53 protein-coding genes and 1 riboswitch (1 of these 54 running past the window's edge) are annotated in these 55,269 nt (G+C 71.0%); of the genes, 19 read left to right on the top strand and 34 right to left on the bottom strand.

Going from position 1 to position 55,269, the window contains the following annotated elements:
* Window positions 1-18: 18 nt before the first annotated feature.
* Together E5671_RS28700 and E5671_RS28695 are read left to right on the top strand one after the other, a co-directional pair.
* Entirely contained in the window at window positions 19-684 is a 666-nt protein-coding gene (locus E5671_RS28700) for a response regulator transcription factor (RefSeq protein WP_336606069.1), read from the top strand.
* Entirely contained in the window at window positions 681-2,126 is a 1,446-nt protein-coding gene (locus E5671_RS28695; protein ID WP_160506785.1) for a sensor histidine kinase, read from the top strand. Before E5671_RS28700 ends, E5671_RS28695 begins: the two co-directional genes overlap by 4 nt.
* 48 nt (window positions 2,127-2,174) lie before the next feature.
* Here E5671_RS28695 and E5671_RS28690 read toward each other — a convergent pair whose 3' ends face one another.
* The 3 genes from E5671_RS28690 to E5671_RS28680 form a co-directional block, all read right to left on the bottom strand.
* Window positions 2,175-2,570 (bottom strand): ATP-binding protein, encoded by a 396-nt coding sequence (locus E5671_RS28690; protein ID WP_160506784.1) that lies wholly within the window; start codon window positions 2,568-2,570, stop codon window positions 2,175-2,177.
* A 147-nt stretch (window positions 2,571-2,717) separates the two neighbouring features.
* Complete coding sequence (locus tag E5671_RS28685; protein ID WP_160506783.1) at window positions 2,718-3,941, bottom strand: metallophosphoesterase; 1,224 nt, start codon at window positions 3,939-3,941, stop codon at window positions 2,718-2,720.
* A 40-nt stretch (window positions 3,942-3,981) separates the two neighbouring features.
* Window positions 3,982-4,224 (bottom strand): SCO4848 family membrane protein, encoded by a 243-nt coding sequence (locus tag E5671_RS28680; RefSeq protein WP_160506782.1) that lies wholly within the window; start codon window positions 4,222-4,224, stop codon window positions 3,982-3,984.
* Window positions 4,225-4,342: 118 nt separating this feature from the next.
* Here E5671_RS28680 and E5671_RS28675 point away from each other — a divergent pair, with 118 nt between their 5' ends.
* The gene (locus E5671_RS28675; protein ID WP_443032708.1) at window positions 4,343-5,605 is read left to right on the top strand and encodes a D-alanyl-D-alanine carboxypeptidase family protein; all 1,263 of its coding nucleotides are present in this window, start codon (window positions 4,343-4,345) and stop codon (window positions 5,603-5,605) included.
* On the opposite strand, the gene E5671_RS28670 is transcribed toward E5671_RS28675, so the two are convergent.
* Genes E5671_RS28670 through E5671_RS28655 form a run of 4 tightly spaced genes read right to left on the bottom strand, consistent with a single transcriptional unit; the run spans window position 5,553 to window position 8,419 of the window.
* On the bottom strand, window positions 5,553-6,524 hold the full coding sequence (locus E5671_RS28670; RefSeq protein WP_160506780.1) for a YihY/virulence factor BrkB family protein: 972 nt from the start codon (window positions 6,522-6,524) through the stop codon (window positions 5,553-5,555). The genes E5671_RS28675 and E5671_RS28670 overlap by 53 nt on opposite strands.
* Window positions 6,512-6,937: a GtrA family protein gene (locus E5671_RS28665; RefSeq protein WP_160506779.1), complete on the bottom strand. Its 426-nt coding sequence runs from the start codon at window positions 6,935-6,937 to the stop codon at window positions 6,512-6,514. Before E5671_RS28665 ends, E5671_RS28670 begins: the two co-directional genes overlap by 13 nt.
* A 26-nt stretch (window positions 6,938-6,963) precedes the next feature.
* Entirely contained in the window at window positions 6,964-7,905 is a 942-nt protein-coding gene (locus E5671_RS28660; RefSeq protein ID WP_160506778.1) for a decaprenyl-phosphate phosphoribosyltransferase, read from the bottom strand.
* Window positions 7,898-8,419 (bottom strand): phosphatase PAP2 family protein, encoded by a 522-nt coding sequence (locus E5671_RS28655; RefSeq protein WP_160506777.1) that lies wholly within the window; start codon window positions 8,417-8,419, stop codon window positions 7,898-7,900. Before E5671_RS28655 ends, E5671_RS28660 begins: the two co-directional genes overlap by 8 nt.
* Before the next feature lie 167 nt (window positions 8,420-8,586).
* Between E5671_RS28655 and E5671_RS28650 the strand changes: the two genes are divergently transcribed.
* Both E5671_RS28650 and E5671_RS28645 read left to right on the top strand, forming a co-directional pair.
* Window positions 8,587-9,969, top strand: a complete 1,383-nt coding sequence (locus tag E5671_RS28650) for an FAD-binding oxidoreductase (protein WP_160506776.1) — start codon at window positions 8,587-8,589, stop codon at window positions 9,967-9,969.
* Window positions 9,970-9,989: 20 nt separating this feature from the next.
* Window positions 9,990-10,745 (top strand): decaprenylphospho-beta-D-erythro-pentofuranosid-2-ulose 2-reductase, encoded by a 756-nt coding sequence (locus E5671_RS28645; RefSeq protein WP_160506775.1) that lies wholly within the window; start codon window positions 9,990-9,992, stop codon window positions 10,743-10,745.
* 52 nt (window positions 10,746-10,797) lie between these two features.
* Here the strand turns inward: E5671_RS28645 and E5671_RS28640 are convergent, their stop codons facing one another.
* Both E5671_RS28640 and trpS read right to left on the bottom strand, forming a co-directional pair.
* Window positions 10,798-11,385 (bottom strand): 2'-5' RNA ligase family protein, encoded by a 588-nt coding sequence (locus E5671_RS28640; protein ID WP_160506774.1) that lies wholly within the window; start codon window positions 11,383-11,385, stop codon window positions 10,798-10,800.
* A 73-nt stretch (window positions 11,386-11,458) separates the two neighbouring features.
* On the bottom strand, window positions 11,459-12,472 hold the full coding sequence (gene trpS / locus E5671_RS28635) for a tryptophan--tRNA ligase (RefSeq protein WP_160506773.1): 1,014 nt from the start codon (window positions 12,470-12,472) through the stop codon (window positions 11,459-11,461).
* Between the two features lie 147 nt (window positions 12,473-12,619).
* Here trpS and E5671_RS28630 point away from each other — a divergent pair, with 147 nt between their 5' ends.
* The 3 genes from E5671_RS28630 (at window position 12,620) to E5671_RS28620 (ending at window position 14,933) form a co-directional block, all read left to right on the top strand.
* Window positions 12,620-13,228 carry an RNA polymerase sigma factor gene (locus tag E5671_RS28630; RefSeq protein ID WP_336605868.1) on the top strand — a complete coding sequence of 203 codons (609 nt, stop codon included), beginning with the start codon at window positions 12,620-12,622 and terminating at the stop codon, window positions 13,226-13,228.
* A complete protein-coding gene (locus E5671_RS28625) occupies window positions 13,221-14,090 on the top strand; it encodes a hypothetical protein (RefSeq protein WP_237330258.1) in 870 nt (289 codons plus the stop codon). The genes E5671_RS28630 and E5671_RS28625 overlap by 8 nt, the downstream gene beginning before the upstream one ends.
* 72 nt (window positions 14,091-14,162) lie before the next feature.
* Entirely contained in the window at window positions 14,163-14,933 is a 771-nt protein-coding gene (locus E5671_RS28620) for a hypothetical protein (RefSeq protein ID WP_237330257.1), read from the top strand.
* A 61-nt stretch (window positions 14,934-14,994) separates the two neighbouring features.
* Here the strand turns inward: E5671_RS28620 and glyA are convergent, their stop codons facing one another.
* Window positions 14,995-16,347 carry a serine hydroxymethyltransferase gene (gene glyA / locus E5671_RS28615; RefSeq protein WP_160506772.1) on the bottom strand — a complete coding sequence of 451 codons (1,353 nt, stop codon included), beginning with the start codon at window positions 16,345-16,347 and terminating at the stop codon, window positions 14,995-14,997.
* 40 nt (window positions 16,348-16,387) lie between these two features.
* Window positions 16,388-16,478: riboswitch (ZMP/ZTP riboswitch) on the bottom strand.
* A 111-nt stretch (window positions 16,479-16,589) separates the two neighbouring features.
* On the opposite strand from glyA, the gene rocD reads away from it, so the two are divergent.
* Window positions 16,590-17,792, top strand: a complete 1,203-nt coding sequence (gene rocD / locus E5671_RS28610) for an ornithine--oxo-acid transaminase (protein WP_160506771.1) — start codon at window positions 16,590-16,592, stop codon at window positions 17,790-17,792.
* 1 nt (window position 17,793) lies between these two features.
* Here the strand turns inward: rocD and E5671_RS28605 are convergent, their stop codons facing one another.
* Window positions 17,794-21,345 (bottom strand): AfsR/SARP family transcriptional regulator, encoded by a 3,552-nt coding sequence (locus E5671_RS28605; RefSeq protein WP_160506770.1) that lies wholly within the window; start codon window positions 21,343-21,345, stop codon window positions 17,794-17,796.
* 227 nt (window positions 21,346-21,572) lie between these two features.
* Here E5671_RS28605 and E5671_RS28600 point away from each other — a divergent pair, with 227 nt between their 5' ends.
* Window positions 21,573-22,622: an NADP-dependent oxidoreductase gene (locus E5671_RS28600; protein ID WP_336606068.1), complete on the top strand. Its 1,050-nt coding sequence runs from the start codon at window positions 21,573-21,575 to the stop codon at window positions 22,620-22,622.
* Window positions 22,622-23,251 (top strand): NAD(P)H oxidoreductase, encoded by a 630-nt coding sequence (locus E5671_RS28595; protein WP_160506768.1) that lies wholly within the window; start codon window positions 22,622-22,624, stop codon window positions 23,249-23,251. Before E5671_RS28600 ends, E5671_RS28595 begins: the two co-directional genes overlap by 1 nt.
* Here E5671_RS28595 and E5671_RS28590 read toward each other — a convergent pair.
* The 3 genes from E5671_RS28590 to E5671_RS28580 all read right to left on the bottom strand — a co-directional run bounded on the left by E5671_RS28590 (window position 23,241) and on the right by E5671_RS28580 (window position 25,859).
* A complete protein-coding gene (locus tag E5671_RS28590) occupies window positions 23,241-24,035 on the bottom strand; it encodes an SAM-dependent methyltransferase (protein ID WP_160506767.1) in 795 nt (264 codons plus the stop codon). The genes E5671_RS28595 and E5671_RS28590 overlap by 11 nt on opposite strands.
* 86 nt (window positions 24,036-24,121) lie before the next feature.
* Window positions 24,122-25,321 (bottom strand): glutathionylspermidine synthase family protein, encoded by a 1,200-nt coding sequence (locus tag E5671_RS28585; RefSeq protein ID WP_160506766.1) that lies wholly within the window; start codon window positions 25,319-25,321, stop codon window positions 24,122-24,124.
* Between the two features lie 82 nt (window positions 25,322-25,403).
* Entirely contained in the window at window positions 25,404-25,859 is a 456-nt protein-coding gene (locus tag E5671_RS28580; RefSeq protein WP_160506765.1) for a hypothetical protein, read from the bottom strand.
* 132 nt (window positions 25,860-25,991) lie between these two features.
* Here E5671_RS28580 and E5671_RS28575 point away from each other — a divergent pair, with 132 nt between their 5' ends.
* Window positions 25,992-26,849 carry a hypothetical protein gene (locus E5671_RS28575; RefSeq protein ID WP_160510463.1) on the top strand — a complete coding sequence of 286 codons (858 nt, stop codon included), beginning with the start codon at window positions 25,992-25,994 and terminating at the stop codon, window positions 26,847-26,849.
* Between the two features lie 99 nt (window positions 26,850-26,948).
* Here E5671_RS28575 and pdxR read toward each other — a convergent pair whose 3' ends face one another.
* Entirely contained in the window at window positions 26,949-28,352 is a 1,404-nt protein-coding gene (pdxR, locus tag E5671_RS28570) for a MocR-like pyridoxine biosynthesis transcription factor PdxR (RefSeq protein ID WP_160506764.1), read from the bottom strand.
* Between the two features lie 47 nt (window positions 28,353-28,399).
* Here pdxR and E5671_RS28565 point away from each other — a divergent pair, with 47 nt between their 5' ends.
* The 3 genes from E5671_RS28565 to E5671_RS28555 are packed head-to-tail and all read left to right on the top strand — an operon-like array spanning window position 28,400 to window position 30,125.
* Window positions 28,400-28,954, top strand: a complete 555-nt coding sequence (locus E5671_RS28565) for a carboxymuconolactone decarboxylase family protein (RefSeq protein ID WP_160506763.1) — start codon at window positions 28,400-28,402, stop codon at window positions 28,952-28,954.
* Window positions 28,951-29,397 carry a carboxymuconolactone decarboxylase family protein gene (locus E5671_RS28560; RefSeq protein ID WP_160506762.1) on the top strand — a complete coding sequence of 149 codons (447 nt, stop codon included), beginning with the start codon at window positions 28,951-28,953 and terminating at the stop codon, window positions 29,395-29,397. The genes E5671_RS28565 and E5671_RS28560 overlap by 4 nt, the downstream gene beginning before the upstream one ends.
* A complete protein-coding gene (locus tag E5671_RS28555; RefSeq protein WP_160506761.1) occupies window positions 29,394-30,125 on the top strand; it encodes an isocitrate lyase/phosphoenolpyruvate mutase family protein in 732 nt (243 codons plus the stop codon). The genes E5671_RS28560 and E5671_RS28555 overlap by 4 nt, the downstream gene beginning before the upstream one ends.
* 517 nt (window positions 30,126-30,642) lie before the next feature.
* Here the strand turns inward: E5671_RS28555 and E5671_RS28550 are convergent.
* The 5 genes from E5671_RS28550 to E5671_RS28530 all read right to left on the bottom strand — a co-directional run bounded on the left by E5671_RS28550 (window position 30,643) and on the right by E5671_RS28530 (window position 37,928).
* The gene (locus E5671_RS28550; protein WP_160510462.1) at window positions 30,643-31,593 is read right to left on the bottom strand and encodes an ABC transporter substrate-binding protein; all 951 of its coding nucleotides are present in this window, start codon (window positions 31,591-31,593) and stop codon (window positions 30,643-30,645) included.
* 22 nt (window positions 31,594-31,615) lie between these two features.
* Entirely contained in the window at window positions 31,616-33,583 is a 1,968-nt protein-coding gene (locus E5671_RS28545) for an ABC transporter permease (RefSeq protein ID WP_160506760.1), read from the bottom strand.
* Window positions 33,583-34,722, bottom strand: coding sequence for a quaternary amine ABC transporter ATP-binding protein (locus tag E5671_RS28540; protein ID WP_160506759.1), 1,140 nt, complete (start codon window positions 34,720-34,722; stop codon window positions 33,583-33,585). The genes E5671_RS28545 and E5671_RS28540 overlap by 1 nt, the downstream gene beginning before the upstream one ends.
* Window positions 34,719-36,263, bottom strand: coding sequence for a GMC family oxidoreductase (locus E5671_RS28535; protein WP_160506758.1), 1,545 nt, complete (start codon window positions 36,261-36,263; stop codon window positions 34,719-34,721). Before E5671_RS28535 ends, E5671_RS28540 begins: the two co-directional genes overlap by 4 nt.
* 135 nt (window positions 36,264-36,398) lie before the next feature.
* Window positions 36,399-37,928: an aldehyde dehydrogenase family protein gene (locus E5671_RS28530; RefSeq protein ID WP_160506757.1), complete on the bottom strand. Its 1,530-nt coding sequence runs from the start codon at window positions 37,926-37,928 to the stop codon at window positions 36,399-36,401.
* Between the two features lie 156 nt (window positions 37,929-38,084).
* Here E5671_RS28530 and E5671_RS28525 point away from each other — a divergent pair, with 156 nt between their 5' ends.
* Window positions 38,085-38,855 (top strand): hypothetical protein, encoded by a 771-nt coding sequence (locus E5671_RS28525; RefSeq protein WP_160506756.1) that lies wholly within the window; start codon window positions 38,085-38,087, stop codon window positions 38,853-38,855.
* Window positions 38,856-38,859: 4 nt separating this feature from the next.
* Here E5671_RS28525 and E5671_RS28520 read toward each other — a convergent pair whose 3' ends face one another.
* The 5 genes from E5671_RS28520 to E5671_RS28500 form a co-directional block, all read right to left on the bottom strand.
* A complete protein-coding gene (locus E5671_RS28520; protein ID WP_160506755.1) occupies window positions 38,860-39,417 on the bottom strand; it encodes a hypothetical protein in 558 nt (185 codons plus the stop codon).
* Window positions 39,414-39,662, bottom strand: a complete 249-nt coding sequence (locus tag E5671_RS28515) for a helix-turn-helix transcriptional regulator (RefSeq protein WP_160506754.1) — start codon at window positions 39,660-39,662, stop codon at window positions 39,414-39,416. The genes E5671_RS28520 and E5671_RS28515 overlap by 4 nt, the downstream gene beginning before the upstream one ends.
* 56 nt (window positions 39,663-39,718) lie before the next feature.
* A complete protein-coding gene (locus tag E5671_RS28510) occupies window positions 39,719-39,994 on the bottom strand; it encodes a hypothetical protein (RefSeq protein ID WP_160506753.1) in 276 nt (91 codons plus the stop codon).
* Window positions 39,945-42,065, bottom strand: coding sequence for a hypothetical protein (locus tag E5671_RS28505; RefSeq protein ID WP_160506752.1), 2,121 nt, complete (start codon window positions 42,063-42,065; stop codon window positions 39,945-39,947). The genes E5671_RS28510 and E5671_RS28505 overlap by 50 nt, the downstream gene beginning before the upstream one ends.
* Window positions 42,066-42,161: 96 nt before the next feature.
* The gene (locus E5671_RS28500; RefSeq protein WP_160506751.1) at window positions 42,162-43,127 is read right to left on the bottom strand and encodes a LysR family transcriptional regulator; all 966 of its coding nucleotides are present in this window, start codon (window positions 43,125-43,127) and stop codon (window positions 42,162-42,164) included.
* 91 nt (window positions 43,128-43,218) lie between these two features.
* Between E5671_RS28500 and E5671_RS28495 the strand changes: the two genes are divergently transcribed.
* Window positions 43,219-44,652, top strand: coding sequence for an MFS transporter (locus E5671_RS28495; RefSeq protein ID WP_160506750.1), 1,434 nt, complete (start codon window positions 43,219-43,221; stop codon window positions 44,650-44,652).
* Here E5671_RS28495 and E5671_RS28490 read toward each other — a convergent pair.
* The gene (locus E5671_RS28490; protein ID WP_160506749.1) at window positions 44,649-45,638 is read right to left on the bottom strand and encodes a malate dehydrogenase; all 990 of its coding nucleotides are present in this window, start codon (window positions 45,636-45,638) and stop codon (window positions 44,649-44,651) included. The genes E5671_RS28495 and E5671_RS28490 overlap by 4 nt on opposite strands.
* Window positions 45,639-46,034: 396 nt before the next feature.
* On the bottom strand, window positions 46,035-47,171 hold the full coding sequence (locus tag E5671_RS28485) for an XRE family transcriptional regulator (protein WP_160506748.1): 1,137 nt from the start codon (window positions 47,169-47,171) through the stop codon (window positions 46,035-46,037).
* A gap of 355 nt (window positions 47,172-47,526) precedes the next feature.
* Between E5671_RS28485 and E5671_RS28480 the strand changes: the two genes are divergently transcribed.
* Window positions 47,527-48,072, top strand: coding sequence for a peptidoglycan-binding domain-containing protein (locus tag E5671_RS28480; protein WP_202121288.1), 546 nt, complete (start codon window positions 47,527-47,529; stop codon window positions 48,070-48,072).
* A gap of 30 nt (window positions 48,073-48,102) precedes the next feature.
* Here the strand turns inward: E5671_RS28480 and E5671_RS28475 are convergent, their stop codons facing one another.
* The 5 genes from E5671_RS28475 to E5671_RS28455 all read right to left on the bottom strand — a co-directional run bounded on the left by E5671_RS28475 (window position 48,103) and on the right by E5671_RS28455 (window position 52,430).
* Window positions 48,103-48,627, bottom strand: coding sequence for a helix-turn-helix domain-containing protein (locus E5671_RS28475; RefSeq protein ID WP_160506747.1), 525 nt, complete (start codon window positions 48,625-48,627; stop codon window positions 48,103-48,105).
* A 261-nt stretch (window positions 48,628-48,888) separates the two neighbouring features.
* Window positions 48,889-49,575, bottom strand: a complete 687-nt coding sequence (locus E5671_RS28470; RefSeq protein ID WP_160506746.1) for a response regulator transcription factor — start codon at window positions 49,573-49,575, stop codon at window positions 48,889-48,891.
* Window positions 49,576-50,730: a sensor histidine kinase gene (locus E5671_RS28465; protein ID WP_160506745.1), complete on the bottom strand. Its 1,155-nt coding sequence runs from the start codon at window positions 50,728-50,730 to the stop codon at window positions 49,576-49,578.
* Between the two features lie 234 nt (window positions 50,731-50,964).
* Window positions 50,965-51,543, bottom strand: a complete 579-nt coding sequence (locus tag E5671_RS28460; protein WP_160506744.1) for a DUF3017 domain-containing protein — start codon at window positions 51,541-51,543, stop codon at window positions 50,965-50,967.
* Window positions 51,544-51,563: 20 nt separating this feature from the next.
* Complete coding sequence (locus E5671_RS28455; RefSeq protein WP_160506743.1) at window positions 51,564-52,430, bottom strand: bifunctional methylenetetrahydrofolate dehydrogenase/methenyltetrahydrofolate cyclohydrolase; 867 nt, start codon at window positions 52,428-52,430, stop codon at window positions 51,564-51,566.
* A gap of 266 nt (window positions 52,431-52,696) precedes the next feature.
* Between E5671_RS28455 and E5671_RS28450 the strand changes: the two genes are divergently transcribed.
* Window positions 52,697-53,326, top strand: a complete 630-nt coding sequence (locus E5671_RS28450) for a hypothetical protein (protein WP_160506742.1) — start codon at window positions 52,697-52,699, stop codon at window positions 53,324-53,326.
* 65 nt (window positions 53,327-53,391) lie between these two features.
* On the opposite strand, the gene purH is transcribed toward E5671_RS28450, so the two are convergent.
* Window positions 53,392-54,960 carry a bifunctional phosphoribosylaminoimidazolecarboxamide formyltransferase/IMP cyclohydrolase gene (gene purH, locus E5671_RS28445; protein ID WP_160506741.1) on the bottom strand — a complete coding sequence of 523 codons (1,569 nt, stop codon included), beginning with the start codon at window positions 54,958-54,960 and terminating at the stop codon, window positions 53,392-53,394.
* Window positions 54,957-55,269, bottom strand: partial view of a phosphoribosylglycinamide formyltransferase gene (gene purN / locus E5671_RS28440; protein WP_160506740.1) — the end only. The gene runs 317 nt beyond the window's last position; 313 of the gene's 630 nt are visible here — the last part of the coding sequence; its start codon lies beyond the right edge, outside the window — the gene reads right to left on this strand; its stop codon occupies window positions 54,957-54,959. The genes purH and purN overlap by 4 nt, the downstream gene beginning before the upstream one ends.

Here is a 55,269-nt window from a genome sequence, read left to right as displayed (position 1 = left end):
CCCGGCAGCTGTGCCACCGTGCTCGTCGTCGAGGACGAGCCGAGCATCGCCGACGTGCTGGCCATCGCCCTGCGCTACCACCGCTTCGACGTGATGGTGGCAGGCACCGTGCGCGACGCTCTCGCCCTCGCCGGGCGCACCCGGCCCGACGTGGCGCTCCTGGACGTGATGCTGCCGGACGGCGACGGCCGCGCCCTGGCCAGGGAACTGCGCGCCCGGTGCCCCGAGTCGGCCCTGCTCTTCCTGACCGCGCGGGACGCGCCCGCGGAGGTGGTGGGGGCGCTCGCCTTCGGCGACGACTACATCACCAAGCCGTTCAACATCGACGAGGTCATCGCCCGCATCGGCGCGGTCCTGCGCCGCACCAGGGCGGGCGACGTGCTCCCCCAGCGCCCGCCGCTGCGCTACGGCGACCTGGAGCTGGACGAGACGGCCTACGTGGTGCGCCGCGCGGGCCGCACGGCGCAACTCACGCCCACCGAGTACGCGTTGCTGCGCTTCCTGGTCCGCAACGGCGGCCGCGTGGTGCCCAAGGAGCAACTCCTGCGCCATGTCTGGCAGTACGAGCACCCCGCCGAGTCGACCGTCGTGGAGACCTACATCAGCTACCTGCGGCGCAAGCTGGACGCGCTGGGCCCACCGGTGATCACGACCCGGCGGGGTGTCGGATACGGCCTCGCATGAGGCGTGCGCACCGCGGCGTGAGCTCGCTGCGCGCCAAGCTCACGTGGGTGAACGTGGCCCTCCTCGCCCTCGGCGTCATCGTGGCGACCGGCGTCAGCCTCATGGGCATGCGTCACTACCTGCTGGACAACGTGGACGCCGAGCTGACGCAGTCGCGCACCTCGCTGCTGAGCACCGGCCTCACCATGAAGGACATCGAGAGGCTCAGTGAACTGGGCATCGCGCTCGACAAGCTCTCACCCGGCGGCAAGGAGAGCGCGAGCGCCCTCCCGCGCGGGGACACGGTGTTCGTGGCGGTGAACGAACGTGGCGAGCCCGTCGCCATCGGTTCGCTCGCGCCGACCCCGCGCCAGCGCGCCCTGGCCGCCGCCGTCGACGACCCCGATGCGGTCGCCGGCAGGTCCGAGCCGCAGGACATCACCCTGGACGGGGACGCCCACCGCATGGTGGGCGCGGAGCTCGCCGACGGCACGACGGTCCTGATGGCCGCGGCCACCCAGAACGTGGAATCGGGCATCAAGAAGGCGCTCAAGCTGGACGCCGCCTTCGGAGTGGTCCTGTTGGCGCTGCTGGCCGTCCTGACGATGATGTCCGCGCGCCACCGGCTGCGGCCTCTGGAGGACATGGTCGAGACCGCGTCCGCCATCGCCGAGGGCGACCTCACCCGGCGCGTGCCCTCCAGCCGTGCCCCGGCGACGGAGACCGAGCAGCTGCGCCTGGCCCTCAACTCCATGCTCCACCAGGTCGAATCCGCCTTCGAGACCCGCGAGCGCAGCTCGGCACAGCTGCGCCGTTTTGTAGCCGATGCCTCGCACGAACTGCGTACGCCCTTGTCGGCGATCCGCGGCTACCTCCAGCTGTACGACAAGGGGATGCTCCGCGATCCGGCGGAACGCACGCGCGCGTGGAGCCGCGTCATCGCGGAGACCGACCGGATGGGACACCTCGTCGACGAGCTGCTCACCCTGGCCCGCCTGGACCAGCAGCCGGAACTGCGCTTCAGGAACGTCGACTTGAGCCGCCTGGTACGGGACGCCGCCGACGATCTGCGGGTGCAGGAGCCGGAGCGCCCGCTCACGGTCCGCGCCGAGGGGGCGGTGCTGATCCGCGCGGACGAGTCGGGGCTGCGCCAGGTGCTCGGAAATCTGCTGGGCAACGTACGTGTCCACACGCCCGCCGACGCGCCGGTCACGCTGGGCGTGGAGCGGCAGGACGGGGTGGTACGGCTGCGCGTGGCCGACCGGGGGCCCGGCCTCGCGGAGGAGGACGCGGCGCGCGTGTTCGACCGGTTCTTCCGCGCGGGCGGGGGCGCGGGCAGTGGGCTCGGGATGGCGATCGTGCAGGGGGTCGTCGCGGCGCACGGCGGCGAGGTGGGGGTGGAGACGGCGCCGGGGGCGGGGCTCACGGTGACGGTCACGTTGCCTGCGCGAACGGCTAATTGAGGGGCGGCGGCCAGCTGGGGAGGGGCTTAGGGACGGCTCAGGGCACGCTCAGCCCCGTACCAGTGCCCACACCGTCTTCCCGTGCCGTCCCCGCTGCCAGACGCCCCACGCCTCGGCGAGCGCGTCGAGCAGCCGCAGGCCTCGGCCGCCTTCTTCCAGGGCCTCCGCTTCGCGCGGCTCCGGGGCGTTCGGGCTCTCGTCGGAGACCTCTATGAAGCAGTCGCCGTCGGCGAGCACGGTGACGGCGACCTCGAACTCCCGGTCCGGGACGAGGCCGTGGCACACCGCGTTCGTCACGAGCTCCGACACGAGGAGCACGGCGTCGCGCAGCGCCGCGCTCTCCTCCTTGTGTCCCCAGGCGGCGAGATGATCGTGCACACGGAGCCGGGCGAGTGAGACGGATGCCGGATGCGGCGGAAGCCGGAAAGCCTGACGTCGCAACAACGTTCCCCCTATGGCACACCAAAGTGCCAAGAACCGCACACACTTCCGACACTTAATGCTGCGCAGTGGTCATGCTCGGTGTCACACCGTCACCTTACGGCCCGGCTGTATCCGGCCAGCTTTGTTTCGCATCGAACCGGCGCGCGATTACGCCTGGCGGGAGGTCAGTTCGACGACCGTGACGTCGGACGGCGCCCCCACCCGCACCGGCGGCCCCCACGCGCCCGCGCCACGCGTCACATACAGCTGCGTGTCGCCGTACCGCTCAAGGCCCGCGAGCGTCGGATTCGCCAGGTCGGCGATGAAATTGCCTGGCCACAGCTGTCCGCCGTGGGTGTGCCCGGAGAGCTGCAGGTCGACGCCGTGCTTGACGGCGTCGTGGATGACGACCGGCTGGTGGGCCAGGAGCACGGAGGCCCGCGAGCGGTCCCGGTCGCCCAGCGCCTTGGCGAAGTCGGGCCCGTGCCCGTCGCGCTCGCCCGCCACGTCGTCCACTCCCGCGAGGTCGAAGCCGGGCAGTTCGGTGCGGGCGTTCTCCAGGGGCCGCAGGCCGAGTTCGCGTACGTGATCGACCCACTGCTCGGCTCCCGAGAAGTACTCGTGGTTGCCGGTCACGAAGTACGTCCCGTGCCGCGCGCGGAGCTGCGCGAGCGGCGCGGCGGCGGGGCCGAGGTCCTCGACACTGCCGTCGACCAGGTCACCCACCACCGCGATGAGGTCGGGTTGTGTGCTGTTGATCGTGTCGACCACCCGCTGGGTGAAGCCGCGTCCGAGAATCGGCCCCAGGTGGACGTCGCTGACCACGGCGATCCGGAAACCGTGTGCCCCGCGCGGCAGCTTGGCCAGCGGCACGGTGACCCGCTTCACGCGGGGGCCCCGCAGGACGCCGTACGTTCCATAGCCGACTGTTCCGACGGCGACGGCCGCGGCGCTCCCGCCGACGACGCGGGAGACGAAGAGGCGGCGCGAGGGGGTGGTGGGAGCGGCTGGTTCCGCCCGCACTTCTGCGGGGGCGGGGTCCTCCGCCGAACCGGCGTCCTCCGTAGAGGCGCGTTTCGAACCGCGCCGCAAGAAGAAGGGCCGTACGAGCTCACCGACGAGAAGCGCGAGCACGAGATAGATCGACAGCGCCATCCACATGAAGCCCGGCCAGGCCAGCACCTTCTGCAGCCAGAACGGCGCCCCGGCCCGCTCACTGGCGACCGCCGCGAACATCAGCAGCGGCCCCGCCACGAAGACCACAGCGCCCGCACGCCGGGCGAACCCGGACCGGGCGGTGGTGTCCCGCACGAGACGCCGCCAGGCATACCACTGCATTGCGGCGAGGGCCGCGAGCGCGGCGAGGCCGACCAGCACGAACAGGATGACCACGGTTGCGCGCCCCTCAGCAGTGCCCGAAGTGACCGATCAGCTATGACGTACGGCGCAGAGCACGCACTCCGCGCAACCCGATGGCCCCTACCACCGTCCCCAAGACAAAGGAGGCGACGGCGAGCGTCAGGTGCACCCAGAAGTACGCGGTCGGGTCGCCTGCGTCATCGAAGGCGAGCCCGCTGCCGTCCTTCCACAGGTTCTTGACGAAAGTGATCCAGATGAACCAGCTCCACACCCCGAAGGCGAGCAGGAACCAGGAGACCGGGCGGCTGAGCTTCATACGTTCAGTATCGCGAGGCTCCCTTCCGCACCGCCGCCGGGGTGGGGAGTCCGGGCCGTCAAGGACACAGCCCACCTCGGCGGCGACTTCCACAGCGGCGCCCTGTACGTTCTCGTCCGTGCCTGCCCTAAAAAAGACCGCCATGTTGGTCACTTCCGCCGCATTGCTGACCATGTCGACCACAGCTCCCGCATGGGCGGACGACAAGCCGGGGGGCGGGAAGAAGCCCAAGCCGCCTGCTTCGATGTCGACCGTCGGCGGCGCCAAGCTCGGCAAGCCGGGCACCCAGGTGAGTCTCAAGGCGGGCGCTCCCGTCCTCCCCAAGGACCTGTCGGCGCGCTCCTGGATGGTGTCGGACGCCGAGACGGGCGAGGTCCTCGCCTCGCACAACTCGCACTGGCGGCTGCCCCCCGCGAGCACCCTGAAGATGCTCTTCGCGGACACGGTCCTGCCGAAGTTCCCCAAGACTCAGAAGCACAAGGTCGAGCTCTCCGACCTGGCGGGCATCGGTGCGGGCAGCAGCATGGTCGGCGTCAAGGAGAACGAGACGTACACGGTCCACGACCTGTGGCTCGGCGTCTTCCTGCGGTCGGGCAATGACGCGGTGCACGTCCTGTCGGCGATGAACGGCGGTGTCCCGCAGACCGTCAAGGACATGCAGTCGCACGCCGACGAACTGCAGGCCCTGGACACTCACGTGGTCAGCCCGGACGGCTACGACGAGAAGGGGCAGGTCTCCTCGGCGTACGACCTGACGCTGTTCGCCCGCTCCGGGCTGCAGAAGAAGGACTTCCGCGAGTACTGCTCAACGGCCACCGCCAAGTTCCCCGGCGAGACCAAGAAGGTCAAGAAGGGCAAGGACAAGGGCAAGAAGAAGCGCGAGTCCTTCGAGATCCAGAACACCAACCGACTCCTTACGGGGGATGTCGGTCTGGACGCCTACAAGGGCATCGCGGGCGTCAAGAACGGCAGCACCACGAACGCGGGCAACACCTTCACCGGTGTCGCCGAGCGCAACGGCAAGGTGCTGCTCGTGACCGTCATGAACCCCGACTCCGGTGAGCAGCACGCGGTCTACAAGGAGACCGAGCGCCTTCTCGACTGGGGCTTCAAGGCCTCCGGCAAGGTCGAGCCCGTGGGCGAACTGGTCGCTCCGAAGAGCGCCGGTACGGGCAGCGGCAAGGGTGCTCCCGGCGCCGGCAAGGGCGGGGCGGACTCGTCCAAGAACGTGGCGCACGCCTCCGACAAGGAGTCGGGCGGTGGTGCCGGCGTCGCGCTCGGGATCGCGGCCGGTGTCCTCGCGCTCATCGCCGCGGGGCTGTTCGTGATCAACCGCCGGATGCCGCTGCCGGACCTGGTGCGGCGGAAGACCCGCCGCTGACGCCGCCGGACTCTTCCTGCTTCTGTTCCTGCTTCTGTTCCTGCTCCTGCTCCTGCTCCGCTTCCGTACGCTCCTGCTTCCGCGTCGCTGTCCAGGCGGCGCAGAACAGCAGGAGCTTCGCGGTGAAGTTGATCCACAGGAGCAGCGCGACGGGTACTCCGAAGGCGCCGTACATGCTCTTCGCGGCGACGCCCTTCATGTAGCCGCCGAGCAGCAGCTTGAGCAGCTCGAATCCGGCCGCGCCGATCAGACCGGCGGTGATCAGGTGGCGGCGCGGCGGCTGGACGCCCGGCAGCAGGGTCAGGACGTAGAGCAGGAGCAGGAAGTCCGCGAGGACGGCGATGGCGAACGCGATCGCCTGGAGCAGCAGCCCGCCCCAGCCGTCCTCGGAGATCCCGATGAGGTCGGCGCTCCAGCCGACGGCGGTCGAGGCGAGGGTCGAGGCGACGACGGACGCCAGCCCCGCGCCGCCGAGTCCGACGAGCACCCCGGCGTCCTTGACCTTGCGCATGACGGGGTTCTCGTCGGTGTCCTCGAGCTCCCAGACGGCCCTCAGGCACTCCCTTGTCGAGCCGACCCAGCCGATGCCGGTGAAGAGCAGCAGGGCGCCCGCCACGAGGCCGACGGTGCCCGCGTTGGCGACCAGGGCGTCCAGGTTCAGCTGGTCGGAGATGCCGGGGACCTGCTTCGAGATGGTGTCCTCGAGTTTGTTCTGCTGGCTCTTGGAGAGCGTCGCGGCGGCGATGGCGGCGGCGACGGTGATCAGCGGGAAGAGCGCCAGGAAGCTGATGAACGTCATCGCGGCAGCGAGGCGGGTCCAGTGCACGCTGTCGAGCCGCTCGTACGCGCTCCACGCGTGCGTGCGCATCAGGCGCTCCACCAGGGGCCCGATGCCGGGGAGTTTCTTCAGCCAGTCCATGATGCCTCCCTGCCCGTTGTGCGGAAGACCAAGGTCCGTGTACCCCAGAAACGCAGAACAGTGGCGAGCGCCATACCGACGCCCGCCCCGGAGATGGTGTCCGCACGCTGTGAGGTGAGACCGAGGCCGTAGTGGGACACCGCGATGCAGAGCAACTGCACCAGGGCTCCCGCGATGTTGACGGCGAAGAAGATCCCGTACTGGCGAAGACGCGAGACCCCGGCCGCCTCACGTCTCCGGTAAGTGCCGAGCGCGTTGCCCGCGTACGCGACCGTGCAACCGGCGACGAACGACAGCGCCTTGGCGGTCAGCGGGTCCATACCGATGGGCCCGCGCAGCCAGATGAAGAGGCTGAGGTCGACGGCGTACGCGCAGATCCCGGCGGCGGCGAAGCCGAGCAGTTCGGGGCCCATGGCCCGTAGCCGCTCCCTGAAGGGGCTCACCAGTCGGCGACCGCGAGGCCGTACATGGCGATCCACACCAGGCCGATGACGGCAAGGGCACGGTCGCGCAGGACGACGTCCTCGGGCTCTCCCGCGGTGCCCCGGTCGGCGAATACGGCGTACCGCAGGACGGCGAGGACGAAGGCGGCCATCGACAGCTGCCGCCAGGGCAGCAGGCCGTTGCCCGTGCCGCCGCTCTCCATGGCCCACAGGCAGTACGCGAGTACGGCGACTCCGGCGGCCAGCTGCCAGACGAAGCGGAGGTAGCCGGTGGTGTATTCGGTGAGCAACGCGCGCGTGGCGCCCGCTTTCCCGGACATCTGCACGGCTTCGGAGTAGCGCTTGGCGGCGACCATGAAGAGCGCGCCGAAGCCCGTCGTGATCAGGAACCACCGCGAGAGCGGGATGTCCAGGGCCACTCCCCCGATCATCGCCCGCATCAGGAAGCCCGTGGTGACGACGGCGAGGTCGATGACGAGGACGTGCTTGAGGCTGACGCAGTAGGCCAGTTGCATCACTACGTAGGCGGCGAGAAGGCCCGCTGTCAGGGGCGTGCAGAACGCGGCGGCGGCCGCCGGCGCGAGCACGGCGAGCAGCCCGCCGACCACGTACGCGAGCGCCACAGGCACCTGGCCTGCGGCGACCGGTCTGCGGCACTTGGTGGGATGGGCGCGGTCGGCATCGGCGTCACGCGCGTCGTTGATCAGGTAGACGGCGGACGCGGCGGCCGTGAACAGCGCGAACACCACGGCTAGTTGGATCAGCGAGTGGCGCGAGAAGAGCTCACCCGCGGCGGCGGGGGCCGCGACGACCAGGACGTTCTTCACCCACTGGCGGGGTCGGGCGGTCTTCAGGAGGCCGAGCGGCAGGGCCAGGGAGCCCGAGCCGGACGGCCGGGGCGGCTGGGGGCGTTCGAGCAGGGCGGTGCGGTCAGCCATGCGAGCGGCCCCCGTTCATCCAGGCGGAGCCCACGCGCGCGGTGAGGGCGCCGAGGGCCGCTCCGGCCGCCACGTCGCTCGGGTAGTGGACGCCGACGATCATCCGCGAGACACACATCGCGGCGGCGAGCGGCGGGACGACGTGGGCTCCCAGGGGGCTCAGCGTGCCGTACGCGACGGTGGCCGCGGCGGCCGAAGTGGCGTGCGAACTGGGGAAGGAGTGCCGTCCCGCGGTCCTGACGAGGGGCTCCACGCCCGGGTCGCCGCCGGGACGCGGGCGCCTTACCACCCGTTTGACGCCCATGCTGGCCAAGTGCGCGGCGGCGGTCAGCGCCGTGCCGCGCAGCCACGCGTCGCGCCGCTCGCGGTCGACCGCGGCGCCCGCGAGCCCCGCGACGATCCAGAGGGCGCCGTGCTCGCCGGTCCAGGACAGGGCCCGTGCGGCGGCGGCCACGCGCGCGTCGGAGCCGCAGTCGCGCAGGGCCGACAACAGCCGGTGGTCCATGTCGTGCATGTGGCCTCCCTCTCCGGGGACTTCAAGGACCTGACCTCGGCGACTCTTCTAGGCAACCTCTCAATATTTACGGCAATATAGGACGACACTCCATCAATCACCCATTTCGGTGAGGGCTCTGACGAATATGGGCAAACTGCCCTTGCTCGGACGATACGGTCACGCCTATGCCTGCCGACTCCGCTCCGCCCGCCGACTCCGCGATCGCGCCGACCGTGTCCGTGTCGGGCTGGGGACGCACCGCCCCGTCCACGGCCCGCCTGATCCGCCCCCGTTCGCCCGAGGAGGCCGTGGCGGCCCTCCAGGCCTGCGGGGAGCGTGGCGGCATCGCCAGAGGCCTTGGGCGGGCCTATGGGGACGCCGCGCAGAACGCGGGCGGCGCGGTCCTCGACATGACCGGCATGGACCGCGTGCACGCCATCGACGCCGACGCGGGCACCGTCCTGTGCGACGCCGGGGTCTCCCTGCACCGCCTGATGGAAGTCCTGCTCCCGCTCGGCTGGTTCGTGCCGGTCACGCCGGGGACCCGCTATGTGACGGTGGGCGGCGCGATCGGCACGGACATCCACGGCAAGAACCACCACGGGTCCGGGTCGTTCTCGCGCCATGTGATGGCCGTGGAACTGCTCACCGCCGACGGCACGGTGCAGGCGGTCGAGCGCGGCACCCCTCTGTTCGACGCGACGGCGGGCGGCATGGGCCTGACGGGCGTGATCCTCGCCGCGACGCTGCAACTGCAGCCGGTCGAGACCTCGTTGATGACGGTGGACACCGAGCGCGCCACCGACCTTGACGACTTGATGGCCCGCCTCACCGCCACCGACCACCGCTATCGCTACTCCGTGGCCTGGATCGACCTCCTCGCGCGCGGGGCGTCGATGGGGCGCTCGGTGCTCACGCGCGGCGACCACGCTCCCCTGGACGCCCTCCCGGCACGCGCGCGTAGAGCGCCGTTGACGTTCCGCCCCGGCCAACTGCCGCCCGCCCCGCGCTTCCTGCCCGAAGGGCTGCTCGGCCGCAAGTCGGTGGGCCTCTTCAACGAGCTCTGGTACCGCAAGGCACCGCGCAGCCGGGTGGGCGAGCTCCAGAAGATGTCGACCTTCTTCCACCCCCTGGACGGCGTCCCGCACTGGAACCGCGTGTACGGCCGCGGCGGCTTCGTGCAGTACCAATTCGTCGTCGGGTACGGCAAGGAAGAGTCCCTGCGGCGCATCGTGCGGCGCATCTCGGAGCGCGGCTGTCCGTCCTTCCTCGCCGTACTGAAGCGCTTCGGAGAGGGCGATCCGGGCTGGCTCTCCTTCCCGATGCCCGGCTGGACCCTCGCCCTGGACATCCCGGCGAACCTGCCGGGCCTCGGCGCCTTCCTCGACGAGCTCGACGAGGAGGTCGCCGCCTCCGACGGCCGCGTCTACCTGGCCAAGGACTCCCGCCTGCGGCCGGAGATGCTCGCCGCGATGTACCCGCGGCTCGACGACTTCCGCGCGCTGCGGGCCGACCTCGACCCGCGCGGCGTGTTCCGCTCGGACCTCTCGCGCCGCCTCGCCCTCTAGCACCTCCAGGAGTTGGTCCCATGAAGGACGCCTTCGGCACCCCCCAGTCCCTGCTCGTACTCGGCGGCACCTCCGAGATCGGCCTCGCCACCGCCCGCCGTCTGGTCGCGCGGCGCACCCGCACCGTGTGGCTCGCCGGGCGGCCGTCCCCGGGCCTGGAGAAGGCCGCGGCGGGCCTGCGCGACATGGGTGCGGACGTCCGTACCGTCGCCTTCGACGCGCTGGACTCCGAGTCCCACGAGGGCACGCTCGGCAAGATCTTCGCCGAGGGCGACATCGACATGGTCCTGCTGGCCTTCGGCATCCTCGGCGACCAGGCACGCGACGAGGACGAACCGCTGTCGGCGGTGCGCGTCGCGCAGACGAACTACACCGGCGCGGTATCGGCCGGCCTGGTGTGCGCGCGGTCGCTCCAGGCCCAGGGGCACGGCTCCCTGGTGGTGCTCTCCTCGGTCGCGGGCGAGCGTGCCCGCCGCTCGAACTTCATCTACGGGTCCAGCAAGGCGGGCCTCGACGCGTTCGCCCAGGGCCTGGGCGACGCGCTGCACGGCACGGGGGTGCACGTGATGGTGGTCCGCCCCGGCTTCGTACGCTCCAAGATGACGGCGGGCCTGGAGGAAGCCCCCATGGCGACCACTCCGGAGGCGGTCGCCGAGGCCATCGAGACGGGCCTGCGGCGGCGCTCGGAGACGGTGTGGGTGCCCGGCGCGCTACGGGTGGTCATGTCGGCGCTGCGTCACGCCCCGCGGGCGGTGTTCCGGCGGCTCCCGGTGTGAGGCGCTTCGGGGCCGGGCGCCCAGGCGGGCCCTTCGGGGTCAGGCGCCTGGATCAGCGGGCGGGCAGCGTGCCGTGCGCGGCGGGGGCGGCCGCCTGCGGAGGCACCACCGGTCCCCCACCGCCGAAGACGAACTCGCGCAGCTTGCGCCACACTCCGTCGGCGCCCTGCTCGTAGAGCGCGAAGCCGGTGCAGGGCCACTCGGCCTCGTACTCCGAGAGCTCCGCGTACGCCCGGTCCATGGACTCTTCGGAGATGCCGTGCGCCACCGTGACGTGCGGGTGGTACGGGAACTGCAGCTCGCGCGCCATGGGCCCGGACGCGTCCCGCACCCGCTCCTGCAGCCAGCCGCAGGCGGCGCCGCCCGCCACCACCTGGACGAAGACGACGGGCGACAGCGGACGGAACGTGCCCGTTCCGGAGAGCCGCATCGGGAAGGGGCGCCCGGCGGCCGCCACGGCCCCCAGGTGCGCCTCGACGGCGGGCAGCGCCGTGGCGTCCACCTCGGTCGGCGGCAGCAGCGTGACGTGGGTGGGGATGCCGTGTGCCGCGGGGTCCCCGAAGCCCACGCGCCGCTCCTGGAGCAGGCTGCCGTGAGGCTCCGGGACCGCGATCGACACACCGATCGTTACGGTCCCCACGTCGTACTCCTGTCGGTCGGGTGGCGGGCAGAGGGCGCTGCTGCACCTGGCGTGATGCAGGGGGGCGGGTGGCTCAGTGCTTGGCGGGCAGCAGGCCCACCTTGTCGTACGCCTGGGCGAGGGTCTCCGCGGCGACGGCGCGCGCCTTCTCCGCACCCTTGGCCAGGATCGAGTCGAGCGTCTCCGGGTCGTCCAGGTAGGCCTGGGTGCGGTCCCGGAAGGGAGTCACGAAGTCGACCATGACCTCGGCGAGGTCAGTCTTCAGCGCACCGTAGCCCTTGCCGGCGTACTTCTGCTCCAGTTCCGGGATACCGGCACCGGTGAGCGTCGAGTAGATGGTGAGGAGGTTGCTGACACCCGGCTTGTTCACGGTGTCGTAGCGCACGACCGTGTCGGTGTCGGTGACCGCGCTCTTGACCTTCTTGGCGGTGGCCTTGGGCTCGTCGAGGAGGTTGATCAGGCCCTTCGGAGTGGACGCCGACTTGCTCATCTTGATCGACGGGTCCTGAAGGTCGAAGATCTTCGCCGTCTCCTTGAGGATGTACGCCGCCGGGACGGTGAACGTCTCGCCGAAGCGGCCGTTGAACCGCTCCGCGAGGTCGCGGGTCAGCTCGATGTGCTGGCGCTGGTCCTCGCCGACCGGGACCTGATTGGCCTGGTAGAGCAGGATGTCCGCGACCTGGAGCACCGGGTACGTGAAGAGGCCCACCGAGGCGCGGTCCGCACCCTGCTTGGCCGCCTTGTCCTTGAACTGCGTCATGCGCGACGCCTCGCCGAAGCCCGTCAGGCAGTTCATGATCCAGCCGAGCTGGGCGTGCTCGGGGACGTGGCTCTGCACGAAGAGCGTGCAGCGCTCCGGGTCGAGTCCGGCGGCGAGGAGCTGGGCCGCGGCGAGCCGGGTGTTGGCACGGAGCTCGGCCGGGTCCTGCGGGATCGTGATCGCGTGCAGGTCCACCACCATGTAGAAGGCGTCGTGGGACTCCTGCAGCGCCACCCACTGGCGGACCGCGCCAAGGTAGTTGCCGAGGTGGAACGAGCCTGCGGTGGGCTGGATTCCGGAAAGCACGCGAGGACGATCAAGGGCCATGGAGCCATTCTCTCAGGTGTCTCTCATTGCTCGGAAACAGACGTGTGACGGGTGTGCCGCGATCTTGTCCTGGCCCGTGCCCCACCTCGCCTCGATCCGGTCCTCGCGAATACGGAACCGATCTCGTCCGGCCGGTGTATCAAGAGTGTGAGGGCACAGGGGGAGGTCCTGGAGGGGGGCCGCGTCGTCGACGAGGGTGCGGTGATCGCGCGTGTGCGCGCCGGGGAGGCGGAGGCGTACGCGGAGTTGGTGCGCGCTTTCACCGGGCTCGCGCTCAGGGCGGCCGTGGCACTCGGGGCGGGAGCGGACGCGGAAGACGTGGTGCAGCAGGCCTTTTTCAAGGCGTACTGCTCCTTGGGGCGGTTCAGGGACGGCTCGGCGTTCAAGCCGTGGCTGTTGTCGATCGTCGCCAATGAGACGAGGAACACAGTGCGTTCGGCGGTCCGGCAGCGGTCGCTCGTCGGACGTGAGGCGGCGCTCGCGGAGGCGGAGCCGCTGATACCGGAATCGGCGGACCCGGCGATGGCGGCGCTGCGGGACGAGCGCCGGGCGGCCCTGCTCGCCGCGCTCGACCGGCTGAGCGAGGAGCACCGCCTGGTCGTCACGTACCGCTATCTCCTGGAGATGGACGAGACGGAGACCGCCGAGGCGCTGGGCTGGCCGCGGGGCACGGTCAAGTCCCGGCTGAACCGCGCGCTGCGGAAGCTGGAGCGGATCCTGCCGCAGGGAGCGGGAGGAGGTGACGGGCATGAGTGAGCGGGGCGACGGTCAGGACGGTCAGGACGGTCAGAACAATGTCGCCGCCGAGGAGGCCGGGCGGGGCACCCGTCGGCTTCCTGAGGAGCTGCGGGCGCTCGGCCGGTCCTTCGGTCCGCCGGGGGTCACGGGCGAGTCGATGGCCGAGCGGGTCATCGCGCAGATCATCGCGGAGTCGGTGCCGGTCCCGGTGGCCGAGCCGCCGGGTCTCCTCTCCCGGCTGCGGTCGTGGCTGCGGGCGCGGTGGCGGGTCCTGACGGCGGCGCTGTGCGGGCTCCTGACGGCGGCGGTGCTCACACCGCCGGTGCGGGCCGCGGTCTTCGAGTGGTTCGACTTCGGCGGGGTCGAGGTGCGGTACGACCCGTCGGCGACCCCGCCGACCGAGGCCGGTGTGCCGGGGTGCGGTGGCGGGGTGAGCCTGTCCGAGGCCGAGCGGCGGGCCGGGTTCGCGCCCGCGGTGCCGGGCGCGCTCGGCCCGCCGGACGCCGTGGCGGTGACGCGGGAGCCGGGCGCGCGCGTCCTGGTCACGCTGTGCTGGCGCGACCAGGGCCGGACGATACGGCTCGACGCGTTCGGGGCGCCGCTGGACCCGAGCTTCAGCAAGACGGTGACGGAGCGTCCTGACTGGGTTCAGGTCGGCCGGGAGACGGGGCTGTGGTTCCCGCGCCCGCATCGGCTCACGTTCTGGATGGTGGCGGGCGACGGCGACCGGTGGACGCGCTCCGAACGGACCTCGGGGCCGACGCTCCTGTGGACGCACGGGCCGGAGCTCACGCTGCGGCTCGAGGGCGTGGCGTCGAAGGAGCGGGCGCTGGAGATCGGGAAGTCGGTCTCGGTTCGGCCGGGGGAATCGGGAACCTGAACGGCTCGGGCGGTGTACCAGAAGTGACGCGGTGCGGACGGGTCGTGCCGGAGAGCGGCTGGGGGATCGGACATGGGGACGGTAGGGGCCGTAGGGACAGCAAGGGGAGTGTGCGGGTCGGTGGCGGGGGTCGCGGCCGCGATGGCGCTGGTGGTGCTGGGAGCGCCGCAGGCGGTGGCGGGCGGGCCGACGAGCGTCTTGGTGGTCTCGCCCATCAGCGGGGAGAGCGCGGCGCTCACCATTGAGGACGGGGACTATCGCCGCCTGGAGCAGGGTCTCGGGGAGATCCGCGCGGAGCGGGGAAGCCGTGAGCGGCCGCCGGGGCTCGACATCGGGCAGGACAGCCGTCAGCTCAATGTGACGTGGATGGTCCATGACGTGAAGCCGTGGCGAGTGGACCGGGTCTATCCGGTGACGCCCGACGCAGGGAAGGACACCGCGGACGTGTGGGTGCACACGTCGACCGAGCTGGACTCCATGAAGGGGTACTGGCACCAGGCGAAGGATCCGGCCCGCCTGACGAAGCTGTTCGACAAGCTCGGGGTCATGGGCCCGGAGGAGGACGGTGGCCGCCAGGGCATAGCACCCGCACCAGCCTCAGGACGGACCGACGGCGCCTCGGGGGACGGTGCGTCGGGGGACGGCGCCTCGGGGGACGGTGCGTCGGGCCGCGGAGGGACGGACTGGTGGTGGGCGATACCGGGCGCCGCGGCGGGGGCCGCGGGGGTGCTGCTGCTGCGGGGGCCGATCGCCGAGCGCCGCCCCCTCCTTCCTCTCCTTGCCTCGCTGCGTGGGCGGCGGCCTCATGAGGACGGCCCGCGGCAGGAGTTGAGGGACCTGTGAGGGCTGCGGCCGCCCCCGGCCGGTGAGTTGGCCGGCCGGGGGGCTGATGGGCCCGGCGGGGTCAGTTGGCCGCCAGGTCAGTGGCCGCCAGGTCAGTGGGCGGCAGGCCCGGGGCCGGGTGGGCGGCCATCAGGTCGGCGACCTCGGACCGGATCTTCGTCAGGGCGTCCTCGTCTCCGGCACGGGCCGCGGCGACGCCTCGGTCGATCCAGTCGGCGACGGTCGGCATGTGCTGCGTACCCAGACCGCGGGAGGTGAGCGAGGGGGTTCCGATGCGGACGCCGGAGGGGTCGAACGGCTTCCTCGGGTCGTACGGCACGGTGTTGTAGTTGACGACGATCCCGGCCCGGTCGAGGGCCTTGGCGGCGACCTTGCCCGGGACGTCCTTGGGGGTGAGGTCCATCAGGATCAGGTGGTTGTCGGTGCCGCCGGAGACCAGGTCGAAGCCGCGGGTGAGCAGCGCTTCGGCGAGGGCCTGGGCGTTGGCGACGACCGTGTGGGCGTAGCCGCGGAAGGAGGGTTGAGACGCCTCGTGCAGGGCGACGGCGATGGCCGCGGTGGTCTGGTTGTGCGGGCCGCCCTGCAGGCCGGGGAAGACCGCCTTGTCGATGGCCTTGGCGTGCTCCTCGCGGGACATCAGCATCGCGCCGCGCGGGCCGCGCAGGGTCTTGTGGGTGGTCGTGGAGATCACGTCGGCGTGCGGCACCGGTGAGGGGTGGGCGCCGCCCGCGATCAGGCCGGCGATGTGCGCGATGTCGGCGACGAGGACGGCTCCCGCCTCGTGGGCGATCTCGGCGAAGGCGGCGAAGTCGATGGTGCGAGGGAGGGCGGTGCCACCACAGAAGATCAGCTTCGGGCGTTCCTTGAGGGCGAGGTCGCGCACCTCGTCGAAGTCGATGCGGCCCGTGTCGTGGCGGACGCCGTACTGGACGCCGCGGAACCACTTGCCCGTGGCGGAGACGCCCCAGCCGTGGGTGAGGTGGCCGCCCATCGGGAGGGCCATGCCCATTACGGTGTCACCGGGCTCGGCGAAGGCGAGGTAGACGGCGAGGTTGGCCGGGGAGCCGGAGTAGGGCTGGACGTTGGCGTGCTCGACGCCGAAGACGGACTTGGCGCGGGCGACGGCGAGGCGCTCGACGGGGTCGATGTTCTGCTGGCCCTCGTAGTAGCGGCGGCCCGGGTAGCCCTCGCTGTACTTGTTCTGCAGGACCGTGCCTGAGGCTTCGAGGACGGCCGTGGAGACGTAGTTCTCGCTGGGGATCAGGCGCAGGGTGTCGGCCTGGAGCTGCTCCTCCGCGCCGATGAGCGCGGACAGCTCGGGGTCCGTCGCGGCGAGCGCGGGGTGGCTGAGGGTGTTCGGCGTATCCGCGGTGGCCGCGGATCGCGAGGAACTGGGAGAAGGAGAGTGAGTCATGGCGTCCTCCGGGGCGAGCGGTGAGTGTCCGGTCGTGGTCCCGGGGTGCCCAGGCGGTCGGCACCTCGAAGGTTCTGCCTCGCACGGCTTCCTCGGGGTCCGTTCCCCGTGCGCCAGTCGCCGTGCTGTAGAGACCAGCCTATCGGGCACGCCGGGTCGGCAGGTTTCTTCGTCCACGATCCGAGCGACGATAGAACTTGGGCGCCACACCCGCCCCATGCCGCAGGACGAACGGAGACCCCGTGTCGAGTACCGAAGAGTTCATCACCTCGGCCGAAGCGCACAGCGCGCACAACTACCATCCGCTGCCCATCGTGGTGGCGTCGGCGGAGGGTGCCTGGATGACGGACGTCGAGGGGCGCCGCTACCTCGACATGCTGGCCGGGTATTCGGCGCTGAATTTCGGGCACGGCAACCGCCGCCTGATCGACGCGGCCAAGGCGCAGCTGGAGCGGGTGACGCTCACCTCGCGGGCCTTCCACCACGACCGGTTCGCCGAGTTCTGTACGCGGCTCGCGGAGCTGTGCGGCAAGGAGATGGTGCTGCCGATGAACACCGGGGCGGAAGCGGTGGAGACGGCGGTGAAGACCGCGAGGAAGTGGGGGTATCAGGTCAAGGGCGTACCCGACGGGCGGGCGAAGATCGTCGTCGCCCGCGACAACTTCCACGGGCGGACCACGACCATCGTCAGTTTCTCGACGGACCAGGAGGCGCGGGCGGACTTCGGTCCGTACACGCCGGGTTTCGAGATCGTGCCGTACGGCGATCTGACGGCGCTGCGGGCCGCCGTCACGGAGAACACCGTGGCCGTGCTCCTCGAACCGATCCAGGGAGAGGCCGGGGTTCTGGTGCCGCCGGCCGGTTATCTGGCGGGCGTGCGGGAGTTGACGCGGGAGCGGAACGTCCTCTTCATGGCGGACGAGATCCAGTCGGGGCTCGGCAGGACGGGCAGGACGTTCGCGTGCGAGCACGAGGGCGTGGTCCCGGACGTGTACATCCTGGGCAAGGCGCTCGGCGGGGGCGTCGTGCCGGTGTCGGCGGTGGTGGCGGACGCGGATGTGCTGGGGGTGTTCAAGCCGGGCGAGCACGGGTCGACGTTCGGCGGCAATCCGCTGGCGTGCGCGGTGGCGTTGGAGGTCGTCGCGATGCTGAGCTCGGGCGAGTTCCAGCAGCGGGCCACCGAGCTGGGCGAGCATCTGCACGCCGAGCTGGGGCTCCTTGCCGGTACGGGCGCGGTGACGCAGGTGCGGGGCCGTGGGCTGTGGGCGGGCGTCGACATCGAGCCGTCGCACGGCACGGGCCGCGACATCTCCGAGAAGCTGATGGACCGGGGTGTGCTGGTCAAGGACACCCACGGGTCGACGATCCGGATCGCTCCGCCGCTGGTGATCAGCAAGGAGGACCTGGACTGGGGGCTCGATCAACTGCGGGCCGTGCTGGCCTAGTTCACCGGCGGGACGCTGGTTCTGGTTCCTGGGGGCCGGTCGGGTCCGGGGCGGGGGTGTCGTGGCCACGGGTCTCGTGGCCGCGGGTCTCGTGGCCGCGGGTCTCGTGGCCGCGGGTGTATGCGGCCGCGTAGTCGTCCTCGCCGAGGGCGGTGCGGGAGCGTTGTGCGGCGCGGTCCACGTCGCGGCGCTCGGCGGACGGCAGGGGGCTGCCTGCCGCCTCGCGGAGGGCGGCCGCGGTGCCGAGGAGTTCGGCGGCGCCGGCGTGGTCGTGCGCGAGGGAGCGGGCTCCGGCCAGGCCTTCGAGGGCGAGGGCGACCGCGCGCTCGTCGCCCGTGCGGCGGGCCACGGCGAGGCCCTCCCGGTGGAGTTCCTCCGCGCGCGCCGCGTCACCGCGCTGTTCGGCGACGTAGCCGAGCTGGGCCAGGATCAGCGCGGTGCCGGACGGGACGCCGAGGCGGCGGTTCCAGGCGAGCCAGGGCAGGAGGTACTTCTCCGCGGTGTCGAGCTCACCGAGGCGGCGGGCGCCGATGGCGAGGCCCGTCTCGGCGAACTGCTGCGCGGGCCCGTGCGAGTGCCGCGCGGCGAGGCGTGCGGCGCGCTCGTGGAAGTCGGTGGCCGCGGTGTCGTCACCGGTGAGAAGGGCGATGCGGCCGAGGCGGGCGAGGCGGAAGGACACGTCGGTCCACAGCTGGAGCTCCTCCGCACCGCGCATGCCGTCGCGGTGGAGCCTGGCGGCGCCCTCGTAGTCGGCGGCGATCTCGGCGAGCACGCCCAACTGCTCGGAGGCCTGCAACTGACCCCAGCGGTCGCCGAGTACGGCGAACAGGGCGGCGCTGGCCTCGGCGTCGCGGCGCAGGGTGACGAGGTCGCCGCGGTAGAGGGCCCGGGTGGCGCGGGTGCTGAGGGCGGCGGCCACGCCCCAGCGGTCGTCCGCCGCGCGGAACTCCTCCAGGAGCTCGTCGACCTGGGTCTCCTCGCTCTCCGTACGGTTGAAACCGCAGCGGGCGTAGGCCAGGAGCCAGCGGGACCGGAGATCGGCGCCCTCGGCGGGGCCGTCGGTGCCGATATCCGCGTAGGGGGTGTCGTCGCCGGTGAGCAGGGCGAGGGCGGCGCGGGCCGTGCAGGCGGAGGCGCGGGCTCGTGCCGTGCCGGTGCCCACGGCCGGGGGCAGGCTCAGTGCCTGGGTCATCGGTGCCTTGGTCATCAGTGCCTGGGTCAGGGAGCGCTCGGCTTCGCCGAGGCGGCCGCGCAGGAACCAGTACCAGGTCAGGGAGTTGGCCAGGCGCAGCGCGAGGGCTGCGTCGCCGTCGGCCGCGGCCCATTCGAGTGCGGCGCGCAGGTTGACGGCTTCGGTGTCGAGGCGGTGCAGCCACTGCTGTTGGCCGGGGCCGAGGAGTTGGGGGGCGGCGTGTTCGGCGAGGTCGGCGTAGTGGTGGGCGTGGCGGCGGCGCACGTCGTTCGTCTCCCCCGCATCGTCGAGCCGTTCGAGGCTGTAGGCGGTGACGGATTCGAGCATGCGGTAGCGAAGGCCGTGGGCACGGTCGGCTCCGGGCGCCGTGGTGAGGAGGGAGCGGTCGACGAGGCGGGTGATGAGGTCCAGTACGTCTGGTGCGTCGGCGTCTCTGGGAGCGAGGGTGCCGCGGGATTCGCCGCAGCCCTCCACGTCACGCGGCGTGCTGCTGGCGCCGTACACAGCTTCGGCCGAGTCCAGAGTGAAACTGCCGCCGAAGACGGCTAGTTGACGCAGGGCTCCCTGTTCCTCCGCGGTCAGCAGCTCCCAGCTCCAGTCGATCATCGCGCGCAGGGTGCGTTGGCGGGCGGGGGCGTCTCTGCGCACCTGGTTGAGCAGCCGGAACCGGTCGTGCAGGCGCTCGGCGAGGGCGTGCACGCCGAGGGCGCGTACGCGGGTGGCGGCCAGTTCGATGGCGAGCGGGATGCCGTCGAGGCGGCGGCAGATGAGGACGGCGTCGGGGGTGCTCTCCGCATCCAGCACGAAGCCGGGCGCGGCAGCGGCGGCCCGCTCGGCGAACAAGGCCAAGGCCTCACGCTCCCCGAGCGGCGCGACGGCTTCGACGGTCTCGCCGGAGAGGGCGAGAGGCTCCTGACTGGTGGCGAGCACGCGCAACTCCGGGGCGCACCGCAGCAGTTCGGAAAGCAGCACGGCCACGGGCTCCAACACATGCTCGCAGTTGTCGAGCACAAGGAGCATGCGACGCGGGGCAAGAGCTCGGCCTAGGAGACGCACGAGGGCAGGGGTGGGGGTGGGGGTGGCCGGGGCAGCTGAGGCAGCTGAGGCAGCTGAGGCAGCTGAGGCATGGTCCAGGTCATCGTGAGCGTGTGGCTTTGGTGGCTCGGTTTTGTTGGTGGCTGGGACTGGGGCTGGGACTGGGGCCGGGGGTGGTGGCTCGGCGTGGAGGGGTGAGGGGTCGTCCCTGATGCCGAGTGCCGCGGCGACCGTCTCGGCTACGTCGTGCTTCGTGCCGGCCAGTTCCACCAGCCAGACGCCCTCCTCGAAGTCATCCGCGAGCCCTGCCGCCGCCTCCAGCGCGAGCCGGGTCTTGCCCACGCCCCCAGGCCCCGTCAGGGTGACGAGCCGTGCCGTTCCGACCAGTTCCCGCACCCGGGCCGCGGCGTCATCCCGGCCCACGAGAGCAGTCACCTGGGCGGGCAGGTTCGTGCGAGGGGTATTGCGAGGGGTGTGCGGTGTCGGCGGTGCCTTCGGCTCGGGGTGTGGGCCCGCCATATCCGCCCTCGGTGAGGCCAGTTCCGGGGACTGGCGGAGCATCGCCTCGTGGAGAGCGGCGAGTTCCGCTCCGGGGTCTATGCCCAGGTCGTCGGCCAGGCGCTCGCGCAGGTCACGGTAGGCGTCCAGCGCCTCCGTCGGGCGCCCCGCCAAGTACAGGGCCCTCATGTACGCGCCCCGCAGCCTCTCCCGCAGCGGCTGCTCGGCCACCAGTTCCGCCAACTCATCCGCTATGGACGCGTGTTCGCCAGGGGCGGCCGCGTCCAGGCGCAGTTCCGCCCGCACCTCCTGCGCCGTGAGCCGCTGTTCCTCCAGGCGCGCCACCGCCACCCGCACGAACTCCGCGTCGCGGAAATCCGCGTACGCCGGTCCACGCCACAGCGTCAGCGCCTCCGAGAGGAGGGCGATCCTCGTCCGCACGTCAGGGACCTCAGGGGTGGCGTTGGAGTCGTACGCGCGTGACGTCAGCGCCATGAACCGGGCCGCGTCCGTCAGATCCTCCGGCGCCACTCCCTCGGGGGCCCGCAGCAGATACCCGGCAGGGCCGTACGCCACGAGTTCGCGCGCCCCCGGTTCCGCCTTCTCCAGGGCCCTGCGCAGCTGGGAGACCTTGGTCTGGAGGCTGTTGGCGGGGTTGCTCGGCAGCCGTTCGCCCCAGAGGTCGTCGATCAGCACGTCCGCAGGGACCGGCCGCCCTTGGTGGATCAGGAGATTCGCGAGCAGGGCGCGGACCTTCGGCTCCGGAACCGGGACGACCGCCCCGTCCGCCGTACGCACCGTCAACGGGCCAAGGACCTCGAATCGCATGCCGCAACGTTAATGCGGGCCCGAGCGGGGTTCCTCGGCGGCCGTGCGTGACGCGCACCAGCGGCCGTGCGTGAGCCGTCAGTGGCTCGTGCGCGGCCCCGGGCACGGTAGTCCACGTGACCAGGACAGCCCGAACACAACAGACCGAACACAACAGGCCGGCCACAACGGCCCGGTCAGCCGCCCGGTCACGCGGAACCCACCTCGAAAGGACCCCCGCCATGTCCATCCCCACCACCTCCACCCTCACCTCCCGCGAAATCCGCCTCGCCTCCCGCCCCACCGGCGAACCCGCCCCCACCGACTTCGAGGTGGCGACCGTCGGCATCCCCGAGCCCGCCGATGGGCAGATCCTGGTCCGCAACACCTGGATGTCCGTGGACCCGTACATGCGGGGCCGCATGGACGACGTCCCCTCCTACATCCCGCCCTTCGCACTCGGCGCCGCCCTCGAAGGCAGCGCGGTCGGCGAGGTCGTCGCGTCCCGCGCCGAGAGCGTGCCGGTGGGCGCGACCGTCTCGCACTTCCTCGGGTGGCGCGAGTACGCCGTCCTTGACGCCGCCACCGCCACCGTCATCGACACCACGCTCGCCCCGGCCCCCGCCTATCTCGGCCCTCTGGGCACCACAGGCCTGACCGCGTACGCGGCGCTCACCCGCACCGCCCCCGTCCGCGAGGGCGACGTCGTCTTCATCTCCGCGGCGGCGGGCGCGGTCGGCAGCGTCGCGGGACAGCTGGCCCGCGAGCTCGGCGCCTCCCGCGTGATCGGCTCGGCGGGCGGGTCTGCGAAGACCAAGAAGCTGCTCGACACGTTCGGCTACGACGCGGCCATCGACTACCGCCAGGGCGGCATACCCGAACAGCTCGCCCAGGCCGCCCCCGACGGCATCGACGTCTACCTGGACTCGGTCGGCGGCGACCACCTGGAGGCCGCCATCGGCGCCATCCGCACCGGCGGCCGCATCGCTCTCGTGGGCGCCATCAGCGGCTACAACACCACCGCACCCGCGCCAGGACCGGACAACCTGTTCCGTGCCGCCACCCACGAGGCGACCCTGCGCGGCATGCTCGTCAGCAGCCACTTCGACCTGTTCCCGGAGTGGATCGGCAAGGCCGCGGGCCTGCTCGCCGACGGCAGTCTGCGCACCGAACAGACCGTCGTCGACGGCATCGAGCAGGCGCCCGACGCCTTCCTCGGCGTACTGCGCGGCGCCAACACCGGCAAGATGCTCGTGCGCCTGGCACCGGCGCAGGACCAGGGACCGGAGGCCAGCTGATGCCGCACGTACTCCTCGTCACCGGTCATCCCCGCAACGATTCCCTGACCGCCCAACTCGCCCGGCACGCACAGGAACGCCTCACCCGCGAAGGCCACACCGTCGACCTCCTCGACCTGCACGCCGAGGGTTTCGACCCCCGGATGACCGAGGCCGACGAGCCGGACTGGGCGGATCGCGACAAGACGTACTCGGACGAGGTGCACGCCCATATGCGGCGCGTCCAGGCCGCCGACACGATCATCGTGGTCTTCCCGCTCTGGTGGTTCGGACCCCCGGCCCTGGTCAAGGGGTGGATCGACCGGGTGTGGAACCACGGGTTCGCCTACGGCCGCTCCCGCCCCCGCCTCGCGGGCAAGCGGATGCTGTGGATGAGCCTGGTCAGCTACGGGCGGGAGCAGTTCGCCGAGCTCGGCTGGGACGAGACGGTCACGCGCACGCTGCGGGTCGGCATCTCGGAGTTCTGCGGGATCGGCGACGCCTCGGTGCACTTCGTGTACGACTCGCTGAACGCGGGCGAGGCCGCGTTCAAGGAGACGGACGCCGCACTCGACGGCCTCGGCTTCAGGAGCCCCGGTCCCAGTGGCCCCGGCCCCGGTCCCAGTGGCCCCGGCCTCCTCAGCGCTTGACGCCGACCCCGCCGAACATGGCCACGTCCTCGACCCCGGCCCCCGCTGGCGCTTCCTCCGCAGGCCAGCGGTTGCACGACACCACCCCGGGCGCGAGAACCTCCAAACCCTCGAAGAATCCGGCTACTTGCTCGGGCGTGCGCTGCGTCAGCTTGGGTGTGCCGTTCTCGTTCCAGAACGCCACCGCCTCGTCCACGTCGGGCATCTCCGGGCTGGTGATCGTGTGCGAGAGGACCAGATGGCTGCCGGCCGGCAGCGCGTCGAGCAGGCGGCGCACGATGCCGTACGCCTCGGAGTCGTCGTCGATGAAGATGACGACTCCGAGCAGGATCAGTCCGACCGGCTGGTCGAAGTCCAGTGTCTTGGCGGCGTGTTCGAGGATCGTCTCGACGTTGCGCAGGTCCTCGTCGAGGTAGTCGGTCCTGCCTTCCGGGCTGCTGGTGAGCAGGGCGCGCGCGTGGGTGAGGACCAGCGGGTCGTTGTCCACGTAGACGACACGCGACTCGGGGGCGATCCGCTGGGCGACCTCGTGGGTGTTGTCGGCGGTCGGAAGGCCGGTGCCGATGTCGAGGAACTGCCGGATGCCGCACTCGGTCACCAGGTGACTCACGGCGCGGCCGAGGAACTGCCGGTCGGCGAGCGCGTACGCACCGATACCGGGGTGCAGCGCGCGGATCTGGTCCCCGGCGGCCTGGTCGACGGGGTAGTTGTCCTTGCCGCCGAGCCAGTAGTTCCAGATCCGGGCCGTGTGAGGCTGCGTCGTGTTGATCCTGCTGTCGGCCATGTTCGCTTCGCCTCCGAGTGCGTCATCTCGATCAACCGGCAGCGTACTCGCGGGACTTCACCGGTCTCCGCGGGACCTCAGAGAATTCAGAGAATGACGTGCGGCAGGAACCTCGCGTACTCGTCCGTGATCAGACCCGCCGACTCCCGGATGCCGAGCCCCGCCGCCTCGTCCTCCACGACCCACGCACCGAGCACCACACGGTTGCCGTCGAATTCGGGCAGCGGCGCCAACTCCTGGTAGCAGCACGCCTCTTCGCGTACGAGGTCGTGTACGAGGGGTTCGGCGCCCGGCGGGTGGATCGTGACTCCGGCGCCTTCGCGGCCGAGGAGGGGCTTGGCGACGTAGCCAGGGCCGGAGGCCAGCTCCCGGGGGCCGTCCAGGTAGGCGGGGAGGAGGTTGGGGTGGCCGGGGTACAGCTCCCAAAGCACCGCGAGCAGCGCCTTGTTGGAGAGGAGCATTTTCCACGCTGGCTCGATCCACAGGGTGGAGCCGGTTCCGCCGCCGTTGTCGAGGGTCTCCAGAACGTGCGGGGCGAAGCGGTCGGTGGTCAGCCACTCCCACGGGTAGAGCTTGAAGCAGCTGCGGATGAAGCCGAGCTTCTTGTCGACGAAGCGCCGCGAGAGCCGGTCCCAGCCGATGTCCTCCATGGAGATCGCCTCGGTGTCGAGCCCGGCCTGCTGCGCGGTCTCGCGCAGATACGCGACCGTCATCAGATCTTCGCCGAGTTCGTCCCCCGCCGAGTGCGCGAAGTACAGGGGGCCGCCGGGCGGAAGCAGGGCGGCCTGCTTCTTCCAGGCGTCGACGAGGCGCTCGTGGAGGGAGTTCCACTGGTCGGCGCCCGGGAAGCGCTCCTCCATCCAGAACCACTGGGGGCTGGCGGCCTCGACCAGGGAGGTGGGGGTGTCGGCGTTGTACTCCAGCATCTTCGCCGGGCCGCTCGTACCGTCGTAGTGCAGGTCGAACCGACCGTAGAGGGACGGAAGTTCGGCGCGCCGGTGCCAGGCCTCGGTGACCGCGTCGGCCACTCGGGGGTCCGTGATGCCGAGGTCGGCGAGGCGGCCGTGCGTGACGATGTGCTCGGCCGCGGCGAGGCACATCGCGTGCAGCTCCTCGACGACCTCCTCCAGGGCCTCGACCTCGGGGAGCGTGAACTCGTAGTACGCGGACTCGTCCCAGTACGGGCGGAGCGAGTCGTCGGGGTAGCGGGTCAGGGGGTAGATGAGCCCCTGGTCCTCGACAGTCTGCTGCCAGCCGGGGCGGGGGGTGATGGTGTGACGTTCCATGGTCTTGGGTCTTGGGTCTTGGGTCTTGGGTTTTGGGTCTTGGGTTTTGGGTCTCGGGCCTCGGGTATCGCTCGCTTCCGGCTCAGCCGCCGCCGCTGCCACTGCCCGAGCAGCCGAAGCCGTCGCGGTCGACGGCCTCGCTGCGGCTGAACGTGCCGTAGTCGGCGCGGCGTCCTTCGACGTCGGCGTCGTAGTACCAGTCGGCGTCCATACGGCCGGTCCTGCCGGTGCCTGCGCCTGTGCCCGTTCCGTAGGAACTGCCGCCGGACTGGCGCCCCTTGCCGTACGAGGATGACGAACCGGAGGACGAGCCGGAGGACGAACCGCTCTTGCAGTTCTTGTCGGCGACGATCTTGTAGCCCGTGAGGTAGTCGTAACTGTCACGGTCCACGCACCGCTTGTCCGGCTCCGAGCCGCAGGAGGTCAGGGCCGCCGCGAGGACGCCCATTCCGCCGAGTATCACCGTGCTGGACCGAAGCCTCCGCCGCTGTGTCCTCTCCTTCGGCTCCTGCTTCAGTTCCTGCTGCTCAGCCGCCATCTGCTCTACAGCTCCCCGTTGTCGTACATGTGTCAAAACGTGTTCGGCGATCAGCGTAGGCAAGTCCCCGCACGTCACGCCAACCGGCTCAGCCGAATCCCTTTCCTCTACAGTCACTTCGTGTCTCTTGGGATGATTTGCGCACTCGGTTCAGCGGTCTGCTTCGGCACGGCCTCCGTCTTCCAGGCCATCGCCGCCCGCGCCACGGCGCCGGGGACGGGGTCCGGGGTCGACCCCGCGCTGCTGCTGCGCGCGGTGAAGCAGTGGCGGTACATGGTGGGGCTCGGGCTCGACGGGCTCGGGTTCCTGTTGCAGATCGTGGCGCTGCGTTCCATCCCGATCTACGCCGTCGGCGCGGCGCTCGCCGCGAGCCTCGCCGTCACCGCGGTAGTGGCCTCGCGGTTGCTGCGGGTGCGGCTGAGCGGGGTGGAGTGGGCGGCGGTGGGGGTGGTGTGCGCGGGGCTCGCGATGCTGGGGCTGGCGTCGGGGGACGAGGGGGACGACGTCGGGTCGACGACTCTGCGGTACGTGATGCTGGGCGTGGCGGTGGGGGTGTTGGTGCTGGGGGCAGTGGCCGGGCGGCTGCGCGGGCGGGGGCGCGCGCTGGCTCTGGGGCTCGGGGCGGGGTTCGGGTTCGGGGTGGTGGAGGTGGCGGTGCGGCTGATCGACGATGCCTCGCCGGGGGCCTTGGCGCGGAATCCGGCCGCGTATGCCCTGCTGGTGGGTGGGGGCGCGGCTTTCCTGCTGCTCACGTCGGCTCTGCAGCGGGGGTCGGTGACGACCGCTACCGCGGGGATGGTGATCGGGGAGACGATCGGGCCCGCGGTGGTGGGGGTGGTCTGGCTCGGGGATCGGACTCGGGGCGGGATGGAGTGGGTGGCGGTGCTGGGGTTCGTGGTGGCTGTGGTGGGGGCGTTGGCGTTGGCGCGGTTCGGCGAGGCGCCGGCTCCTGTGGAGGAGGTGGAACCCACCAGCCCGTCCGGCGTTTGAGGGCGAACTCGGCGGAGCCGGTGATGACGGTGCGCACGGCGGCGGAGCCGGTGATGACGGTGCGCACGGCGGCAGAGCCGGTGATGACAGTGCGCGCAGCTACGGCAGCACCCTGCACAACGCCTCCAGCGCCCCCGCCCACCCGTGATCCGCCGGGGTCCCGTACCCCACCACCAGCGCGTCCCGCTCCGGGGGCCCTGCGGCGGGGTGGCGGAAGCTCCCAAGGCCCTGCACGGCAAGGCGTTGCCAGCTTGCCGCCTGTACCACCGAGCGCTCCGTACCCGGCGGCAGTTCGAGCACCGCGTGCAGCCCCGCGGCGATCCCCGTGGCCCGCACCTCCGGTGCCCGTGCGGCGAGCGCGGCGACCAGTTGGTCCCGTCGGCGGCGGTAGCGCAGCCGCGCGCCCCGCACATGGCGGTCGTACGCACCCGACGTGATGAACTCCGCGAGCGTCAGCTGATCCAGCGCCCCGCAGGCCCATTCCGCGCCCTTCGCCTCGACGACCTCCGCGGCGACCGGCGCCGGAAGGACCATCCAGCCGAGCCGGAGACCGGGGGCGAGGGACTTGCTCGCCGTGCCGAGGTAGACCACGCGGTCGGGGTCCAGGCCCTGGAGCGCGCCCACCGGCTGCCGGTCGTAGCGGAACTCCCCGTCGTAGTCGTCCTCCAGGATCAGACCCCCCGCGCGCCGCGCCCAGTCGACGGCGGCCGCGCGCCGGTCGGGGTGCAGCGGTACCCCCGTCGGGAACTGATGGGCGGGCGTCAGGAGCGCGACCTTCGCCGAGCCCTTCCCCAACTCGGCGGTGCAGGTGCCCAGTTCGTCGAAGGGCAGCGGCCTCGTCCGCAGCCCCGCCCGCTTCAGCAGGTTCCAGTGCACATCCAGGCCGTACGACTCGACCGTCACCTCCCGCAGACCGCGCGCCCGCAGCACACCTCCGAGCACGCTCAGGCCCTGTGCGAACCCGGCGCAGATGACGATGCGGTCCGGGTCCGTGTGCACGCCGCGCGCACGGGAGAGATAGTCGGCGAGGGCGGTGCGCAGCTCGATGCGGCCGCGCGGGTCGCCATAGCCGAGCGCGTCGTTCGGGGCGGCCGCCATGGCCCGTCGCGCGGCCTTGAGCCAGGCGGCGCGCGGGAACGAGGAGAGGTCGGGGGTGCCCGGCATCAGGTCGTACGTCGGGCTGCCGGCGGCCCTGCGGCGCGGTGCGGGTGCGGCGGGGCGCGGCACGGCGCGTTCTGCGACGCGGGTGCCCGAGCCCTGGCGTGCGGTGAGCCAGCCCTCGGCGACGAGGTCCGCGTACGCGTCGGCGACGGTGTTGCGGGCGATGCCCAGGTCGACGGCGAGGGAACGGGACGAGGGGAGGCGGGTGCCGGGGGCGAGCCTGCCGCCGCGTACCGCCTCGCGCAGGGCGTCCGTGAGGCCCTTGCGTACGCCGGAGTGCGTGGCCTCTCCCCCGGTCTCCAGGTGGAGGTCGACGCCCAAAGTGGCCCAGGATTCTTCCATGGGAATGGACCATACCTGTGGGCTATTCCGCCCGTACGGTCGATGGCATGACGACGAACGACAGCACCCCCGGACAGGCTCCCGTACAGCCCGCCGTACAGCCCGCCGTGCAGACGCAGACCAAGGAATACGTTCACGAGCACACGCCCCGCCTCGACTGGCACCAGCACGCCCCCGAGGTCTTCAAGGCGATGATCCGGCTCGACGCGGCCGCCCGTAAGGGTGTCGACCCGGTGATCCTCGAACTCGTCAACATCCGCGCCTCGCAGCTCAATCACTGCGCGCTCTGCGTCGACATGCACAGCAAGGACGCCCTCGCGGCGGGCGAGAGCGTGGAGCGGATCATCCAGCTCAGCGCGTGGGAGGAGTCGAAGCACTTCTACACGGCGAAGGAAGTCGCCGCGATCGAACTGACCGAGGCGATCACGGTCCTTACGGACGGCTTCGTGCCGGACGCGGTGTACGACAGGGCCGCGGCCCTCTTCGATGAGCAGGAGCTGACGCAGCTGATCGCCGCGATCACGGTGATCAACGCGTGGAACCGCTTCGGCGTCTCGACGCGTCAGGTGCCGGGCCACTACAAGGCCGGGGACCAGAAGTGAGCGCTCGGACCACCCACCTCGACAAGGGCGTCACCAGCGCGCTGTCCGCGCTGAGCGCTGCCGCGAAGAAGGGGCTCGGCGACCCCGTGCTCGCCGAGCTCGTGATGATGCGGGCCTCGCAGATCAACGCGTGTGCGTTCTGTCTGGACATGCATGTGGACATCGCCGTGAAGAGCGGCGAGACGGCGAAGCGGGTCGCGCTCCTCAACGCGTGGGCCGAGGCGGGTGAGGTCTTCAGCGAGCGGGAGCGGGCCGCTCTCGCGCTGACCGAGGCGGTCACCGTCCTGACGGACGGGTTCGTCCCCGACGAGGCGTACGAGGCGGCGGCCAAGCACTTCACCGAATCCGAACTGGCCCATCTCATCGGGGTGATCACCGTCATCAACAGCTGGAACCGGGTGATGGTCAGCCGCCGTATCGAGCCGGGAGGATACGCGCCGTGAGCCTCGTGGAGGAGTTCCGTGCACTGCATCATGGGCGTGCGCCCGGTGACCCGCTGGTCCTGCCCGGACCGTGGGACGCGGCCAGCGCGCGGGTCTTCGTGGACGCCGGGTTCCCCGCCCTCGCGACGCCGAGCGCGGGGGTCGCGGCGTCGCTCGGGTACGCGGACGGGGAGGTGCCGCCGGATGAGATGTTCGCGGCGGTGGCCCGGATCGTGCGGGCGGTCGGCGGGGCCGTGCCGGTGTCCGCGGACATCGAGGACGGTTACGGGCTGACGCCGAGGGAGTTGGTGGATCGGCTCCTGGAGACGGGCGCGGTGGGCTGCAACCTGGAGGACTCGGCGTCTTCGGGCGGGGCCCTCAGGGATCCGCGTGAGCAGGCGGACCGGCTGGCGGAGGTACGTTCTGTCGCGGGCCGGGGGTTGTTCATCAACGCGCGGGTGGACACGTTCATCCGGGGCGTCGCGGATGCCGGGCGGGCGGCGGTCGAGCGGGCTCGGCTGTACGTCGAGGCGGGCGCGGACTGTGTCTACCCGATAGGTGCGCCGCCGGAGGCTCTGCCCGCCCTGCGGGCAGGCATCGAGGGCCCCATCAACGTGGGCGCGAAGCCGGGGTCCGGGCCCTCGCTGCGGGAGCTGGGCTCGCTCGGAGCCACGCGGATCACGTTCGGCCCGGGGTTGCAGATCCGGTCAACGGAAGCCTTGCGAGAAATCGCCTCCCGGCTGGGGTAGCTGAGGCACGGCGCCCCTGCCTCCGGGCGCGCAGAGCACTCCCGTACCGGGCCTGCGGCTGGCGCACGGCGCCGCCCTGTGCCAGCCACCCAGCTCACGCGCGGTGCCGCGGCTCCTGTGGAACCGCCCTAGACCGCCGCTTCGCGGCGGATGTCTCCCGCCCACCCACCCGATTGCCCCGGAGCACCGGGGGGCGGCCCGTGGGGGTGGGTGGGGTCACGCGGGGCAATCGGGCGGGTGGGCGGGAAAGATCCGGCGCGCAGCGGCGGTTCAGGGTTCCGCCGACGGCGACGGGGCACCAGGTCCCCGCACCGCGGGTGCCGGGGCGAGAGATCCGCCACGGGGCAATCGGGCGGGTGGGTGGGGGAGATCCGGCGCGCAGCGGCGGTTCAGGGGCCCGACGCCGGCGGCGGCGCGGCACCAGGTCCCCCGCCCACCGCGGGGTGCCGGGTGGGCGGGTGGGAAGGAACCGGCGCGCAGCGGCGGTTCAGGTTTCCCCGCCCCGCCGCCCGCACGGCTACTTCGGAAGCCAGCCCCGCCACTTCGACTCATGGCCGGCGACCCAGGCCTTCGCCGCGTCCTCCGGTGACATCTTCTTGTCCGCGATCATCAGCGAGACCTCGTTCTGGTCCTCCTCCGACCACTTGAAGTTCTTCAGGAACTCCGCCGCGTCGCCGCCCTTCTTGGCGAAGTCGGCATTGAAGTACTTCTGCAGGGGCGTATGCGGATAGGCGCACTTGATCTTGGCGGGGTCGGCGTCGCAGCCCTCCTTGTACTCGGGCAGCTTCACCTCCGTCATCGGCACCTTCTTGAACAGCCACTGCGGCTTGTACCAGTACGTCAGGAACGGCTTCTGCTGCTTGGCGAACTGCTCGATCTGCGTGATCTGCGCCGCCTCGGAACCCGCGAAGACGACCTCGTAGTCCAGGCCGAGGTTCTTCACCAGGGCCTTGTCGTTCGTGACGTACGAAGGGGAGCCGTCCATGAGCTGGCCCTTGCTGCCGCTCTCGGAGGTGCGGAAGTCCTTCGCGTACTTGTTGAGGTTCTTCCAGTTGGTGACGTCCGGGTGCTTCTTCGCGAAGTACGTGGGGACGTACCACCCGATGTGCCCGGTGACCCCGACGTCGCCGCCGGGGACGATCGTCTTCTTGTCCTTGATGTAGCGCTGTTCCTGGTCCGGGTGGCCCCAGTCCTCCATGATCGCGTCGACGCGGCCCTGGCTGAGCGCGTCCCAGGCGGGGACCTCGTCGATCTGGACCTTGTCGACCCGGTAGCCGAGCTCGTGCTTGAGCAGATACTCGGCGACAGCCACGTCCGCCTGCGCGCCGACCCAGGACTGGACGGACAGCGTCACGGTCTTGGCGCCCTCGGCGTTGGCGTACGGGGACGCCTGCTTGGTCATGTCGGAGGCGCAGCCCGAGAGGGCGAGCAAGGCACAGCCCGCCGTTGCCGCACTGATCACTCGCATCACACGCGTACGTACTCGCATGTCACGCACCCTTCTTCGTGCGGCGTTCCGTGGGCTGCGTGACCCGGTCCAGCATCAGACCGAGGCACACGATCGCCGTACCCGCCACGAGACCCGTGGCCAGGTCGCCCTGCGCGAGGCCGAACACCGCTTCGTAACCGAGCGCGCCACCGCCCACGAGGCCGCCGATGACGACGACGGCGAGGATGAGGACGACCGCCTGGTTGACGGCGAGCAGGAGCGCCGGGCGGGCCAGCGGGAGCTGGACCTGGCGCAGTTGCTGCCAGTTGGTGGCGCCGAGGGAGCGGGACGACTCCATCGCGGCGCCGTTGACCTGGCGCAGGCCCTGCGTGGTGATGCGGATGACGGCGGGCAGCGCGTACACGATGGCGGCGGCGACCGCGGGGGCGCGGCCGATGCCGAAGAGGGCCACGACCGGGATCAGGTACACGAACTGCGGCATCGTCTGGAAGACGTCGAGGACGGGCCTCAAAAGCGCCTCCAGCCTCGTGCTGCGCGCTGCCGCGATACCCACCGCGAAGCCGATGACCACCGTGACGGCGACAGCGGCAAGGACCTGCGCGAGCGTGTCGAGGGACGGCTTCCACACGCCGAGTACGCCCGTCGCCGCCATGGCGAGTACGGCGGTGAGCGCGGTCTGCCAGGTGCCGATCAGCCAGGCGAGGGCCGCGATGATGAGGAGGACCGACCACCAGGGCAGGCCCTGGAGACCGTCGCGGATCGGGTCGAGTACCCACGTGGTGAAGTGCGCGGCCCAGTCGGCGGTGCCGCCGACGACGGGCACGTCGGTGTAGATGTGGTCGACCATCCACTCCTTGGCGGTGTTCACCGGCTCGGCGATGTTCACGATCCAGCTCTCGGGCCACTCCAGGCGGTCCGCGAAGCGCGCGGCGAGCGCGGCCACGACGGTGACCGCCGCTGCCACGGACCAGCCGCGCCGGCCGCGCAGCGGCGAGTTGTCCTGGGTGTTGGCGCCGAGCCGCTCCCCCGCGGCGCCCGTCACGCGGTCGAGGACCACGGCGAGCAGCACGATCGGGATTCCGGCCGCGAGCGCGGCTCCGACGTCCACGGAGCCGAGGGCCTGGTAGACGCGGTCACCGAGACCGGCGCCGCCGATCATCGACGCGATGACGGCCATGCCGAGCGCCATCATGATCGTCTGGTTGAGGCCGAGAAGGAGTTCCTTGCGGGCCAGCGGGAGGCGCGCGGAGAGCAGGCGCTGGCGTGCGGTGGTGCCGAGCGACGTCACCGCCTCCATCACGCCGCCGTCGGCGCCGCGCAGGCCGAGCGCGGTGAGACGGGCCATCGGCGGTGCCGCGTACACGACGGTCGCGATGACCGCGGCGGGCACGCCGATGCCGAAGACCAGGGCGACGGGCAGCAGGTACGAGAAGGCCGGGAGCACCTGCATGGTGTCGAGTACCGGCCGCAGGATGCGGAAGACCCTGTCGCTCAGGCCGCCGGCGAGGCCGAGCAGCATGCCGAGTACGACGGAGACGAGCACGGCCACGATCATCAGGGCCAGTGTCTGCATCGTCGGCACCCACATGCCGAGCAGTCCGCACAGGCCGAACGAGGCACCGGCAAGGACCGCGAGCCGTACGCCCGCCACACGCCAGGCGACGAGGGCGGCGCCGACACTCACTCCGGCCCAGCCTGCCGCGAGCAGCACCAGATAGACGCCGCGGATGGAGAGCACGATGCCGTTGGAGATGTTGCCGAGGAAGTAGACGAACAGCGGGTGGCTGTCGCGGTTGTCGATGATCCAGTCGGTGGTCTTGCCGAGCGGCTCGGTCAGGTCGACGGTGAGCGCGTCGGGCCAGGCGCCGGACGCCCACTTGGCGTTGACGATGGGGATGAGGATCGCAGCGGCGACGGCGAGCAGCAGGAGCTTGCCGACGGCACGGTGGCGCAGGAGCGCTCCGATTCCCGTGTCGCGTACGGAGGTCGATGCGGTGGCGGTGGCCATCAGGCGACCACCTCGCCGGTATCGGAGCGCCCCTTGTCGGGCTTCGTGACACGCCCGTCCGCCGGAGCCACGCCGGCGACGACGCCGAGCAGCGCCTCGTGGTCGACGACGCCCAGGCAGCGCGGACCGTCCATCACGCGCACCGGGAAGCCGGACTTGGCGACGGCCTCGATGGCGTCGGCGACCTTGGCGTCCGGCGAGAGCGCCGGGCCGCGGTCCTGCTCGTCGGTGTCGGCGGGGCGCATGGCGGTGCGCACGCTCATCACGTCGGCGCGCGCCACGTCCCGTACGAAGTCGCGTACGTAGTCGTCGGCCGGGGAGCCGACGATCTCCTCGGGCGTGCCGAGCTGCACGATGCGGCCGTCGCGCATCAGCGCGATGCGGTCGCCCAGGCGCAGGGCCTCGCTGAGGTCGTGGGTGATGAAGACCATCGTGCGGCCCTCTTCGCGGTGCAGGCGGATGACTTCTTCCTGCATGTCGCGGCGGATGAGCGGGTCGAGCGCGCTGAACGGCTCGTCGAAGAGCAGGACTTCGGGGTCGACGGCGAGGGCGCGGGCCAGGCCCACGCGCTGCTGCTGGCCGCCGGAGAGCTGTCCGGGCTTGCGCTGTTCGAGGCCTTCGAGGCCGACCTTGGCGACGACTTCGAGGGCCTTGGCGCGGCGCTCGGCCTTGCCTACGCCCTGGATCTCCAGGCCGTACGCGACGTTGTCGAGGACGGTGCGGTGCGGGAGGAGGCCGAAGTGCTGGAAGACCATGGCGGCGCGGTGCCTGCGCAGTTCACGCAGGCGCGCCTTGTCCATGCCGAGTACGTCCTCGCCGTCGATCGCGATGGACCCCGATGTCGGCTCGATGAGCCGGGTGAGGCAGCGTACGAGCGTCGACTTGCCGGACCCCGAGAGGCCCATGACGACGAAGACCTCGCCCTTCTTCACCTCGAAGGACACATCGCGCACGGCGGCGGTGCAGCCGGTCTGCTCGCGCAGTTCGGCGGGGGTGAGGTCGTGGACGGAGGTGTCGCCCGGTATTCGGTCGGCCTTCGGGCCGAAGACCTTCCAGAGGTTCTCGACGGCGAAGACGGGTCCGTCGGCGGACTCCGGCGGCTTCGCTTCTTCCTTCTTCATCACCGCGGCCTCGCTCATCGGCCATCACCACCCAGCATCTCGGCACACTTCTCCCCGACCATGAGCACTCCGATCATCGGGTTCACGGCGGGCATCGTCGGGAAGACGGATGCGTCCGCGATACGGATTCCTTCAAGTCCCCGGATCTTCAACTCCGGGTCCACCACGGCGAGTTCGTCCGTAGCGGCTCCCATGCGGCAGGTTCCCGCCGGGTGGTACACGGTGTGCGCGGCCTTGCGCACGAGCTCGCTGATCTCGGCGTCGTCGGTGACGTCCGGGCCGGGGAAGACCTCGCGCTTGAGCCACTTGGCGAAGGGCTCGGCCTGCGCGACCTTGCGGGCCAGCTTGATGCCGTCGACGAGGGTCTGGCCGTCGTAGTCGACGCCGTTCTCGTCGTACTCGAAGTACTTGAAGTCGAGGGCGGGCTTCACCTCGGGGTCGGCCGACGTCAGGTAGACGCGGCCGCGCGCACGGGACTTGGGGATGTTCGGCGTCATCGAGACGCCGTGCTCCGGGCGTTCGTAGCCCAGGCGCTCCGGGTTGTCCGTGAACGGGATTTGGTAGAAGTGGAACATCAGGTCGGGACCCTTGTGGTCCGGGTCCCGCTTCACGAAGAGGCCCGCGTCGGAGTCCATCGCGGAGTTGCCGGGGATCGGCCCGTTGGTCTCCCAGACGATGACCGACTCGGGGTGGTCGAGGAGGTTCTCGCCGACGCCCGGCAGGTCGTGCGTCACAGGAATGCCGAGGGCTTCGAGGTCCCCCGCGGGGCCGATGCCGGAGTGCATGAGCAGCCGGGGCGTGTCGACGGCGCCCGCGCAGACGAGCACCTCGCGGCGGGCGGTCAGCAGCTGCTCGGCGCCGTCCTTCGTACGGATGTGGACGCCGCGCGCGGTCTTGCCCTCCAGCTCCAGCTTGGTGGCCCACGTCTCCAGGAAGAGGTGGAGGTTCGGGCGGTCGCCGGCCTCCATGTGGGGGTGGAGGTAGGCGACGGACGCGGAGGAACGCTTGTTGTTCTCCGGGTGGTACGAGAGGTCGAAGAAGCCGACGCCCTCGTCGAAGGGCTTGTCGTTGAAGCCGACGACCTCGGGGACGCCGAGCGCGCTCTTCGTCGCCTCGACCCAGTCGGTGGCGATCTGGTTCTGGTCCTTCTTGGCGACGCGCACGATGTTGTTGCGCAGCTTGCCGAAGAAGGGGTCCATCGACTTGGCGCCCCAGCCGGTGGCGCCCGCCTCTTCCCACTCGTCCCAGTCGGAGGGCAGCGGCTTGAAGGAGATCAGGGTGTTGTGCGACGAGCAGCCGCCGAGGACCTTGGCGCGGCTGTGCAGGATGTGCGAGTTGCCGCGCGGCTGCTCGGTGGTCGTGTAGCCGTAGTCGAGGTCGCCGCCGAGCAGGCCGAGCCAGCGGCGCAGCGTGAGGACGTCCTCGCGGTCGATGTCGCTGGGGCCGCCCTCGATGACGGCGACGGTGACGCCCGGGTCCTCGGTGAGGCGGGATGCGATCACCGAACCGGCGGTGCCGCCGCCGACGATGACGTAGTCGTACTCAGTGGTCTCAGCCATGCGTGCTGCTCCTCTTCCTGCGAGGTGTGGTGCAAGGTGCTCGCGCGTAGTGAGCGGGGGGTGCTCGGACGTACGGACATACACGTGCGCGGGGGCGGGACCGCCGCCCCCGCGCACGCCTCTACGAGTCGGGCCTCAGCCCGCGAACCAGCGGACCGGCCGCGGTGCCAGGTTCTGGTAGATGTGCTTGGACTCGCGGTACTCGGCGAGACCGGCGGGTCCGAGCTCGCGCCCGACGCCGCTCTTGCCGAAGCCGCCCCACTCCGCCTGCGGAAGGTAGGGGTGGAAGTCGTTGATCCAGATGGTGCCGTGGCGCAGGCGCCGGGCCATGCGGCGGCCGAGGCCCGCGTCGTTGGTCCAGACGGCGCCCGCGAGGCCGTACTCGGTGTCGTTGGCGAGCGCGACGGCCTCGTCCTCGGTGCGGAAGGTCTCGACGGTCAGGACCGGGCCGAAGACCTCCTCGCGGACCACGCGCATCTCGCGGTGGCACTGGTCCAGGACGGTCGGCTCGTAGAAGTAGCCGGTCGCGGGGCGGACCTCGCTGGGCTCGGGGCGCTTGCCGCCGGTGCGCAGGACGGCACCTTCCTCAAGGGCGGAGGCGACGTACATCTCGGTCTTCTCGCGCTGCTGCTGCGAGACGAGCGGGCCGCACTCCACGCCGTCCTCGGTGCCGCGGCCGAGCTTGATCTTGCTTGCGCGGCGGGCGAGTTCGGCGACGAAGCGCTCGCGCACCGACTCCTCGATGATGAGGCGGCCACCGGCGGAGCAGACCTGCCCGCTGTGGATGAAGGCGGCGTTCAGCGCCTGGTCGACGGCGGTGTCGAAGCCCTCTTCGGTGGCGCAGGCGTCGGCGAAGACGACGTTCGGGTTCTTGCCGCCGAGTTCGAGGGCGACCTTCTTGACGCCGAGGGCCGCGGCCTGGGCGACCTTGGTGCCGGAGACGAGGCCGCCGGTGAAGGAGACCAGGTCGACGTCGGGGTGGTCGGACAGGCGCGCGCCGACCGTGTGGCCGGGTCCTGTCACGATGTTCGCGACACCGGACGGGAGGCCCGCCTCGACGAGCAGCTCGATCAGCGCGACCGTCGTCAGCGGAGTGACCTCACTCGGCTTGATGACGAAGGTGTTGCCCGCGGCGAGCGCGGGGGCGATCTTCCAGCTGGCCTGGAGGAGCGGGTAGTTCCAGGGCGTGATCATCGTGCAGACGCCGACCGGCTCGTGCACGACGACGCTGTGGATGTCGTCGGAGCCCGCGTCGACCACGCGGCCCGCGCCCTCGCCGATCACCAGGTCGGCGAAGTAGCGGAAGGCGTCGGCGACGCAGTCGACGTCGACGCGGCCCTCCTCGACGGTCTTGCCGGCGTCGCGGCTCTCCAGGAGCCCGATCTTCTCCCGGTCGCGTACGAGGAGGTCCGCGACGCGGCGCAGCAGTGCGGCCCGTTCGGCGACGGGCGTGGCCGGCCACGGTCCGTGGTCGAATGCCTCACGTGCGGCGGCGATGGCCGCGTCGGTGTCCTCGGTGCCGCCCTCGGCGATCAGTGCGAACGGCTTGGCATCCGCCGGGTCGAGGATCTCGCGCGTGGCGCCGGAGAGGGCGCTTCGCCACTCTCCGCCCACATGGATGGTCTGTTGTGCGGACACGTCCCGTTTGCCTTCCGTTCCTGTCATACGCCCCGCCTGTCACTCGCGGTAGCCGGGTGCACATGCCCCGAGGCGGAGAAACCATGCGCATTACATAACTGAAAGTGCGCTGTGTCACTGCGCGTGCAGGCACCTGGGGCGAAACGTACGCTCGAAGAGGGGTTTGCCCTTGGAGGTGGCGCTATGCGTGGAATATCCAAGAGGCGTGCCTGGGGTACGGCGGCCTGTACGGCTGCCGCGCTGCTGGTCGCCCCGGCCGTCGCACTCGCCGACACGGAGGATCTGAGCGCACAGGAGATCTCCGACAAGGCGGAGCAGGAGCTGCTCGACGCGAAGTCGGTCCACCTGAAGCTGGAGCAGAAGGGCAAGGACGTCGACGGCGGCGAGCCGGTCTCCATGGACCTCACCCTGGACCAGGACGACAACTGCGTCGGCTCGCTGCGCATGGCCGACGACGGCGGCAGCCTGGAGCTGATCAAACAGGGCGAGAAGGTCTGGATGAAGCCCGACCTCGCCTTCTGGAAGGCCCAGCTCCCCGGCGGCCAGGGCGAGGCCGCGGCCGAGGTGATCGGGGACCGCTATCTGTACGGCACGACCGACGACGCCCTGCTCAAGGACATGGCCGGGGTCTGCGACCTCAACACGATCCAGGACGAGGTGAAGAACAAGTCCGACGACAACACGGCTCTGAAGAAGGGCGAGACGACCAAGGTCGACGGCACGTCCGCGATCCCCGTCTCGGGCAGGGAGGACGGCAAGACCACCACGCTGTACGTCGCGACCGAAGGCACTCCGTACCTGGTCAGGGCCACGGAGAAGGGCGAAGGGACCGACTCGACGCTGACGCTCAGCGACTACGACAAGCCGGTCCCGTCGAAGACTCCGTCGGAGAAGGACTCCGTGGACGTGTCCCAGCTGCAGGGTCAGGTGACGGACAAGCCGAACACCTACTGACCGCCTATCCGTCGATCTCGTCGATCTCGTCGATCTCGTCGAGGTCCGCAGGCTCGTCCCGCACGGCGAGCCCCGCCACCCACAGCGGCATCAGCCAGTGCACGACGAACGCGGTGAAGAGCACGGGGAAGAGCAGCCCCTCGGTGTCCCACCCCTGGTACGCGGTGAACCCCGCGCCGATCGCCGCCGCGAGGAGCAGCCAGAGCATGACCTGACGCGCACGCGCCGCGACGCGGACCCGCTCCGCGCGCTGCCGCTCGTCCAGAACCCGCTCGCGCAGTTCGAGGAGGCCGCGCGTGGCGCCGTTGATGACGCCGGTGGCGACGCACCACGGCAGCAGAAGCCCGAGCATCGTCCACATCGCCCAGCGCTGGTCGCCGACGACCGTGAGCAGCCAGGCCGCGACACTCGCCACGGTCAGCGCGATGTGGGCGCCGACCACGAACCGCCTGCGCACGGCGGTGGCGTACAGCGGCGCCGCCTCGCGCCGGTTCATGAGCGCGAACATCCGCCGGTCGTAGCCGGTCATCTCCTGTGCCTCTTGTACCCGCTGGCCCGTCATCCCTGACTCCTCCCGTAGACCTCGTCCGTGAGCGGGCGGAACGGCTCCAGGGAGAACAGCGCCTCCACCGGAAGACCGAAGAACACCGCGATCTTCAGCGCCAGGTCGAGGCTCGGGTTGTACTGCCCGCGCTCGATGTAGCCGATGGTCTGGTAGTGGACCCCCACTGCCTCGGCCAGGCTCTGGCGCGACACTTTCCGCTCCGCGCGCACCATCGCCAACCTGTTGTGCACTTGCTCGCTCATGTATAAGAAGTACTACATTGGTGAGCAGGTTGGCAACGGCGGGCAGCTCGCGGTGATCAGGGCTCGGGGCAGATCTCGTCCGGCGGGCAGAACCACGCCAGGGCGGTGGACATGAACTCCCGCTCGTCCTGCCTGCCGTCCGCGTCGGAGCCGTACACCGCCAGGGCGTACAACTCGCCGTCCACCGCCTCGAAGCGATGGTCGATGACGTGCCACGTGCCGATGTCCGGTCCGTCCTTGAACTTCTCGGCCACGTACTCGAGACGGGCCGCCGGGCGGCCCTCATCGTCCATGCGCTCCAGCGGGGCGAGCTGGTCGAAGCCGCCGGGCATCGGAGTCTCGTCCAGCCAGGTCCGCAGCGATGCGTACGGGGACGCCTCGCTCACCCGGTACAGCTGCAGCCGCCGGTCGCCTTCCGGGCTGAGGTAGTTGATGACGTCGAAGCCCTCGGTCGGCTCGACCAGGTGGCGGACCCAGCCCCGCGGGACCGCGAGCCGGTAGCCCTCCGCGTCGAACACCTCCTCGTACGGAGCGGGCGGCACACCCGCGGGCGACGGCACCGCGGTGTCGCCATCGCCGTCGGTCTCCACGCTCTGCGATGGCCGCTCCAGGACCGTCAGATACCCCGTCGGCCCCGGCTCGTCCTTCCAGCCGAGCGCCCAGCCCCCGAAGGCGAGACCACCCACGACGAGAACCGCCACGACACCGCGCAGCGCCTTGCCCTGACGCACCGCGTCCCGGTCGTGGAGCTCGGCGATCCGCCGTTCCTCCTCGTGGCCGACCCACTCCTGGCGGTCGGCGTCGAAGATCCGCACCGCTCGCCCTCAGCTGGCGCAGCGAGACCCGCGGGGCGTCCGGCGGCGCCTGCACGGGGCGGCCGACGCCGAGCCGGGAGCACGCGGACCGCAGGGCGCGCGCGGCGGGCGACGCGGGAGCCTCCCCTCCGGGGGCCTCGGGCTGCGCCAGCCAGAGGCGGAACGAGGGGGCCAGCGAGGGCAGGGCGCGCAGGGCGGCAATGCCGATCGCCACGCCCGCCGCGGGGCCGTCGACGCAGGCGCGCAGGGCGTCACGGACGGGGCCCTCCGGCTCACCGGCCACGATCGTGTCGACCTCGCGGAACTCGGGGGCGATCGGCCCGAGCACGTGCGGCACCACTTCGAGGACGAGCATGCCGCCCTGGGTGTGCACCCTGACCAGGAGCGAGACGACGACCTGTTCGTTCCAGGCGCCGACCCGGATCCGCAGGAAGTGGCGCCGCGCCTCCCCGCCCTCGCCGGCCGACCGTTCGAGGTGCCGGGCCGCCTGCCCCGCGTCGTAGAGCCCCGCGGTCTCGTACCCCTGGCCGGTGTAGAGCTGCTCGTCGCGGCCCGCGCCCGCGGGGAGGTAGACGAACTCCTCGATCTCCAGGTCCCGCAGCCGGTCCACGCTGGTGGCCGCGGCGGACCTGCGCAGGTCCTTCAGGCGGGGCTCGATCATCTTGATGACCTCGCGGGCGGCGAGCGGTTCGTACGCGCGCTGAGCCGGGACCCCGGCGTCCTGCTTCTCCTCGGCGCGCTGCAGCTCAAGGACGACCGACCATGGTTTGCGGGGCTTTCCCGCGCCGACGAAGGGGCGGTTCGCGTCGTACAGGGTGACCGGCGCGTTCTGCTCGCGGTGGATGCAGTCGGCGATGCGGGAGAACCGCCGTGGGATGCGGGGCTGTTCGGTCTCGGCGAAGGCCTGGCGGGCGAGCTGGGTGCGCAGGGTGCGCTTGCGCAGGAACTGATGGCGCCACACGACGGCCGCGACGAGCAGCGGGAAGATCACGGGGTACGGGGTGTCCCTGATCACAGAGATCGCGGAGTACGCGTACGCGGCCGCGCACCACCACACGAAGGCGGTCACCAGCCAGCTGATCCGGCGTCGCAGCCAGGCCAGCGGCGCGGGAAGCTCCACCTGCCGCAGGGTGCCGCCGTCCGCCCCCCGGCCCGAGACCACCCGGGCCAGCCACAGCGCCACGACCACCACGGCGTACGCGATCGCCCAGCCGCCCGGCACTAAAGCGCCGAACGTGCCGTCGGGGCCCGCGTCCACGAGGTCGTCCGGGTCGAAGGCGAGCAGCGCGAGATCCCCGCCGGTGACGCCCGATTCGCCGCCCCTGGAGTCTTCGAGCGCGTCCCAGATCATCACCGCGTCGGTGGCGAGGAACCCGGTCCACACGGCCGCCAGGAGCAGTGCGGTGAACAGTTCCTCGCGCCGGGCGCGCAGCGCGTGCGCGAGCACCGGAAGCACATCGGCACCGAGCGGCGGCGCCACGGGGCGCTCCGCGTGACCGACGAGTTCTGAGACGACCCGTCTGCGGAACACCGCGTCCAGGTGGACGCCGGCACACAGCAGTCTGGTGGCCTCGGTGTTCCCTGCCATGGCCAACTCCGTTTGGATAAAGCGGAATTGGAGCGTAACGGAGCGTGTAGGCAAGGGCCACAGAGAGGTGACCACGCCCCTCGAATAAGTGAAACCTCAGCCCTCGTGCGAGTGGTTTCCACGCGGGTGCGGACCCCCGCCTTCGCACAGCAGATCCCGCACGCACTCCCGCAGCCACGCATGAGCAGGATCCGCGTCGTGCCGGGGGTGCCAGGCGATGCCCAGCGGCAGCACCGGCAGGTCGAGAGGGATCTCGAAGGTGACCAGGCCGAGGGTGTCCGTCAGGGGCCGCGCCCAGGAGACGGTGAGGCCCACCAGGTCGGTGCGCAGCAGGATGAAGAGCGACGAGGGGTACGTCCCCACGCTGCCCACCACCCGGCGCGTCAGCCCCCGTTCGGCGAGGGCGCCGTCCAGCGGTCCCTGCAGTCTGCCCCTCCTGGAGACCGTGATGTGGTCGGCGGCCGCGAACCGCTCGGGGGTCAACTCGCCCCGCAGCAGCGGATGTCCGGGGCGCACGACCCCCAGCATCCGGTCGTCGCGCAGGTGCTCCACCCGCACCTCGGGCGCGACCGTGTCGATCACCCCGGCCTCCAGGTCGGCCGTGCCCTCGCGCAGCACGGGCGCGTCCACGTGGCTCTCGCCGAGGAAGCGGATGCGCACGCCGGGCGCCTCGGCCGCGGCGCGGGCGAACAGGGCGTGGCCGTAGGCGGCGGCGATCGAGTCCTGCCCGAGCACCGTGAAGGTGCGGGACACGGTGCGCAGATCGGCCGCGCCAGGACCGGCGAACAGGGCCCGCGCCCGCTCCACCACGGCGCTCACCTCGGCCCGGACGGCGAGCGCGTGCGGGGTCGGCACCATCTGCCGTCCCGCCCGTACGAGGACGGGGTCGCCCAGGGCCTTGCGGATGCGGCCCAGGGTGCGGCTCATCGCGGGCTCCGACAGGTGCATCCGGCGGGCGGCGCCGGACACGCTCTCCTCGTCGAGGAGCACGTCGAGGGCGAGCAGGAGATTGAGGTCGAGGCCGCTGCCGGGATGACCCGGCTCGGATTGCGTCACGCGCATACATCCCTTGCAAAGGTTGCACTGGAGATCATGTGAGGAGCGAGCCTACGGTGAACGGGCATCCCACACCACGACGCTCCTTGGAGGAGCCTTGCCCTCGCCTGCCCGAAACCGGCTCGGCCGCTCGGCCGAACTGACCCTCTGCGCCTGCGTGCTCGTCGCACAGGGCATGGTCGCCGCCATCAACCTCCTCATCCCGCAGCTGAGTTCGTCGTCCGTCGATCCCTCGGCGAGCGAACTGCTGTGGACGGTCGACGCGTACGTCATCGTCTTCGCGGGCCTTCTCATCCCCGCGGGCGCCCTCGGCGACCGGTACGGCCGCAAGGGCGCGCTGCTCTGGGGTCTTGGACTCTTCGCCCTGGGCGCCGCGGTCAGCGCGCTCGCCACCGGGCCCCTCCAGCTGATCGCCGGGCGGGGTGTCTCCGGCGCGGGGGCCGCGCTGATCATGCCCGCGACCATGTCGATCCTGGTGCGCACCGCCTCGCCGGAGCAGCGGCCGCGGGTCATCGCGTCCTGGGCGCTCGCCGCGGGGCTCGGCGGTTTCGCGGGGAACGCCGTCGGCGGCCTGATCGGCCAGTACCTGCCGTGGCGCGCGCTGTTCTGGCTGATGGTGCCGCTCGCCGCGCTCCTCGCTTTCGCGGCGGTGCGCACAACTCCCCGTACGGAGACGTCTGTCGAGGCCGCCATCGATCCCCTGGGCGCGGCCCTCCTCACCGGCGGGCTGCTCTCGGTGCTTTTCGGCATCATCGAGAGTCCGGTGTACGGCTGGACGTCGGCGCGCATCCTCGTGGCGTTCGCGCTGGGCGCGGCGCTCATCGGGGCGTTCGTGGCACACGCCCTGCGCTCACGCGCACCGCTCTTCGACCCGCGGGTCTTCGGGTCCCGCAGGCTGCGGGCGGCGACCCTCGGAACGGCCGCGTCCTTCTTCGGCCTCTTCTCGCTCTTCTACGTCAACTCGCAGTACCTGCAGTACGTGAAGGGGTACGGCGCCGCCCGCGCGGGCCTCGCCATCGTCCCGCTCACCGCGGGCATGGTCCTTGTCCCGAAGCTCGCCGCACGCTGGTCGAAGCGGCCACGCCCGCTGGTGGGCGGCGGGCTGCTCCTGATCGGGCTCGGCCTGCTCGGCGCGTCCACGGCCGACGCGGGCACGCCCTACGCGGCGTACGCCTGCTGGCTGCTCGTCATCTCGGCGGGCACGGGGATGTGCATGCCCGCGCTCACCCTCGGCGTCGTCTCGTCGCTGCCGCCGCACCAGGCGGGCCTCGGCTCGGGGCTCGGGACGTCGGCGCGGGAGGTCGGGGCCGCGCTGGGGGTGGCCGTCACGGGGACGGTCCTCGCGTCGCACCAGGGGTTCACCTCCGGGATGGAGGCGTCGCTGCGGGTCGTGGGGCTCGCGGTGGTGGCCGCGGCGGCCCTGGTCACCTTCGGCTACGGGGCCGGACGCACGTCACCCCCGGCTGCCGATCGAGCGGCTGCCGGGGGCGATGCGAAGTGTCGTACTGGTCGACGTGAGGTGTCGTCCTAGATGAGACCGAGGCCGCGGACCGCCTCGCGCTCCTCGGTGAGCTCCTTGACGGACGCGTCGATGCGCGCACGCGAGAACTCGTTGATGTCCAGGCCCTGGACGATCTCGTACTTGCCGTCCTTGGTGGTGACGGGGAAGGAGGAGATGAGGCCCTCCGGAACGCCGTACGAACCGTCCGACGGGATGCCCATCGAGGTCCAGTCACCGGCGGCCGTGCCGTTCACCCACGTGTGGACGTGGTCGATGGCGGCGTTGGCGGCGGAGGCGGCCGAGGACGCGCCACGGGCCTCGATGATCGCGGCGCCGCGCTTGGCGACGGTCGGGATGAAGTCGTCGGCGAGCCAGGTCTGGTCGCTCACGACGTCCGCGGCGTTCTTGCCGGCGATCTCCGCGTGGAAGATGTCGGGGTACTGGGTGGCCGAGTGGTTGCCCCAGATGGTGAGGCGCTTGATGTCGGAGACCGGGGCGCCGGTCTTCTTCGACAGCTGCGAAAGCGCGCGGTTGTGGTCGAGGCGGGTCATCGCGGTGAAGCGCTCGGCCGGTACGTCCGGGGCGGCGGCCTGCGCGATCAGCGCGTTCGTGTTGGCCGGGTTGCCCACGACGAGGACCTTGATGTCGTCCGCGGCGTTGTCGTTGATCGCCTTGCCCTGCGGCTTGAAGATGCCGCCGTTGGCGGAGAGCAGGTCGCCGCGCTCCATGCCCTTGGTGCGGGGGCGGGCGCCGACGAGGAGGGCGACGTTGGCGCCGTCGAAGGCGACGTTCGGGTCGTCGCTGATCTCGATCGAGTTCAGCAGCGGGAAGGCGCAGTCGTCGAGCTCCATGGCGGTGCCCTCGGCGGCCTTCAGGGCCGGCGTGATCTCGAGCAGTCGCAGATTGACCGGCACGTCCGCGCCGAGCAGGTGGCCGGACGCGATGCGGAAGAGCAGCGCGTAGCCGATCTGGCCGGCCGCGCCGGTGACGGTGACATTCACGGGAGTGCGGGTCATGGCGATCTCCGTAAGACAGCTGGCGGTGGGGGTCCCTGCCCCTTGTGCGGGGTCCCCTTGTGCTGGATCCCCACCGACGCCCTCGATGATCGATCTCTTGGCATCAAGAGAGATCCGCCGCTCAGGCTATCGCGCCCCGCCGACCCCCGAACCCCGGGAGGGTGTGGCCCGCCCCACAGAGATCCATCTGTGGGAAAACTGTGGGAAAAACCGCCACGAAGCGGCGGTGCAGTGATCCCGCAAAAGTTCAGCGCGGCGACACGCATGTCTTCGGCGAGTGCGGGCACACGCAGCAGTACCCCCACGGGAGTGGTCACACCCCCAGGCGGCCGCCACGCTCCCCCCCTGAGATGGTGGCCGCCATCTCCCGTCGGTCACCCCCTGCGCCCGGGGCGCCTACTTCGTGCAGCCGGTCTGGCCCGCCTTGAGGGTCGCGCACGCCTCCGCCGACGCACCATCCTTGACGGCCACCATCGGCGTGTACGCGTCCAAGTCCGCGTTCACGGTCCCGTTCTGCTTGGCTCCGTCGCCGGAGATCGTGACCTTGTCGCCCGGAGCCGCCTGCGTGATGCGTGCCCACGCCGCCCCGCACGTCTTGCTGTAGCGGACCTCGACCAGGGCCTTGCCCACCGTCGCGCGCGTCGTCGTGGCGGCCAGTTCGCCGCCGCAGCCCATGGTCTCCGGGTCCTTGCCCGTGCAGCTCTTGCCGCTGCACTCGACGCCCTCGGGCAGGTCCTTGTCGCTCGTGCTCGGCGACGCCGGCGGCTTGGCGCCTTCGTTGCCCTTGTCGTCCTTGCCGAAGTCGGTCAGGAAGACCGCGGCGGCTATGACGACGAGCGCGCCGACGACGCCCGCCAGGAACATCGTCAGCTTCCTGCGCCGCCGCTGCCGGTCGGGCGAGTCACCGCCATGGCCCGGCTCGTGCGTACCGGGCGGCCCCAGGACGACGCCCTGGTCGCCCCCGCCCCCAGGTCCGTACGACGGAGCCTGCGGCGGCACCGTCGGCGAGACGCCCGCGGGGCCCGCGACCCCGGTGACGCTGCCGCCGGGGCCTGCCGTACGCCCTGGCCGGTCGACGGAACCGACACCGGCACCGGCACCGGCTCCGGCACCGGCACCCGCGCCCGCGGCGCCGTTGCGCGCCGTGCCGCCACTCCCCGCGCCCTTGCTCTTGCCCTTGGGCGGATTCGGACCCAACTCGCCGAGCGCGGCCCGCGCCTGGGAGATCCGGATCGCCTGCATGGTCATGTCGTGCCGCATCTCGGAGCGGCTCCACGCGCGCTCGGCGAGTTCCCACATGGTGATGAGGTGAACGGGATTGGTGCCCGTCACCTCGGCAAGCGCGACGATCGCACCCTTCGGAGCGAGCAGCCGCCCGTTCAGATAGCGCTCCCACGACGTCTTGCTGTACCCGGTGCGGTCCGACACCGCGGCGATGCTCAGACCACTGCGGTCGACGAGCCTGCGCAGCTGACTGGCGAACTCCCTGACCTCCGGATCCAGCTCATCCGGTAGTGCCTTCCAACGAGGCATTACTCCCCCTATTCCCCCCGTACGTGCCAACGTGCCCCCGCGCGTGGTTCCCCCCGCTCTGCCCATGAGGCAGCCCCCGCTGCTCCCTGTCATGGGCTACCCAGAGGGATGCCAAAAGTCAGGATGTCAGTTCCCGGACCGGGGGCGCACGGGAGGATTCGGGCCACTGGCGTGCACCGTCGCACTCCGTGCGGTCCGGCGTCCAGTGTCCCATCGCTGTCCCGCTCCACGATGCGGAACCCCAGCTAGCGGCCTGGGACGTCCCAAAGCGTCCCGAATGCGTCGGTTGACCCTTTTGTGGAATGCCTCCGGGAGGAAGCATCGAAGACGTCAACGCACCACCTAGGGGGAATACATGCGCATCAGCAAGGGCAGGCCGAAGCGGCTGATCGGCTCGGCGGTGGCCGTGACGGCGGGGGCGGCGATCGCGCTCGGCGGCACCGCGTCGCTCGCGCAGGCCAGTGGGCCGCACGTCGTCGACGGCAAGGGTGCCGCGTACAACGACTGGGGCGACGAGGGCGAACTGTCGCGCCACAGCCACGCGAACAGCAACGCCACGCGCCTCTGGCAGTCCGTCCTGTACGCGGACGGGGCCAAGTGGAAGGACAGCAACGGCAAGCGGCACACGTTCAAGAAGTGGGACATCGACGGCAGCTTCGGCCGGAAGACCGAGTCGGCCACCAAGTGGTGGCAGCAGCGCGAGGACGTCGAGGACGTGGACGGCATCGTCGGCAAGGAGACGTTCGGCGTCGCTGACGACTTCCTGAACGGCCCGGCCGGCGGCGGCCACGTCACCTACAGCGGCTACAAGCACGACGTCGGCTTCAAGCGCCTCTCCGGCACGTACTACGTGAAGATCGACGGAAAGTGGAAGAAGGCGGCGTACAACTGGCGCGGCTGACCCCCACCCCCAGCTCATGCGCTAGCGCATCTAGCGCATGAGGAATCTCAGCAGCCCTTCGAACAGCGCCGCGAGGACGAGGAGCGTGGTGACCGCGGCGGTGGAGCGCCACGTCCACGCCGAGCGGGCACGCGACGGCCGCCGTGGCCCTCTGGACCACGCAGGGGGCGCACTCTTGCCCGTCTTGCCTGCCCTGCTCGTCTTGCCCGCCTTGCCTGCCCTACTCGTCTTGGCCGCCTTGCTCAGTACGACGCCCGGGGCGGGCTCCGTGCCGCCCGCACCGCCCCGCGGCCAGGCGCGGACGGCCACCTCCCAGCGCGCGCAGAACCGTTCGCCGTCCTCCCCCGCGACCTTGCACAGCGCCGCGACCGCCTGCCGGGGCGGTGGCTGCTGTGCGTTGAGGTAACGCTGCCAGGAGGACTTGCTGTAGGCCGTCTCCTTGCCGAGCGCGATCAGGCTCAGGCCGGTGCGGTCCTTGAGCAGCCGCAGTTGCTCCACGAAATGCCGTACCTCCGGCGGAAGTGCCTCCGGAAGCGGCCGCCAGGCAGCACTCATGCTTCACCCCCAGCATGGGCCCAGTTTGCCCCCATGACGGCGGGGTGACCCGAAGTGGTTCCCTCCGCGCCGGTCCACCCCCTGTTGCGGGCCGGGAACACCGTTGCGGAATGGTCACCTCCCTGCCACAGGGGCAAGGCATCCCTTGTACGGAATTGGCGGGGGCATGACGCTAGATCCCGTTGGAGCGGCCCCCCACAGACCGGCGGCGCCCGTCCTCCCACGGGGGAGAGGACGGGCGCCGTCTCAGTTCCTCTGACGCTAGCGGCCGCCGCCGCCCGGCGTGACGAGGCCCGTCTCGTACGCCACCACCACCGCCTGCGCCCTGCTGTCCAGGTCGAGTTTGGACATCGTCCGGTTGAGGTGGGTCTTGACGGTGGCCTCGCTGATGTAGAGGCGGTCGGCGATGTCCGCGTTGGACAGGCCCGTCGCGATCAGCTTCAGGACCTCGACCTCGCGCAGGGTCAGCGCCCGCAGATCGGGCGGCGGCTCCGCGCAGTCACCCCCGGCTCCCGCACCGGCCTGCCGGGCGAAGGCCTCGACGAGGCGGCAGGTGACGCTGGGCGCGAAGAGCGCGTCGCCGCCACCGACGGCGGCCACCGCGGCGAGCAGGCGCTCGGGCCCGGAGTCCTTGAGCAGGAAGCCCGACGCTCCGGCCCGCAGCGCCCCGTACACGTACTCGTCGAGATCGAACGTGGTCAACACCAGGACGCGCGGCGGTGGTTCGGGGGCCTCGGCGAGGATCTTCTCGGTGGCCACGATGCCGCTCATGCCGGGCATGCGGATGTCCATCAGGACCACGTCGGGCCGGGTCGTCGCGGCGAGCGCGACGGCTTCCGCACCGTCGCCCGCCTCACCGACGACCTCGATGCCGGGCGCGGCGCGCAGCAACCCCACCAATCCGGCCCGGATGAGGAACTGGTCGTCGACCACGAGCACCCTGGTCATCTAAGTCGCGTCGTCCCCCTGCGATGCGGCCTGCGCGGACGTCGGCAGAGTCAGTCGCACGGCGAACCCTCCCTCGCTCCGCGGGCCGATGCTGATCGTCCCGCCGTAGAGCTTGGCCCGCTCCCGCATCCCAATCAACCCATGGCCGCTCCCTGTGCTCACTCTGTCCGGAATCACCCCCTCCCCGTCATTGGTGACCGAAACCGTCACATGGTGTGGCTGGTAACGCAGTTCGACCGCCGCGCCGGCTCCTCGCGCGTGCTTCAGTACGTTGGTCAGGGCCTCCTGGACCACGCGGTACGCGCAGAGTTCGATCCCGGGAGCGAGCTGGCGCGGTGTCCCCTCGACACGCAGCTCGACGTCGACTCCCCCGGCCCGCACCCGCTCGATCATCTCGCCGAGCCGCGCCAGTCCCGGCATCGGCGCGTCGGGCGCGCCGTCGCCCTCCTCCTGCGCCCGCAGCACCCGCAGCATGCGGCGCAGCTCCTCCAGCGCCTCGCCGCTGGTGCCGGAGATGGTGGAGAGCGCGGCGTGGGCGGTGGCGGGATCGGAGGCGAAGACGAACTTCGCGAGGCCCGCCTGCACGGATATCACGGACATGTGATGCGCCACGACATCGTGCAACTCCCTTGCTATGCGCCCGCGTTCCTCGGCCACCTCGCGCCGCGCCCGCTCGTCCTGCTCACGTTTCAGCTGCCTGGCCAGTTTCGCGGAACGGCGCGCGAGGTGACCGAACCGCCAGATCACCAGGGGGAAGCCGATGGCCTGTCCGACCACGGACGCCATGGACGCGCCTTCGCTCACCAGGCCCGCGTAGATCCAGACGGCACTCATCAGGGCGGCGCAGGGGACGGAGACGCGGGCGGGCCGCAGGGACGTGACCGTGTAGACGGTGAGCATGGGCGCGAAGGTGTTCACCACGGGCCAGTAGCCGAGGGTGACGTACCCGGCCCACACCACGTGCACCAGGAGCAGGACCGCGAGCGGCGCCTTGGAGCGGCACGCGACCGGCAGATTGGCGAGCGCCACCAACACGTAACCCCGCACGTCGAGTTCGGGCCACCCCTGCCGCACCGACTCCTGCCCGAGGAGCACGGCGACGGTGGTCAGGGCGACCGCGATCGACGTGTCGGCGACGAGGGGGCGGATCCGCATCGCCGCAGCGTAGCCCGGGTGCGGGCACCGGAACGTCAAACTACGGCGGTACAGCGGAAGTTGCAGGAACCACGGCCGTACTCCGTGGGACGTGCCGAAACCTCAACCCCGCGCGGGACGACTCCCCCCGCCCCTACGCCGTAGCTTCTCGGGCAAGGGCGAGACAGAGCCGCGGCCCGTCCTCACACGGGGGGAGAGGACGGGCCGCGGCCATGGCGTGCGAAACGCTCGCCGTCAAGTAGTGATCGTCCGGTGCAGCGTGTCGCCGAGGAACGGGATCTCCAGCCACGGATCCGGCTGCGCCATCATCGCGAGCAGCACGATGGCGAGGCCGAGGGCACCGTACGTGACCATGTCCGTGAAGCGCGAGCGCACCGCCAGCATGCCGACGCCGGGCAGCGCCCACCGCATGACGGCGCCCGCGATCAGCGCGAGGCCGATCAGTATCGTGCCGACGCGGAACACGTCGAAGGCCGTGAGCAGCAGCCCGAGCCCCACCGTCGAGAGCACGGTGAGCAGCGGCCACTGCCGGGCGGGCGCGGGGGCGTCGCCGCCCGCGGCCCGGCCGCCGCCCTCGGGCCGCGCGGTGTCCCGGGTCAGGAGGGGGAAACGCCGCGTGGTCTTCTTCGGCCCGTCGGGACCGGGAGAGCTGACGGCACCCTTGGCCTCGGTGTCCTCCACGGCCTCGGCCTCCGTGACGCCCGCCTTTGCGACGTCGACCTTCGTGACATCGGCCTTCGTGACGTCGGCCTTGGTGGCGTCGGCCTTGGTGGCGTCGGCAGGCGATGCCCCTTGATCAGGTTCGGCGCTCATAGGGCTCACCCTTTCCCGGTTCAGCTCGCGGCGGCGGACGCGGCGCGCTCGGCTGCCTCGACGACGTTGACGAGCAGCTGGGCGCGCGTCATCGGGCCGACACCGCCGGGGTTGGGCGAGATCCACCCGGCGATCTCGCGGACGCCGGGGTGCACGTCGCCGACGATCTTTCCGGTCTCGTCGCGCGAGACGCCGACGTCCAGGACCGCGGCGCCCGGCTGCACGTCCTCGGGCTTGATCAGGTGCGGCACGCCCGCCGCGGCCACGATGATGTCGGCCTTCTTCAGGTGGAAGGACAGGTCGCGCGTACCGGTGTGGCACTGCGTCACCGTCGCGTTCTCCGAGCGGCGGGTGAGCAGCAGCGGCATGGAGCGGCCGATCGTCACACCGCGGCCGACGACCACGACCTCGGCGCCGTTGATCTCCACGCCGTACTGGCGAAGGAGCTGGATGATGCCGTAGGGCGTGCAGGGCAGCGGGGCGGGCTCGTTCAGGACGAGGCGGCCGAGGTTCATCGGGTGCAGGCCGTCGGCATCCTTGTCCGGGTCCATGAGTTCGAGGACGCGGTTCTCGTCGATGCCCTTGGGCAGCGGGAGCTGCACGATGTAACCGGTGCAGGCCGGGTCGTCGTTGAGCTCGCGGACGACGGCCTCGATCGCCTCCTGCGTCGCGGTCGCGGGCAGCTCGCGCTGGATGGAGGCGATGCCGACCTGCGCGCAGTCGCGGTGCTTCCCGGCGACGTACTTCTGGCTGCCCGGGTCGTCACCGACCAGAACAGTCCCGAGGCCGGGCGTGAAGCCCCTCTCCTTCAGGGCCGCCACGCGGGCGGTCAGTTCGGACTTGATCGCGGCTGCGGTGGCCTTGCCATCGAGAATCTGGGCGGTCATGACTCCATCTTCCCGGATGAGACCCGCCCGGTACCAATCAGGTCGCCCCTGCGGGCCGGCTGTGTCTCAGCTGTGTCCCGAGACCTGACCAGCTCTGTTGCACTTGCACAACACATAGGGAATGCGGCTGGACAAATAAGCCTGGCCTAAAGAACGATATGCGGCACAGTGCCGCGGGCAGTGTCGGGGGGACGGACCGCATCTGTAGAACTTTCCTCCGTGATGTGCCGCGTCGTCCCCGCACTACCCGACGGAGGAAGACCGCCATGAGTTACGGCGACCCGAACAACCCTTACGGGCAGCCGCCCCAGCAGCCCCCGGCCGCTCCCGGTTACGGCTACCCCCAGGCCCCGCCCGGCGTCCCGCCGCAGCAGGGCTACGGCTACCCCCAGCAGCCGGCCTACCCCGGCTACCCGGGCGGCGGCGGCAACATGATGCAGCAGTCGATGCCGGGGCTTTTGATGACGGCCCGCGTCTTCCTGTTCCTGATCTCGGCGGTGCAGATACTCGCCGCGATCATCTACCTGTACATCGGCGCCATCGCCAGCGATGTCTCGGACAGTGCCGACGACTACGGGTTCGGCGCCGTCAGTGACGGCGGCGACGCCGTGGCCGGGATCCTCATCGTCGTGGCCCTGATCGCGGCAGGCCTCGCGGCCCTCTCGATCACGCTCGGCGTGAAGTTCAGCAAGGGCGCGCAGGGTGTGCGCATCACCACCGTCGTGTACGGCGCCCTCGGCACCATCCTCGGTCTGATCGGGCTCTTCGTCGGCCTGGACTCCGGCTTCGCGAGCGCGATCATCTTCCCGCTGATCTGGGTCGTCTTCGGCGTCATCATCACGATCGCCCCGGTCGTGCCCAGCGGCACCGCCTGGTTCGCCCGTCCCCGCTACTGAGGCGAGAGCAAAGCAACGGTGGCCGCGCCCTTGGGGGCGCGGCCACCGCTCTGCACAGGTATCGCTCAGTGGAAGAAGTGCCGCGTACCCGTGAAGTACATCGTCACGCCCGCCTTCTTCGCGGCCTCGACCACCAGCTCGTCACGGACCGAACCGCCCGGCTGCACCACGGCCTTGACGCCCGCGGCGGTCAGGATCTCCAGGCCGTCGGGGAACGGGAAGAACGCGTCCGACGCGGCGTACGCACCGTGCGCGCGCTCCTCGCCCGCCCGCTCGACGGCGAGCTTCGCCGAGTCGACGCGGTTGACCTGACCCATGCCGACGCCGACCGACGCGCCGTCCTTGGCGAGCAGGATCGCGTTGGACTTCACCGCGCGTGATGCCTTCCAGGCGAAGGCCAGTTCGGCCAGCTCGCCCGCGTTGAGCGCGTCGCCCGTGGCGAGCGTCCAGTTGGCGGGGTTGTCGCCGTCGGCCTGGAGGCGGTCGGTCACCTGGAGGAGCGCGCCGCCGTCGATCTGCTTGACCTCTACCGCGTTGGACGGCGCCTGGTGGCAGCGCAGGACGCGGATGTTCTTCTTCTTGGTGAGGACTTCGAACGCGCCGTCCTCGTACTCGGGCGCGACGATGACCTCGGTGAAGATGTCGGCGACCTGCTCCGCCATCTCCTTGGAGACCGGGCGGTTGACGGCGATCACACCGCCGAACGCGGAGAGCGGGTCACAAGCGTGCGCCTTGCGGTGCGCCTCGGCGACGTTCGAGCCGATCGCGATGCCGCAGGGGTTGGCGTGCTTGATGATCGCGACGCAGGGGTCGTCGTGGTCGTACGCGGCACGGCGCGCGGCGTCCGTGTCCGTGTAGTTGTTGTACGACATCTCCTTGCCGTGCAGCTGCTCGGCCTCGGCGAGGCCTCCATTGCCGTCGACGTAGAGGGCGGCGCCCTGGTGCGGGTTCTCGCCGTAGCGCAGGACGTTCTTGCGGGCGTACGCGCTGCCGATGAACTCGGGGAAGTCCGTGCCGTCCGACGCGTAGTCGTCCGCGAACCAGGAGGCGACCGCGAGGTCGTACTCGGCGGTGTGGCGGAACGCTTCGGCAGCGAGGCGCTTGCGTGCGGTCAGGTCGAAGCCGCCGTCACGGACGGCGGCGAGCACGTCCGCGTACCGGTCGGGGCTCGTGATGACCGACACCGAGGGGTGGTTCTTGGCGGCGGCGCGGACCATCGAGGGGCCGCCGATGTCGATCTGCTCCACGCACTCGTCGGGCGTCGCGCCGGATGCGACGGTCGCCTTGAAGGGGTAGAGGTTCACGACGACCAGCTGGAACGGCTCGACGCCGAGGTCGGCGAGCTGGCGCTGGTGGTCGTCGAGGCGCAGGTCGGCGAGGATCCCGGCGTGCACGCGCGGGTGCAGCGTCTTGACCCGGCCGTCCAAGCACTCGGGGAACCCTGTCAGCTCCTCGACCTTGGTGACGGGCACCCCGGTGGCGGCGATCTTCGCGGCGGTCGAACCGGTCGAGACGAGCTCGACGCCGGCCTCGTGAAGACCGCGCGCGAGCTCCTCGAGCCCGGTCTTGTCATAGACGCTGATGAGCGCGCGCTTGATCGGGCGCTGCGAACCGTGCGTACCTTCGGCGGTCACGGGATAAGTACCTTTCGTCCCTCAATGCGGTAGCCGTTACGGGCCAGACGCCCCACGACATCGACGAGCAGCCTTCGCTCGACTTCCTTGATGCGCTCGTGCAGAGCGCTCTCGTCGTCCTCATCCCCGACCGGGACCACGCCCTGGGCGATGATCGGGCCGGTGTCGACGCCGTCGTCGACGAAGTGGACGGTGCATCCCGTGACCTTCGCGCCGTACGCGAGCGCGTCGCGCACACCGTGGGCCCCCGGGAAACTGGGCAGCAGGGCGGGGTGCGTATTGACGAACCGGCCGCCGAACCGAGCGAGG

The organism is Streptomyces sp. BA2 (assembly GCF_009769735.1).
Classification (GTDB): Bacteria; Actinomycetota; Actinomycetes; order Streptomycetales; family Streptomycetaceae; genus Streptomyces.
The sequence above is the reverse complement of the archived record's forward strand: the minus strand, read 5'-3'. Positions and strand labels throughout refer to the sequence as shown.

Coding starts and splice junctions, on each gene's coding strand:
- E5671_RS28515 (WP_160506754.1), bottom strand. CDS start 39,662: ATGAGCGAGCAAGTGCACAACAGGTTGGCGATGGTGCGCGCGGAGCGG.
- E5671_RS28680 (WP_160506782.1), bottom strand. CDS start 4,224: ATGAAGCTCAGCCGCCCGGTCTCCTGGTTCCTGCTCGCCTTCGGGGTG.
- E5671_RS28510 (WP_160506753.1), bottom strand. CDS start 39,994: ATGCCCGGCGGCTTCGACCAGCTCGCCCCGCTGGAGCGCATGGACGAT.
- E5671_RS28460 (WP_160506744.1), bottom strand. CDS start 51,543: ATGAGCGCCGAACCTGATCAAGGGGCATCGCCTGCCGACGCCACCAAG.
- E5671_RS28450 (WP_160506742.1), top strand. CDS start 52,697: ATGAGTTACGGCGACCCGAACAACCCTTACGGGCAGCCGCCCCAGCAG.
- E5671_RS28605 (WP_160506770.1), bottom strand. CDS start 21,345: ATGCGATTCGAGGTCCTTGGCCCGTTGACGGTGCGTACGGCGGACGGG.
- E5671_RS28580 (WP_160506765.1), bottom strand. CDS start 25,859: ATGGCGGCTGAGCAGCAGGAACTGAAGCAGGAGCCGAAGGAGAGGACA.
- E5671_RS28650 (WP_160506776.1), top strand. CDS start 8,587: ATGCCTGCCGACTCCGCTCCGCCCGCCGACTCCGCGATCGCGCCGACC.
- pdxR (WP_160506764.1), bottom strand. CDS start 28,352: ATGGAAGAATCCTGGGCCACTTTGGGCGTCGACCTCCACCTGGAGACC.
- E5671_RS28695 (WP_160506785.1), top strand. CDS start 681: ATGAGGCGTGCGCACCGCGGCGTGAGCTCGCTGCGCGCCAAGCTCACG.
- E5671_RS28520 (WP_160506755.1), bottom strand. CDS start 39,417: ATGACGGGCCAGCGGGTACAAGAGGCACAGGAGATGACCGGCTACGAC.
- E5671_RS28525 (WP_160506756.1), top strand. CDS start 38,085: ATGCGTGGAATATCCAAGAGGCGTGCCTGGGGTACGGCGGCCTGTACG.
- E5671_RS28485 (WP_160506748.1), bottom strand. CDS start 47,171: ATGCCTCGTTGGAAGGCACTACCGGATGAGCTGGATCCGGAGGTCAGG.
- E5671_RS28505 (WP_160506752.1), bottom strand. CDS start 42,065: ATGGCAGGGAACACCGAGGCCACCAGACTGCTGTGTGCCGGCGTCCAC.
- E5671_RS28655 (WP_160506777.1), bottom strand. CDS start 8,419: ATGCACGACATGGACCACCGGCTGTTGTCGGCCCTGCGCGACTGCGGC.
- E5671_RS28590 (WP_160506767.1), bottom strand. CDS start 24,035: ATGGCCGACAGCAGGATCAACACGACGCAGCCTCACACGGCCCGGATC.
- glyA (WP_160506772.1), bottom strand. CDS start 16,347: ATGACTCACTCTCCTTCTCCCAGTTCCTCGCGATCCGCGGCCACCGCG.
- E5671_RS28625 (WP_237330258.1), top strand. CDS start 13,221: ATGAGTGAGCGGGGCGACGGTCAGGACGGTCAGGACGGTCAGAACAAT.
- E5671_RS28455 (WP_160506743.1), bottom strand. CDS start 52,430: ATGACCGCCCAGATTCTCGATGGCAAGGCCACCGCAGCCGCGATCAAG.
- E5671_RS28500 (WP_160506751.1), bottom strand. CDS start 43,127: ATGCGCGTGACGCAATCCGAGCCGGGTCATCCCGGCAGCGGCCTCGAC.
- E5671_RS28475 (WP_160506747.1), bottom strand. CDS start 48,627: ATGAGTGCTGCCTGGCGGCCGCTTCCGGAGGCACTTCCGCCGGAGGTA.
- E5671_RS28535 (WP_160506758.1), bottom strand. CDS start 36,263: ATGGCTGAGACCACTGAGTACGACTACGTCATCGTCGGCGGCGGCACC.
- E5671_RS28565 (WP_160506763.1), top strand. CDS start 28,400: ATGACGACGAACGACAGCACCCCCGGACAGGCTCCCGTACAGCCCGCC.
- E5671_RS28665 (WP_160506779.1), bottom strand. CDS start 6,937: ATGGGCCCCGAACTGCTCGGCTTCGCCGCCGCCGGGATCTGCGCGTAC.
- trpS (WP_160506773.1), bottom strand. CDS start 12,472: ATGGCCCTTGATCGTCCTCGCGTGCTTTCCGGAATCCAGCCCACCGCA.
- E5671_RS28540 (WP_160506759.1), bottom strand. CDS start 34,722: ATGAGCGAGGCCGCGGTGATGAAGAAGGAAGAAGCGAAGCCGCCGGAG.
- E5671_RS28660 (WP_160506778.1), bottom strand. CDS start 7,905: ATGGCTGACCGCACCGCCCTGCTCGAACGCCCCCAGCCGCCCCGGCCG.
- E5671_RS28620 (WP_237330257.1), top strand. CDS start 14,163: ATGGGGACGGTAGGGGCCGTAGGGACAGCAAGGGGAGTGTGCGGGTCG.
- E5671_RS28595 (WP_160506768.1), top strand. CDS start 22,622: ATGCCGCACGTACTCCTCGTCACCGGTCATCCCCGCAACGATTCCCTG.
- E5671_RS28575 (WP_160510463.1), top strand. CDS start 25,992: ATGATTTGCGCACTCGGTTCAGCGGTCTGCTTCGGCACGGCCTCCGTC.
- E5671_RS28545 (WP_160506760.1), bottom strand. CDS start 33,583: ATGGCCACCGCCACCGCATCGACCTCCGTACGCGACACGGGAATCGGA.
- E5671_RS28465 (WP_160506745.1), bottom strand. CDS start 50,730: ATGCGGATCCGCCCCCTCGTCGCCGACACGTCGATCGCGGTCGCCCTG.
- E5671_RS28645 (WP_160506775.1), top strand. CDS start 9,990: ATGAAGGACGCCTTCGGCACCCCCCAGTCCCTGCTCGTACTCGGCGGC.
- E5671_RS28670 (WP_160506780.1), bottom strand. CDS start 6,524: ATGGACTGGCTGAAGAAACTCCCCGGCATCGGGCCCCTGGTGGAGCGC.
- E5671_RS28480 (WP_202121288.1), top strand. CDS start 47,527: ATGCGCATCAGCAAGGGCAGGCCGAAGCGGCTGATCGGCTCGGCGGTG.
- E5671_RS28550 (WP_160510462.1), bottom strand. CDS start 31,593: ATGCGAGTGATCAGTGCGGCAACGGCGGGCTGTGCCTTGCTCGCCCTC.
- E5671_RS28585 (WP_160506766.1), bottom strand. CDS start 25,321: ATGGAACGTCACACCATCACCCCCCGCCCCGGCTGGCAGCAGACTGTC.
- E5671_RS28470 (WP_160506746.1), bottom strand. CDS start 49,575: ATGACCAGGGTGCTCGTGGTCGACGACCAGTTCCTCATCCGGGCCGGA.
- E5671_RS28490 (WP_160506749.1), bottom strand. CDS start 45,638: ATGACCCGCACTCCCGTGAATGTCACCGTCACCGGCGCGGCCGGCCAG.
- E5671_RS28530 (WP_160506757.1), bottom strand. CDS start 37,928: ATGACAGGAACGGAAGGCAAACGGGACGTGTCCGCACAACAGACCATC.